Here is a 57,671-nt window from a genome sequence, read left to right on the forward strand (position 1 = left end):
CGCTGAGTGGCCTGGATATCGGCAGTGATTACGAGAATGCGTTCTACAGCTTTGATGGCACGAACTACACGCCGATCAGCAGCCCGATTACGCTGCCAGCCGACGGCAGTGGTGTGGATGTGTACATCAATGTACTGGACGATCTGGTTACCGAAGCAGATGAGCAGTTCACGCTGACCGCGACGAACACGGCGGATGCGACCGATACAGCGAGTGCGCAGGCGACCATTCTGGATAATGATCAGCCTCCGACACTTGATTTAGATTCAAATGACAGCACGGATACTGGAGCTAATTATCAGGTCAACTTTACCGAGAACGGTGGTGCGGTTGCGATAGCGGATCTGGATAGTAGTATCACGGATGTTGATGACAGTAATATCGAAAGTGCAACGATCACACTGACGAATGGTCAAGTGGGTGATGTTCTGGCGGCGGGTCTACTGCCAGCGGGAATTACGGCGAGTGTCGTCGGTAATGTTGTTACCCTGAGTGGTAGTGCGACGCTGGCGTCTTACGAGACGGCGATCGAATCGATTACCTTTAATAACACCAGTGAGAATCCTAATACCACGGATCGTATTATCGAAGTAGTGGTGAACGACGGAGGTAAGAGTTCAAATATTGCTATTGCAAAAATCACCGTGGATGCGGTGACCGATGCGATAACGGATCTGGATGAGAACGTTAACACCAACGAAGATACCGCGATCAGCGGGGGCGACCTGTTCGCCAACCTGACCGATACCGATAGCAGCAGCCATACCCTGACCGGCGCGACCGTCGATGTGGATGGCAGCGGCAGCCAGACCGCCCTGGTACTGGGTAGCGTTACCGCGCTGGTTGATAGCGATAGCAACCCGATCGGTGATCTGACCGTGAATGCCGATGGTAGCTACGACTTTACCCCGGCACCGAACTACCACGGCAGCGTACCGGTGGTGAGCTACAGCCTTGTGGATGATAACGATCCAACCGATACCGCCAGCTCAACGCTGGCGATCACCGTGGATGCGGTGACCGATGCGATAACGGATCTGGATGAGAACGTTAACACCAACGAAGATACCGCGATCAGCGGGGGCGACCTGTTCGCCAACCTGACCGATACCGATAGCAGCAGCCATACCCTGACCGGCGCGACCGTCGATGTGGATGGCAGCGGCAGCCAGACCGCCCTGGTACTGGGTAGCGTTACCGCGCTGGTTGATAGCGATAGCAACCCGATCGGTGATCTGACCGTGAATGCTGATGGTAGCTACGACTTTACCCCGGCACCGAACTACCACGGCAGTGTACCGGTGGTGAGCTACAGCCTTGTGGATGATAACGATCCAACCGATACCGCCAGCTCAACGCTGGCGATCACCGTGGATGCGGTGACCGATATCCCTGAATTCCGTTCCGGCAGCGATGTTGAAGGCGATGCTCCGAATGCAGACAGCTACGACTTCGGTAGCTTGCCAGAGGGCAGCACTAGCGGTACTCCAGTGGGTAGTGTTATTGCAGACGATGCAGATGGAGATACTCTGAGTTACCGTTTTGCCAATGGCACTCAGACTGATGGCGTATTCACAATTGATTCTATCAGTGGTGAGATTACACTGAATCAGGATATCGATGATGGAGATCTGGGTAACTACAACCTGACAGTCGAAGTATCCGATGATAACTTCGCAACTCCGGCAGGAGATACTGCTGCGGTAGCGATTGAGCTTACCGATGCCACGGTTTATGCCACTCTTATTGGCCCTGGTGATGTTGTTGAAGGTGATACAACATCTGCATACACCATTGAGTTACGTGACATTAATGGTAATCCAGTCACAGTTTCATCAGATACTGAAGTCACTATTTCATTCGCTAACATTACTGCAGATAACGGTGACTACGCATACAGTACACCGGGTAATAACACCCAGGTATATACCATCGATTCGGGAAGTTCTTCGACCACATTTACGGTTGCTACAAATGGAGATGGGCATGTTGAAGATGATGAAAGCTATACAGCAACAATTACGGCGGTAGAAGATACCGGTGAGTTCTATGATCTTTCTGTTGCAGGATATACAGATAGTAGTGCTACCGCGCATGTGACTACTGTTGAGACTGTAATTCTCAATGATGACTTCTCATTTACTACGACTAGCATCGCTGCAGACGATGATGATGTAGATGAGAATACTGACACTGATCTTAGCAATAATGTTTCGATATCTGGCTTAATCAACAATATAGGTACGGACCTTCACTTATCCATTGATGACAGTTTGTCACTTGATAGTAATGGAGATCAGCTTACTTCAGGTAGTAAGGCTATCTCTTACTCATGGGATCAGCCAACCAATACTCTCAGGGCAACTATTAACGGTGGTGTTGATACAGTATTTACCGTAGAGATTGATAGTTCGACAAATACGGGTTATGCGTTTACCCAATATATGCCTATTGATCATCCAACAGGTGCTGGTGAAAACGATATAGTTATTCCGCTAACCCTTCAGGTGCTCGATTCAAATTTTGATCCTCTGAATACTGACCAGCAGACGGCGAGTCCTTTAGACGTTGAGTTTAGTATTACTGTAAACGATGACGTTCCTTTAACAATGTCGTCCAATGTTAGTTTGGATAATGCCGTGTTCCACGATCTGATGGTTAACGGAAGCTTTGAAGACAATAATGTTAATAATAGTGTGAAAGATCCTGGTGAAATTCAAGACTTTGGTACCTGGGGGCTGGTAAGGGAGTTAGATGGTTGGACCACGGATGCCCCTAATCCAGCAATGGAGTTGCAACGAGACAAGTTCCCCGCTCAAGATGGCGTCTCTTATATTGAGCTTCAATCAATTGTTACGGCTGGTGCAACTGATGCAAATGTCCAGATGTACCAGGATGTTAACTCTATCAAAGGTGTAGAGTACGATTTCTCATTTTATTACAAACCACGTAACAGTAAATCGGGTGATGGCCGGATGAAAGTGGTTTGGGAAGGTGAAGATATCCTTACTGTTGATGGTGCGCTTGGTGATTCTTTTCCTTATAGCGTTAATGCTTCGTCTGGCTATAACGTCTCTACTACGGACGCAGGAAATGGCTGGATGCAGGTTAGCGTTGCTCTGACTGCGACAGTTGATGGTGGCAGAATAGAGCTACATGGCTTGGATGATGTTGACAGAGGACAGGGTGGAAATATTACGCATGGTGCTTTTGTCGATAATATATCAATGGTTGGCAGCTCGGTAAGTTATTCCGGCAATCTGGACGGGGTGACTGAAGCCCTCTTTGGCGCTGATGGGCAGCACGATACAACCCCGTTTACTTGGAATACAGATGTCACGACGCAAAACCTGGCTCCAGATACAAGTATTGTTTGGCAAGCCAACGGTTTGATGTTAACGGGTAGTATCGCAGGTACCGCTGTTCTTGAGCTTGAAATAATTGATCTTGCTACGGGTGAGTATCGCGTTTCTCAACTGCAACAGATTCCAGTCGAAGCTGGTCAGGATAACGTTCTGTTGGGTGTGAATTATCAGCTAATGGATAGTGATGGCGATGCCGTTGTCAGTAATATAGAGCTATCAATAGCCGCTGATCCTGTGCCTGTCGCTGTTGCCGATAGCTACTCGTTAGTCGAAGACTCCTCTTTGTATACTTCGGTTGCTATAACCGCAGATAGCGTTACCGAAAATGATACCGATCCAAAAGGGGAAGGCCTTAGTGTTGTTAGTGTCGCTTCAGATAGCAGTGGCACAGGAATTCAGTCTGTTGACGGTGTAAGCTCTTTTACAACGGCCCTGGGTGGTTTTGTTGTCATGAGCGCTGATGGTTCATTTGAATATCATGCACCGGTACTTGACCACACGAGCAATGATGTTCTCGAGGATTATTTTTACTATACGGCTACCGATGGAACTAACGATTCTGCCTGGACTAAGGTTAGCTTGAATGTCACTGATATCAGTATCAACGCCTTAGATGATAATGAAGCCCTTAACTTATTGGCTTCGGCATCTATCGCCGGTGATGTGTTAGCCAACGATCAGATTAAGGATACCCCTGCAACTGTCGTCGGGGTCGAGGTCGGTGATACAGGGAACCAGACAACGAGCAATGTTGGTTCAACGATTGAAGGCCTTTATGGCGATTTAACCCTACTCAGTGATGGTAGCTATACCTACACTTCTAACCTTGCGGTAGGCATGGCCACCGGAGCTGATTTAGGCGAATGGGAAAATGGCAAAGGTATTTTCTACGGCGCTAATGATGCCATTATTCTGAGTGGTGGGGCGCTTGATGTTGCAAACCTTCCTGCTGCTTACAGCCAGATCGGCTTTCATAATCAATCAGATAGTCTGGGTGTGGATGCGGGTGTTACTCAGCCTGGACGAATTAATGATCAGGAGCAGTTGATATACAACTTTGAAGGTCAGGTTAATGTGATTAACGCGACCCTTCAAGATCTTGCTGACAATGAAGTGGTTGAATATCGTTTGTTTGATGCAGATGGTGATGCTATCGGTGGTGTCAGAACGATGAACGGTGACGGTACCGATATAATTGCTGTGGGTCCTGATGACATTCCTGCAGGCACTATGATTCAGTATATAGCCATAACTGTAGCCGGTCCTGGTCAGGGCATTCGCCTTGAAAGCATTACCTTTGGTTCTAAGGATATCGCTGCAGATAGCTTTACATATACAGCGTTAGATGATGATGGTGATATTGATACGGCGGTCCTTAATATCCATCACAACGCAACTTCTTTAGCAGCTCCTTCGTCAACGCAAACTCATCCACCCGTTGCTGGTGATGTAGATCTTGGCGGTATGATGATCAATAGCGCTATCATCGTTACTGAAGCTGAGCTGCTAGCTAATAGTACTGATCCTGATGGTAAGGATGTATTAAACATCAGCTCTGTGACCGTTGATTCATTGTACGGATCTATAACCGATAACGGTGATGGTACCTGGACTTTCAATCCTGCTGTCGATTTTGTTGGGCAGGATCTGCCAATAACTTTTGAAGTTACGGATGGTATCTATTTCGATTCAGCAACCGCCATTATTGATGTGCGTGCTGTTAATAAAGTCCCGGTTGCTAACCCTGATCAATCATACGTTGAATACGGGGATACGGTATCTGGAAATGTCGTAACAGATGCCGGTGGTGCCGATGAACTGTTCGGCGAGGGACCTGCAACGATTGTTTCTGTCAATGGTAATACTGGTTTTGATGGCAGCGGTAATTTAACTGTTATCGGGACTTATGGCACCTTGGATATCAACCAGGATGGTAGCTATACCTATACTTCAATATCCAGTGCTGCTGTTCATGATGGTGGTGGCGGTTTACCTAACTGGAGTCAGGTTTCATTTTCTGCGTACTCAGCTGGCACTGCTTATGAGTCAAACAATACACTGTTGACCGGGGCTGTAAACGGCTCGGTGTATTCTGATAACAGTGGTAGTGTTCAGGGGATTGGTGTTTCTGGTGGTGAAGATGGCCGATTAGATAATGACAATGCCAGCGGTGCCGAGGCACTGTTGATGGATCTTGGTGAAAGTGCAACAGAAGCAACAATTACACTGCATAGTTTTGGTAATGAGAACGGTGTATGGACAGCTTACGATTCAAATCACCAGAAAGTCGCAAGTTCAACGTTCAGTGGAAACACTAATACATACGATGTTGATATTGATACGGGCGGGCAGTCATTCCAGTACGTTGTCATGAGTGTGCCAACAGGCGTTCATGCTGATGAGTATTATGTCTATGATATTGATTACACAAGGGCTGATGGTTTTGAAGATCAGTTTACTTATGTAATAGCCGATGCCGAGGGCGATCAGTCAAATCAAACCACATTGACTATCACCCATGATGCTCCCCAGCCAATAGGTCCGGTAACAGATGCTGATATTAACCTTAACCAGGTTGCTCAGAATGCGCCGGCCGGTACTGTGGTTGGTATTACTGCGATTGCAGTAGATCCAGACCCTGCTGATAGTGTTACTTATAGTTTGACTAATGACTATGGTGGCGCATTTGCTATTGATTCTGTTACCGGTGTCATTACGGTCGTAGATTCCAGTTTATTTGATCGTGCCAATGATCCTGACCCTAGTGTAGGGGTGCGGGCTTTGAGCTCTGATGGCAGCGCTAACATCAGTACTTTTGCTATTCATTTAACTGATGGTACCGTTCCTACAGCGGTTGCTGATGATAATACTGTATTTGAGTCAGCTTTATTGCAGGGTACCGATGCAGGTAGCGGGGCAAATATTGCTACCGGTAATCTATATGGTAACGACACTCTTGAAGGGGCTAGCCTGGTATCTATTAATGGTGTGACGCCTGTCGGTGGAACCATTACGGTTACAACTGCTTACGGTGAATTGATTGTCGACGCATCCGGTCCTAATGCCGGTGACTATACGTATACCCTTACCGCAGCCACTAGTTTTGGCGTCACCGATCAAGAAGTCTTTAATTATGTACTTCAACAGGCTGATGGCGATTCTGCTCAAGCGGCTCTGACGGTAAGTGTCATGGATGATATGCCTGAGGCCACTGATGCTGTGCATAATCTGCAGGCATCTGGAGGTGTTCTGACATCCAATATCATCATCATTTATGATAGATCAGGCAGTATGAATGGTGATCCTGACGTACCGGGTTACAGTAACCGTCATGATCTGGCCGTAGATGCTCTCCACAACATGTTGCAAGGTTATGACGCGATTGGTGATGTAAATGTCAAAATCGTTGACTTTGGCTCATCTGCAGCAGAGTCGGGTTGGACTGATATCCAGGGCGGTAAAGAGTATCTTCAGGCGGTGCCTGTTGATACAGGTACCGATTATCAATCGGCATTAGAACTGTTGATGTCTGGTTTCTCTCAGCCATCATCGGATCAGACGATGATCTATTTCCTTTCTGATGGCCATGAAAATGAAGGTAACGTCTCAACAATTGCAGCGCAGTGGGAGGCATTTGTTGATGCCAATGCTACTAAATCAATAGGTGTTGGTGTTGGTGCTATTAATACAGTTACCCTTAATCAGGGAATTGATGTCGTCGCTTATCCAGATGCACCGATTATTATTCAGGATGAGAGTGAACTTATAGGCTCACTTTACGATACAGTGAGTGGTTCAGTTGCCGGTAGCATGTCTGTTCTCGGTGGCGGAGATGATGGTATTACTCTGGGTGCCGATGGCGGATATATCAAGTCCATTACCATTGGCTCTGATATATATACCTATAACGGTTCTGATGCGAGCGTCACCTTCACTACACCTGAGGGTGGAACCATGCATCTGGACTACCTGACAGGTACGTTTAATTACGATATTGATTTAGACGCAAGTATCATTGGCAAGCAGGAGGTATTTATCCTTGTTGGCCGGGATAATGATGGTGATGAGGTTGTATCAAATCTAACGGTTAATCTTAATTTTGATACTAATCCAACCGTTGGTAATGACCATATTATTACCAATATTATTGATGCGCCTATCGATGTTGCTAAAGAAGCTCTATTGAATAACGATCAGGACCTGGATGGTGATTCGTTTACGTTCGGAAGTGCTTCAAACGCTTCAGGAGGAACTATTTCTGAAGATGCTGACAGTATTGAGTTTACACCAGCGTCTCCATATTCAACCGACTTTGGTGCGAGTTATTCAATCATCAGTGAATCGGGTAGTAACAACTCCATTGCTAATGCTGATGATTTGACTGATCGATCCCTGTTTGGTGCGGTTACAGGGGCCGAAGCTGCCAATGTTGCTAATCCTGAGCTGGCAAGTTTGAAATATACAGGTACCATTTCCGATGGTGGAGATGATACCGACTATATAAAAGTGCAACTTAAAAAGGGTGAGATACTGATTGCTGATATCGATAATGGCGAAAGTATTCAGCACTCTGAATTGCAGCTTTTTGATTCAAATGGAACTCGGATCCGCCGTACTTATGATTATGACTATGACATAGGCCATGGTGGTGAAGGTTCAATCGATACTGATGATGCATTTATGCAGTTCACTGCTTATGAAGACGGTGACTACTTTGTACGTGTTGGAGAGAATGGTACCAATGATACTGGTAGCTATGATCTGTGGTTAACTATTGATGATACTAACGTTACTGATGCAGCCTATGACTACTCGATAACTGATGGTGTGTTAACTGATACCGGTACTGTAAATATTAGTATTGTCGACAACGCTAAGCTACAAGGCGGCGTGGGTGATGACATTATCATTGGTAAAGATGGACAAAGTAATGAGTTGTTCGGCGCCGACGGTAATGATGTATTGTATGGCGGTGATGGTAACGACATCCTTACCGGTGGTGCGGGTGACGATCTGTTAATCGGTGGCGCTGGTTTGGATACCTTTGACTGGAATGGTGGTGATCAGGGAACAGCTGACAGTCCTGCAATAGATACGGTAGGTGACTTCAATGTACTTGAAGATAAACTTGATCTGAGTGGAATGCTTGATTCGCTTGGTATGCAAGATGGTGATCCTATTGCTGACTATCTGAGTTTGGTTGATAGTGCATCTCAAGTGACTCTGAATGTACATGATGGTGCGGATATTACTCAGCAGATCGTACTGGATGATGTGAGTCTGGCTTCATTAAAGAGTGATCTTAATCTTGATGCAGGCTTGACTGATGTACAGGTACTTAATGAACTGATCAATATGGCCGATCCTAAGATCCTTATTTAAGGACGAAAGAGCAGTCTGTTAACCGACTGCTCTTTTTTTGCTCTGGATAAAGATCAAAACATCTGTTTTATACGAGTTATTAAATCGTTGTAGAAAAGAGGAAACAAAACAAGGTGACGCAACTTAATACAGACTGGGATTTAGATTCTGGTCGGTCACAAAGTATCGATCCGTTGCTGGAATCCCTGCTATTGCTGGGTAAGTACTATGGTATGCCTGCCTCTGAAGACTCGCTCTGCAGTGGTTTACCGTTAGTCGATAACGCGCTTACGCCTGAATTGTTTCCTCGTGCTGCAGAACGGGCAGGGTTATCTGTACGGCTGACAGATCAACGGTTGACTGATGTACACGAGCTGCTGTTACCTTGTGTTTTACTGCTGAAAAATCGTCGCTGTTGCGTGCTGATGTCACTTGATCAGCAGAGTGGCACTGCCCGGGTTTTACAGCCCGAGGCGGGTGATGCAGAAGCGGAGTTGAGCATTGAACAGCTAGAGGCTGATTATTCTGGCCACCTGTTCTATGTCAAAAAGAAGTATAAATTTGATCAGCGTAGCCCTGATGTACTGGATACCAAGAATGAACACTGGTTCTGGGGTACATTTCGTAGTGCAATGCCGATCTATCGGGATGTGCTGATTGCGTCTTTCCTGATTAACCTGTTTGCTGTTGCATCGCCTCTGTTCGTGATGAATGTGTATGACCGAATCGTACCTAACCTGGCGTTCGATTCACTCTGGGTGCTGGCAATAGGCATCTCTCTGGTTTTTCTGTTTGATTTTGTACTTAAACATCTGCGTTCTTATTTTATCGATGTGGCGGGAAAGAAGCTTGATCTGCAGCTATCGGCGAAAATCTTTGCCAGGGTAATGGGAATACGAATGGAGGCCCGTCCGCTGTCTGTCGGCGCTTTTGCTAATAATCTGCAGTCTTTTGAGTCGATTCGCGAGTTCATCACCTCTGCAACCGTTAGTGCGCTGGTCGATCTACCCTTCGCGGTTATCTTCCTGCTGGTTATCTGGACGGTCGGTGGTCCATTGGTTGCGGTGCCGCTCACGGTAATGGTGATTCTGATAGGGTATAGCCTTTATATCCAGAAACCGTTGGCGCAACAGATAGAGATCACCTCGAAACTTTCTTCGCAAAAACAGGCCACCCTGGTTGAGGGCCTGAGTGGCCTTGAGGCTGTAAAGATTAATGGTGCGCAAAGCCAGTATCAGGTGATATGGGAGCAAGCTGTTAGTAAGATGGGGCAGCATGATATTCAGACCCGTAAGCTGGCCAATGGTGCGTCAAGTCTGTCAGCATTTCTACAGCAGATGATGACCGTTGGTGTTGTGGTGATGGGAGTCTACCTGGTTGCCGCGGGTGAGTTGAGCATGGGCGGCATTATTGCTGCGGTGATGTTAGGCGGTCGTGCGGTTCAGCCGTTAGCTCAGCTATCATTGTTGGCAACCCGGTATAATCAGGCCAAGGCATCTATGAGCCTGATTAATCAGGTGATGGAAATGCCTGTTGAACAGGAAGAGAATAAGAAGTACGTAAGTCGCCCCCAGCTTAAGGGTAAAATTGAGTTTGATAAGGTGAGCTTTGCTTACCCTGGCCAGCAAAGCTACGCACTGCATGAAATCAGTTTCACTATTGAACAAGGTGAACGTGTTGCCCTGATCGGTGGTATAGGCGCAGGTAAAAGCACCTTAGAAAAGCTAATTCTTGGGCTTTATCAGCCGACAGAAGGCGATGTGCGAATGGATGGCGTTAATATCGCACAGCTTCATCCGGCTGATTTGCGCCGGAACATTGGCTGTATTACCCAGGATAACCATCTCTTCTTCGGTAGTATCCGTGACAACATCACCATGGGCGCACCTTTTACCAGTGATGAAGCTTTACTAAAAGCGGCTAAGTGGGGCGGTGTTTCGGCCTTTACAGATCACGATCCTGAAGGACTTGAACGTCAGGTAGGTGAGGGCGGTCGGCAGCTTTCAGGTGGTCAGCGTCAGGCCGTTTCTGCAGCCCGGGCGATTGTTATGGATCCGCCAATATTACTGTTGGATGAACCTACCAGTCAGCTGGATCGTAAGTCAGAACTGTATTTGATGAATAGATTGAAAGAGCTTGATAGCGACAAAACGCTGATTTTAAGCACCCATAAATCCAGTCTGTTGGATGTTGTTGATCGGATTATCGTACTTGAAAATGGCCGGTTACTGGCTGACGGCCCCAAAGCGGAAGTTATTACCTGGCTACGTGAAGGCGTTAATCGTCAGCAACCTGCCCAGAAGGAGGCGAAGTAGTTATGTCTGCGCCACCGTCTGTGAACAGACCAGTACCCAATAAAGTAAAAGATGCGGTTAAAGCGATGGCTGGCAGTTCTTCTGATCAGCCTGCTGTGGATAAAGACCTCCATGAATTTATTGACAATGCTGCCGCCAGCACCTTGATGGATACTCCCAGAAGCTCAAGAATTCTTTTATGGGGTGTTGTCTGCTTTGTTGTGGTGGCGCTTGTCTGGGCCTATTTCGCTGAGCTGGATGAGATTACCCGGGGTGAAGGTAGCGTGATACCTTCGCAGCAGGTGCAGGTTGTTCAGTATCTCGAAGGCGGCATCCTGAAAGATATCTATATTAAAGAGGGAGACCAGGTCGAAGCGGGCCAGTCTCTGTTACGGGTCGATGAAACTCAGTTTCTATCGGACTTTCGAGGCCAGGCTCAGGAAGGTGCATATTTTGAAATATCGGTCGCTCGTCATAAGGCTGAGTTGAACAGCATAATTATTAGCGGCAATGGCAATGCCTCTCAGTGGCAGGAACAGGTGGGTATTCAAGCTCAGCCTATTCTGATGAGTGATGAGTGGAAGGCTCAGTATCCTCTGTTATACGGTCGCGAGCAGGCGCAGTTGGAAGAACATCTGCGTAATCTGAGTAACCAGTTAGATATTCTTGGGCGTCAAATTGAACAGCGGGTTCAGGAAAAGCGTGAACTGGAATCTAAACTCAGCCATATACAGCGTTCATACAAGCTGAGTTTGCAAGAGGTTAGTATGACCCGCCCTCTGGCTGAGCAGGGCGTCATTCCGAAAATTGAGCTGATTAAGCTTGAAAGGGATCTGAATAACTACAAACAAGAGCTTGAGGGGGTAAAGCTATTACTCCCTAAAGTGCAGCTAAGTGTACAGGAAGCTGTTGCGAAACGTCGTGAAATCGCGTTAAATGCTCGAAGTGAAAGTCAACAGAAACTAAACGAACGTTTGGCGCAATTCAAGCAGAGTACTGAACAACAGGTAAGCCTGCGTGACCGGGTTGATCGCACTACTGTTATATCCCCGGTTCAGGGCACAATAAAAACAATTTCGGTTAATACCATTGGCGGTGTTATACGCCCGGGTATGGATCTGGTCGAAATTGTTCCTACTGAAGATCATCTGTTGATCGAAGCAAAAGTGTCACCCAAAGATATCGCCTTTTTAAGATCTGGATTAGCGGCTGTTGTTCGGCTGACGGCCTATGATTTTTCTATTTACGGTGGCTTGAAAGGCACGGTTGAACATATCAGTGCCGATACCATCGAAGATGATCAGGGCAATATCTACTACCTGATACGGGTTAAAACAGAGAATAACGATCTTGGCAGAGGAAATACATCACTGCCGATCATTCCGGGCATGATGGCAACAGTAGACATCATGACGGGTAAGAAAAGTGTGCTTGATTATCTGCTGAAACCAATATTTAAGGCACAGCAGCAAGCCTTACGCGAAAGATAAAATGTAAATGGACTTAACCGGGGGGAATGGTTCAATGGGGAAATTACCAAAATTAGGCGCTATCGCCATTTTGGCATGGTCGGGGACGCTTTCAGCGCAAACCCTGATGGAGGCGGCTTCGTATACAATCGAAAGCTCGCCGGATGTGGCAATTGTAAAAAACCAGTATCTGAGTCGAATAGAGCAGATCGGTATATCTAAGGCAGGTTATCTGCCAACGGTTGATCTGGCGCTTGGCTGGGGCGGGGAGTGGACTAATAGCCCGTCAACCCGAGCTTCAACTGGCAGTTCTGATTATGTTGATCTGGAGCGGGGAGAAGCCTCCCTGACGGCCAGTCAGATGTTGTATGACGGTCTGCGTACCCGTAATGATATGAGCCGTACCCGGGCTGAAGCAGAAGCGCAGCGTTTTCAGCTTTGGACTGCAGCAGAAAATACAACGCTTGAAGTTGCTGATGCATATATGTCAGTGATCAACGCGAAGGAAGCCGCGGTTCTAGCTGCGGATAACCTGGAAGCTCATATCGAAATTCTGAATGGTATTCGTAAGCGTTCCGAGCACGGTCTGGGTTCTGCTTCTGATTTGTCTCAGGTTAAAGGTCGTTTGAGTCGTGCGCATACTAACTATCTGGCAACGGATAATAATGTGCTGGATGCCCAGGCTCGATTCTATAAAGTGGTTGGCCGCGAAGCATTGGGATTGATCAAACCGCAACCGGTTGATCAGAATATGCCGGTTTCTTATGAGCTGGCATTAGAGCGTGCGGGTAAGGTACATCCGACTCTGCTGTCTTCACAGCTGGATATTGATGCAGCGGTAGCTCAGTTAAAAATTCAGGATTCAAACTTCCGTCCAGATATTCGTCTTGAGCTGGGCGGAACCTGGAACAATAACCTGGATGGTAGCGTTGGTTATAATAATGACCTGACCGCGATGATTCGGATGCGTTACAACCTGTTTAATGGTAAATCGGACAGCTATCGTAAAAAAGACGCCTATTACAAGCTAATGGAAGCCAGTGCAATCCGTGATCGTGCTCAGCGTCAGGTAGCAGAAGGTATGAGTCTTTCCTGGAATGCTTATCAGTTGCTGGAACGTCAGATGGAGTTTCTTGAAGCGCATGTGATTGAGTCAGAAAAAACGCTGGATGCGTATGAGCAGCAGTTCAAGCTGGGGCGTCGTACACTGGTCGACTTGTTAGATGCGGAAAATGAACTGTTTGAGGCGCGTCGTGAGCTACTTACAGCTGACAAAGATCGCATCATGACTCAGTTCCGAGTCTTAAATGCTATGGGTGATCTGTTAAGTGTCCTGAACATTGACCGTGAAGCTGTTCTGAACGATGAAGAACGGCAGGAAATATCGCATCTGAACTGATCTTTTTCCTGATCGGATCGCTTTAAAACACCGCAGTCTTTTTTGACTGCGGTGTATTTGATCTCCAGCAGCTATTCGGGCTGCTTAATTCTACCAATTCCGCTATAATCGCCGCCTTTCAAGCAACCTCTTTTTGAATATCGGTTATGAGCGAAGAACTGGCTAAACAACAGAAAACCCGTCTGAATAAACTGCAGAAACGTCTGCGCCGTGAAATGGGTCGTGCGATCGAAGATTTTAATATGATCGAAGATGGCGATAAGATCATGGTGTGTTTGTCAGGTGGTAAAGACTCTTTTGCCATGCTGGATATTCTGATGAATTTGCAGAAGAGTGCCCCTATCAGTTTTGAGATAGTGGCAGTAAACCTGGATCAGAAACAGCCTGGATTCCCCGAGCATGTTCTGCCCGCCTATCTTTCTGATATCGGTGTGCCATTTCATATCATAGAGCGGGATACCTATTCGGTTGTCAAAGAAGTCATACCTGAGGGTAAGACAACCTGTTCGCTATGTTCACGTCTACGTCGTGGAACCTTATATGGTTTTGCCGAAGAGATTGGTGCTAACAAGATCGCTTTGGGCCATCACCGGGACGATATTCTGGAAACCTTCTTCCTGAATATGTTCTATGGCGGTAAGTTAAAATCGATGCCACCAAAGCTGGTAAGTGATGATGGTCGGAATATGGTTATCCGGCCACTGGCCTATGCCCGTGAAAAAGATATTATGGCGTACGCTGACCTGCGTGAGTTCCCGATTATTCCATGTAACTTGTGCGGCTCGCAGGACGGTTTACAACGTCAGGTAGTCAAGGAGATGCTCCAGGATTGGGATAAACACCATCCAGGTCGTATCGAGACGATGTTCCGGTCTTTGCGTCACGTGGTACCTTCGCACCTGGTTGATACTGAACTGTTTGACTTTCAAGGGCTGCAACGGGGTTATGCCCATGGTATTGCCGATCCTGATGCTGCAGTAAACAGCGTTAGTACCAGCCAGAAAGCGGTACCAGAGACGATTGATATACTTTCTTTGTAAGTGTTTATCTGTTTGTTTAGTGGGTATCTTTGGTCTAACTGTCTTTTGTTGAGCGAAAACTATGCAGATCTGGGTTGATGCGGACGCTTGTCCTAATGTGATTAAAGAGATTTTATTTCGTGCTGCGGATAGAAAATCTTTGCAGGTCACTCTGGTTGCCAATCAGTTCTTACAAACACCTAATTCGGCCTTTATCGATATGGTACAAGTGCCCGCCGGTTTCGATGTGGCGGATAATTACATAGTACAAAAGTGTTCTGCGGCTGATCTGGTCATTACTGCAGACATTCCTCTGGCATCGGAAGTGATCGAAAAAGGAGCCCATGCCCTCAATCCCCGGGGAGAATTCTATACTCCGGAAAATATTCGTCAGCGACTTAACATGCGAGATTTCATGGACCAGTTACGTAGCTCCGGTATTGATACTGGTGGTCCGCCAAAGCTGGGGCAGCAGGATCGCCAGCAGTTTGCTAATCAATTAGACCGTTTCCTGGCCAAAAATCTGAGCAACTGACAATCTAACTTTTGTCTATTGTGTAAGGGTTTTCCTTTATTTATTCCTCTTTTTGCATTAGTTTCTCAGGTTATCAAATAACAATAACCTGAGGTTGCTATGAGCGACACACTGCTAATTCGTGAAGATAATGATGGTATCTGTACTCTTACTTTGAACCGTCCCGATGCTTATAACTCGCTTTCGCTGGAGTTAATGCAGGCGCTGATCACTACCTTTGATGAAATAGCCGATGATATATCAGTCCGGGTCATCGTATTGAAAGGTAGTGGTCGGGGCTTTTGCTCCGGGCATGATCTGAAGCAGATGTTGGGTGAGGGGGAGGAAGCGTATTATCAGTGTACTTTTGATACCTGCTCAACGTTGATGCAACGTGTAGTCAATCTGCCGATCCCTGTTATTGCCCAGATACATGGCGTAGCAACAGCTGCAGGCTGTCAGTTGGTTGCCAGCTGTGATCTGGCATTGGCCAGCGAAAAATCAAGGTTTGCCACGCCGGGGGTTAATATAGGTCTGTTCTGTTCAACGCCGATGGTTGCTTTAAGTCGTGTTGTAACAAAGAAGCATGCGATGGAGATGCTGCTGCTCGGCGATATGATCGGTGCTGAGCGAGCCTGGGAGATGGGGCTTGTTAACTGGGTTGTTGCTGACGATGAGCTGGAGCAAAAGACAGCAGAAGTTGCCGCTAAAGTTGCAGCTAGTTCACGTAAAGCGATCTCTATCGGTAAACAGGCTTATGCACGTCAGATAGACAAGCCGCTTGCAGAAGCTTATGCAGAGTGCAGTAAAGTGATGACCGGCAATATGATGACCCATGATGCCGGAGAAGGGATAGATGCGTTTATTAATAAACGTAAACCTGAATGGCAGCATCGCTAATGCTTTAATAAAAATATAGTTAAAACCGCAGCCGAGGCTGCGGTTTTTTTTGCCTAAAAAAACGATACCGGATTGTTCAGGTCAGGGCTGCCGATGCGAAGAGAGTAGTCAAGAATGTCTAACCCTTTGTTCTAAGAAGTGCCAATCAACCAAAATATAAGGTAAATCTAATCAATTAAATCCATATATATGATGAATATCATGTATTCCTAGACAATGGTCGAATTCTTATATATTCCAACCAAGTATAAGCTTATCTCAAATAATAATATGCAGGCCTGAAATTTGGGTCTGACGAGCTAAGTTTGCATAGAACAAATCGTCTGGAGGCGTGGATGTCCAATCCGATTAAAAGTCTGTCGACTCGTGAGCTAATGGAGCAGTTAGCGCGGGAGTCTGAAGGCTTGTCAATTTCCGATCGCCGGGATTTTCTAAAAAAAGGGATGCTTGCTGCTGGAGCGATGACAGCAACAACGTTTGCAGGGACCGCTGCTGCAAGTAAAAATCTACCCCCAATGGAGCCATCCTGGGGGCGTCAGCTGGGGGCGGGTGTTGTAGATAAGCCTTACGGCCAACCTTCAGCTTATGAAAAAGAAGTGGTGCGCCGAACAGTACCCTGGTTGACGGCTGAATCGATCGCCTCGATCAGTATGACGCCGATTCAGGACCTGAAGGGCATAATTACTCCAAATGGTCTGGTGTTTGAACGCTATCACGCAGGTGTTGCCCAGATTAAGCCAGAAGAACATCGTCTGATGATTCATGGTCTGGTTGAGCGACCCATTATCTTTACCATGGAAGACCTGATGCGTTTTCCATCGGTGTCCGAAATTAAGTTTATTGAATGTCCTGCCAATGGTGGTATGGAGTGGAAAGGTGCGCAGATGGAAGCGCTGCAGTTTACCCACGGCATGTTAAGTTGCTGTGAGTGGACCGGTGTGCCGTTGCGGGTTCTGCTGGAAGAAGCCGGCGTAAAGCCAGAAGGTAAGTGGATCCTGGCTGAAGGGGCTGATGGATCTCATATGAGCCGCTCAATTCCTCTGGAAAAAGCGTTGGATGATACCTTGGTGGTATACGCGCAGAATGGCGAAATGCTACGACCTGAGCAGGGGTATCCATTACGGCTGCTGAACCCTGGTTGGGAGGGTAATACCTCCATCAAATGGCTACGTCGCCTCGAAGTGGGTGATAAGCCATGGTACCACCGTGAAGAAACCTCTAAATATACCGATCTGATGGCCGACGGCCGGGCGCGTAAGTTTACCTTTGTACAGGAAACTAATTCGGTTATTACCAACCCTTGTCCTGAAAATCCAATTGTTAAAAGTGGTTTGATTGAGATTGAAGGGATGGCCTGGTCTGGTCGCGGCAAAATCAAGCAGGTAGATATCTCTTTTGATGGTGGCGTTAGCTGGGTTCCTGCCAACCTGAAAGGCTTAGTGCTGGATAAAGCACTGACTCGCTTCAGCCTGGTTACAAAGTGGGATGGTCAGCCATGGTTACTACAAAGTCGGGCAATTGATGAAACCGGTTATGTTCAGCCGACCTTAGGTCAGCTCCGCGAAGCCCGGGGTACCAACTCTATCTACCATAAAAATTCAATTCACAGCTGGAAAGTTGAAGCGAACGGAGGGGTTAAAAATGTTCAGATTAGTTAAAAATGCCCTTCTGGCAACGGCTGTTACTACTGTTCTGGCAACGCCGGGTATGGTGAGTGCCGGTGAGAAGTATGGCTTTGGAACAACGGCGACGGCTGAAGAGATTCAGGGCTGGGATATTGATATCCGACCTGATGGTAAAGGTCTGCCAGCAGGTGAAGGCTCAGTTGCTGATGGTGAAGAGTTGTATGAACAACTTTGTGCTACTTGCCATGGTTTGTTTGGTGAGGGTGAAGGTCGCTGGCCGGTACTGGCGGGTGGTGAAGATACACTGACAGAAGAACGTCCGGTAAAAACCGTGGGTAGCTACTGGCCTTATGCCAGTACCTTATATGACTACATTCGACGGGCAATGCCTTTCACAGCACCGCGTTCGCTGACAGATGATCAGACTTACCAACTGTCGGCCTATGTGCTGTACCTGAATGAGATAGTTGATGAAGAGTTTGTGGCTAACAAAGATACATTAGCGGCTGTTGAGATGCCTAATCAGGAAGGTTTTTTTGTTGATCCCCGGCCAGATGTTAAGAATAACCGGTGTATGAAAAACTGTGCAGATCCAGCCAAGTTGCAGATTGTAGGTACTTTGCAGGGAGTAACACCGGTAGGCCATTTTGTTGAAGGTGCCGATGCACCGGCAGCATCGCATCAGGCTCAGGAAGAAAAAGAGCGTTCGTTGCACGGTGAAACAGTAGAAGAGAATGCTGCTGATACCCTGGCACTGACTGAGGATGCTATAGCCGGTCGTGAGACTTATGACAATGCCTGTCAGGCTTGCCACTCATCGGGTATTGCAGGATCGCCTAAGTTTGGTGATAAGTCTGCCTGGAAGGGCCGTATCGATCAGGGTATGCCGCTATTGGTTGAGCATGCAATAAAAGGCTTTTCGGGTGAAACCGGTATGATGCCACCTAAGGGCGGTCGTACTGATTTATCCGATGAGCAGGTGAAAAAAGCTGTCGCTTATATGGTGGAATCAAGCCAGTAGGCAAAGATTCAGGCTCCATTGCTCAGGCGGTGGGGCTTGTTATAACAATAAAAATAACCTGAAAAAGGTAATTCCGGAGGAATGCGAATGCAAAAGCTGAAAACCTCGTTTTATGCAGCAGGTTTAATGGCGATGCTGTCAGCGGGTACGGCTCAGGCTGTAGATAAGGCTGAATTGATTGCGATGGGTAAGGCTGTTTACCTGAATAAGTCGAAAGGGAACTGTGTTTCCTGCCATCAGATTGAAGATGCTGATGCGACTCAGGCAGGTAATCAGGGACCACCTATCGTAGCAATGAAACAACGTTTCCCTGATAAGGCAGTGCTACGGGCACAGGTTTGGGATGCGACAGTAAACAACCCATTAACCATTATGCCCCCGTTAGGTAAGCACTGGATTTTATCTGAACAAGAGATCGACGCTGTCGTCGAATACGTTTATCAGTTTTAAAGATCGAATTTTGACTAAAGCTTCAATAGAAAGCGCGGTTAAAGAATATCGATAGATAGAGGATTAGAAGAATGATGAATCGTCGTAAAGTAATTAAGGCTATTGCTACCGGTGGAGCCCTGATCGGAGCAAGTGTTCTGATGCCACGCCTGGCGATGGCTGCATGGAATCAAGATGCTTTTGGTTCAGATAACCAGGCGAATGCTATGAAAGCCCTGTTAGGTGCTGAACCCACTGCCAGCGCTGATGTAACTCTGAAAGCGCCAAGCATCGCTGAAAATGGTGCGGTTGTGCCTGTAACAGTTAAAACCACGGCAGCTAATGTTGAATCAATCAGCTTGTTTGTTGAAGGGAATCCTACACCGCTGGTAGCAGAGTTTTCGGTACCGGCCGGCACAAAAGCGGAAGTTTCTACCCGGATCCGTATGGGTAAAACGTCCAACATCACTGCGGTAGTTAAGGCCGACGGCCAGCTACTGAGTGCTTCACAGGAAACTAAAGTCACTATCGGTGGTTGTGGCGGTTAATCGCTTTTAAGCTTAGACGAGGAAAAAATTATGGCTGGTATTATGAAAGTTAAAGCTAAGGCTAAAGGCGAAGTTACTAACGTTAAGCTGATGGCAAAGCACATTATGGAAAGCGGTCAACGCAAAGATAAAAAGACCGGTGAATTGATTCCTGCAATGTTCCTGCAGGAGATCTCTGTACAGCATGGTGGAAAAACAGTGTTTACTGCCAACCTGGGTACGGCTGTATCTAAAAACCCGTATCTGGCATTCAGCTTTGCAGGCGGTGCTAAGGGTGAAGAGCTGACCTTAAACTGGGTTGAAAATACAGGTAAGACAGGTAGTGAGACTGCCGCGATTAAGTAAGTCCGGGCGGGATGGTATATCTCGATGTCGGTGTTACTTATGGGTAAAGCTGTGGAGAGTATTTAATGAAAATAATAAAAATGATGACTTTGAGTCTGGGTGTTGTTCTGGCAACACAGATGACTCAGGCGGCTGATTCAGGTTTTACGTTGGCAACAGTCAACCCTGAAGCTGATCGTACAGCCCTGCAAAATTACTTTAAAAAACGCTTCCCTGAATCAGAGGTGCAGGATTATGTAAATGGTATCTATGCCGTTGATGCTGATTCCCGTGCTCAGTGGGAGGAGATAGAAGAATTTCCTCCTTACGAGTTTGCTGTTGAAGAGGGTGAAGAGCTGTTTAATACGCCTTTTGCAAATGGCAAAGGTTACGCCGATTGTTTCGAAAACGGCGGTGTTGGTATTCGCCAGAACTTCCCTTACTGGAGTAAGGAAGAAGGGACAGTGAAAACACTGGAGATGGAGATCAACGAATGCCGCGAAGCGAATGGCGAGCAACCATTGAAATGGGGCAAAGGTGAAATAGCCAAGGTCTCTGCTTATATGGCCTGGACCTCGCGGGATCAGGTCTTCGATGTAAAGATTCCCGAGGGTGATACGGCTGCAATGGCTGCGTATCTGGATGGAAAAAAGTTCTTTTATGCTAAGCGTGGTCAGTTGAATCTGTCCTGTGCGAATTGTCATGTACAGGGAACGAATATCCGTATTCGTGCTGATCTGCCAAGTCCACAGCTGGGTCATGTATCACACTTCCCGGTATTCCGCTCTAAATGGGGTGATCTGGGAACTCTGCATCGTCGTTATTCCGGTTGCCACAAAGATTCCCGTTCTAAGCCGCTAAAGCCACAAACTGAAACCTTCCGTAATCTGGAATATTTCCAGACTTATATGAGTAATGGTTTGGTGGTTAATGGTCCGGGCGCACGTAAGTAAAAGAGGAGAAGAATCATGAAAAAAGCACTGATTATAGTTGCTGCACTGACACTGGCTCCAACTTTTGCTGCGGCTGAAAGCTTTGAAAAAGCCTATCTGAAAGCGCGTGCCATGTATGGCCAGGGGGCGGTCTTTGAATGGCAGGGCAATCAATATGTGGCGACCCATGAAGAAGAGTCCGAAGCTAATGTCGATGCGACTGAAGCTAATGCTCAGATGATGATCGATAAAGCTAAAGCTAAAAACAAGGAAGTTGCAGCGTTGGGTTTTGAGTGGAAGCTGACGGGCGATATCCTTAAAAAGGCTGAAGCAGCTAAAGCGGACGGCGATTACCGCAAGGCGCTGGATCTGGCCGCTCAGGCTAAGTATCACGCGCGTATCGGTATTCAGCAGTATCACTATGCTCAATCTAACTGGCAACTTTCGGTGCCAGAGTAAAACCAGAGTGAAGCAGACCTGCGGTTAATACCGCAGGTTTTTTTAGTTTTGGTGTTTGTTTAGTTCTATTGTTGGTTTTAATTAAGACAGGTGAATATTTATGTCAATGTCTCGCCGAGAGTTTGCTCAGTTAATGGGGTTGGCCGGTGCTGCAGGGATGCTTCCGATGCAAGGGTTCGCGGCCAAAAAACAGCCGGCTGAGCTCTATGAAGTGCCTAATTTTGGTAATGTGCGCTTGCTACATATTACCGATTGTCATGCGCAGTTACTGCCGATCTATTTCAGAGAGCCCAATGTGAATCTGGGTATAGGAAGTGCTTTAGGTAAAGCGCCTCATCTGGTGGGTGATAAATTATTAAATCATTTTGGTATCCAGGCCAATAGTCTGGAAGCCCATGCTTTTACCTGCCTTAACTATCAAAGTGCTGCGGGTAAGTACGGCAAGGTTGGCGGCTTTGCTCATATTAAAACACTGGTTAACCGACTACGTCAGAGTTATGGTCAGGCAAATACCCTGTTGCTAGATGGCGGTGATACCTGGCAGGGCTCGGGCACCTCATATAAGACCCGGGGTATGGATATGGTTGAGGCAACCAATGATCTGGGTGTTGATATTATGACCGGACATTGGGAATTTACCTATCATCAGGAAGAGATATTAAAGAATATTAAGGCGTTTAATGGTGAGTTTCTGGCACAGAATGTGTTCATTACTGAAGATGCGCTGTTTGAAGGTGCCGATGAATATATTCATGATGAAGACTCAGGCCGGGTATTTAAGCCCTATACCATTAAAGAGATGGGCGGTGCCCGTGTTGCGGTCATTGGTCAGTGTTTTCCGCGGACTAAAATCGCAAATCCTGCACGCTTTATTCCAGACTGGACCTTTGATATCTATGATGAAAATATGCAGGAACTGGTCGATGAGATTCGTGCAACTGAAAACGTAGGTGCTGTGGTTGTACTGTCGCATAACGGGATGGATGTCGATCTTGAAATGGCCCGTCGGGTGAGTGGTATCGATGTTATTCTGGGTGGTCACACCCATGATGGTATGCCGGTTCCCTCCATTGTGAAAAACAATGGCGGCAAGACTTTAGTCTGTAACGTGGGATCAAACGGGAAGTTTGTTGGTGTAATGGATCTGGATGTCCGGGGCGGTAAAGTGCAGGACTTCCGTTACCGCTTATTACCGGTATTTTCTGAATTGTTACCGGCTGATCCGCAGATGGCAACGTTGATTGATAATATCCGGGCACCTCATATGGACTGGCTCAGTGAAGAGTTGGCAGTGGCTGATGAGCTGATGTTCCGTCGGGGTAACTTTAACGGTACATTCGATCAGGTGATTTGTGATGCGTTATGTAATGTGAACGATGCTCAGATCTCTCTGTCGCCAGGGTTCCGTTGGGGAACAACCGTGCTTAAAGGTCAGATGGTAACGATGGAGCATGTTCTTGATCAGACCTGCCTTACCTACCCTGAAACCTATGTTCGCGAGATGAAAGGTGAGGAGCTTAAACTGATACTGGAAGATGTGGCGGATAACCTGTTTAACCCTGATCCTTATCTGCAGTCCGGTGGTGATATGGTCCGGGTTGGAGGTTTCGACTATGTTTGTGATCCAAACCGACCAATAGGACAGCGTGTGAGTGAAATGACACTGGATAATGGCACTAAGATCGAGGCCTCCAAGACGTATAAGGTCTCGGGTTGGGCGACGGTGGGATCTCGTTCCGAAGGCGATGATATCTGGGATGTGGTCGCTACACATCTGCGGGATCGTAAAGTTGCCAGTATCGATAAACTGAATACGCCTAAACTTAAGAATGTCGCGGGTAACCCTGGGATAGTGGATTACAGTTAATACTCTTATGAGTAAACCAGGGAGCCTTTTGGCTCCCTTTTTTATTCTGGAAAAGCGGTTCTACTGCGACATACCATCGGCTAGAATGTAGTCCAAATGTTGAGGGTGATAACTGTGAACCGATTAGTTTTGTTGGGCTTCCTAAGTACTTTAACGCTGGCGGGCTGTAATGCTGCCAATGTTCAGCCGCAAAGCTCAGATCAGGGTGCTGTAAGTGTGCAAAATACTGTCCCGGAATCGAGCGAAGCTGTCAATGCGGAACATAATGCGCAATTTGATAAACTGAATGGTCGTATCACTTTGATGCAGGAGCAGTTCCTTGAACTCAAAATTCAGAACACTGCTGTGGCCGAACGGGTGCAATTATTACTGACTCAATTTCAGGTTTTAGCTCAGCAGATTAAGTCAGGGTCAGGCCCGGTTGAGGTGGATGGGCAGGAGACTGATCTGTCGGATATGATGCAGCGACTGGACCAGCAGTTAATAGAGTTACAACAGATAGCGCCTGAACTGGGTGGTGGTGATCCATTCAAACTTGCGACCTGTTATACCGCCAAGGGGAAGTGGAAGTTGATACGCTATAACCGCTTTACCGGAGAAAGCTGGATATCTGCGGATAACAGCTGGCAGCCTCTGGATGAGGAATTTACCCCTCAACTTTCTTCCTATGAGGTTCAGTTATTGCGTGCGAATGGTGATGTTAAAGGCTATGTAGCTGCACGGATTGACCAGAATACAGGTGATACCTGGTGGCTTAACAATGATACCTGGGTGAAATATCAGCAATGAGTAGTGATTTATTGATGGCTGAGAGAACCGCCGACAGCCTGGTCGAACTATTTAATAGTTTATTTGCGGGTTCATTGAATACGGTTTTACTACGGGGTGATGATGAACCCATCTATCTGCCGGCCGATGAAACTGATTCCCGTCATCGGGTAATTTTTGCCCATGGTTTTTTTGCCAGTGCTTTGCATGAAATCAGTCACTGGTGTATTGCCGGAACAGAGCGAAGAAAACTGGTTGATTTTGGTTACTGGTATAAACCTGATGGTCGTACCTCTGCAGAACAGCGCGAGTTTGAGAAGGTCGAGATAAAGCCCCAGGCGCTGGAGTGGATGCTGTCAGAAGCGGCAGGGCATAAGTTTCATTTCAGTGCAGATAACCTGGGGAGTGATATCGGCGCTAGCCCTGAATTCAAGTGTAATGTGTTAAAGCAGGTACAGAGTTATCTACAGGATGGGATCCCCGATCGGCCTCAGCAGTTAATCAGATCATTTCAACAACACTATGGTACTGAGCCTTTAACCCCCGAGCGTTTTTCCTTAGAGGGGAAATGAAAAAGCCGGCATAAGCCGGCTTTTTTATGTTTGTTTCTTAAGTGTTTTTTGCTTGTAAGAGCAGAAAACTTAGTGACTGTGTTTTTTGGACATAGCAGTCATAACATCCTGGACCTTAACTTCCAGTTGTTGCGAACTACCGTCATTAAAATTCAGCTTCAGATCGATCGTTTCATCGATAGCAAGATTACGGTTCAGGCCTATCAGCATTATATGGTGGCCACCCGGCTTCAGCTCTACCGTTGTATTCGCCGCGATATCTATCTCAGAAATTCTGCGCATTTTCATTACACCATCAGCTTGTGTATGGGTATGAAGTTCAACGGCTTTGGCGACAGAACTCTCAGCGGAGGTCAGTGCTACAGCATCACTGCTGTGATTTTTTAACATCATAAATGCTGCACTGTTTGGCTGACCCGGAGGGACTGCGCGCGCATAAGGGTGATTAACTTCGACTTCGGCGAAAACGGAAACTGATAACGTCAGAGCTGAGAGTAAGGTAATTAGTTTTTTCATTTTCGTCTCGTTTTTAAATGTTCTAAAAGTCTAATAATCAAAAAACTACAGCAGGGCACGTATTTCAGTGACTACCTGATCAGGCATACTACCGTGCATCAGGGCTTTACTCAGTTCCCCCTGTTTATTAATCAGGTAGATTCGGGATGAGTGATCTACCGCATAGCCCATAGCTGAGTCTTTCATTTCAACTATGCGATAGAAGGCGCCATATTGATTTACCAGCAGATCAATATCCTTTTTACTGCCTGTCAGGCCGGCAAGTTTCGGATGAAAGAACTGACTGTATTCCGCCAGACGTTCAGGGGAGTCCCGATCCGGATCTACACTGATAAATAACGGCTGTACCTGCGCCAGTTCTGTTTCATTTAACTGTTTAAGCGCCTGTGACATCACTGCAAGCGATGTCGGACAAACATCTGGACAGTGGGTGTAACCGATATACATGACGACAACGTTATCCCGGTAATTTTCTAACGACACCTCTCCCTGCGAACCTTGCAGGGTAAAATCACCGCCCAGCTTATGTAGCAAGGGCTGCTCAGGCGAGCTGTTGCGAGGAGAGATAAGGTAGGCCACTACAATACCGGCTAATAAAGCCAGAGTAAGAAGTAATAAATTACGCAGTGTGTTCAGATTATTTGCCATTATTTCGCTCTAAAATCAAACCAGGTTTTTACCGGGCCGTCTTCGGTAACAGCAACAATCGTTGCTCGCCAGCCCATTTCACCGGTAGTACAAGCGCCTAGCTCTCCAGTACCTTTAAATAATCCAGGCTGCCCTGGCACAGCAGTTAACTGTGTCTGATTCAGGCCCATGAACATCTCTGTACCTTGCAAGTCAATCATGACGCTTTCAGATTCAACCCCTTCAATTTTTACGGTATAGCTCATAGGGGTCATTGAGTTTATGTTTCTGGGCAGTACATCAACGGTCATACTCAGGTCATTTATCTCAACTTTACAGCTCTCTTTTTTAAGGTCGCAATCACTTTTAACGGATACACCAGTACTCTTATTTTCTGGCAGTGATAGCGCAGAACTTCCTAACCAGATAGCCAGTATAAATACGCCTAGTATTGCGATGATCAGGTATTGTTTCTTGTTGCTGCTTTGTTCGGTTTGTGGCATTGATCTACTTATCCTCTTAATAGAGGATTCTCTCTGATTCTGGCTATATTCTGAATGTGGCAAATTGTCGCATTAGATTCTTAGGGACGCCAACTAAAAATTTTTTATGCTTGAGTGTTTTGTTTAAATTAAACTTGTCTTATGTAACTGAACATCCCTATATAAAGGGGTTCTGATTAATAGATTATTTATTTAATCCAATAAATCTGTATGATACTTATCTTAGCTAAGGAAAGCTTATAGCAAAATCTCAGGAGGAGAGGGTAATGCGATCGCATTGTCGTGACTGTAGGGTCTTAATTGAGTCAGAACTGATAAGTGAACCTCATTTTAGTTTAAGAGTATTAGTTAACCGACCAGAAGCGCAGATTTATCAATGCCGCGATTGTGACAGTTGTTTTGTTTTTACAAAACAGGATATCTCTTTAGTTCTGTTGGGCGAAAAACAGTCGAACTAACGCCTTGTTTATTCAATAGCCATTTTTCGCATTGCGTAAAGATAATTCAACCTCTTCCGGGGGGAGGCAAAGTTTATCGTTACAGGCCTGTAAAGCGATACGTATCGTTGTTGCCTGTAGTTGCAGACTATCAAAAGTGATGTCTATCAGATTCTCCCCTTCGAATAGTGATAAGGGTGTCGCCTGAAACTTAAGCGAACGCTGTAATGGCTCGGGAAAGTGGATATCGGCCTGGATTTTCTCATCCATCGTCACAGAGGTGGGTTGCAGGTTAGGTTGAAGGGGCTGGTTAGAGTTTATATGCCAGCCATCGGCAACATTCAGTTTAATGGTGATTTTACCTTCTTTCAGGTCGCCCCGGGCAGAGACGTTTCCCCGGGCAGCATATGCAAGGGGGCCGGTTTCTCCTTTTCTTTGTTCAATCATACTGCCCAGCAGATAACCAAGCCCCATAGGTTGCTGGCTAAGGTAGCCTGAGGCTTGATTGATAAGCTTTTCAGATAGTTCGCTATAGTGCTCCCGGCCGGTTCTGGTATAGAGCTTGTGAAGTACTTCATGGGCGATAGAGTTACCCGAAGGTATGGAGCCGTCTTGTATTGAACGCGGGCGGAGGGGCAAGCCCAGTGATTGTTCAGAAAGAAAATAGCCGGCATTATTCTGGTCCCAGAAGCGCTTATTCATCTCACGGGTTATGAGTATTGCCCGGTCGAGCCAACGGCTGTCTTCACTAATGTCATACAGTGTAATCAGTGCCTGAGCAAAATAGGCATAATCTTCCTGTACGCCAATTGCTGCATTATCCGCTTTGATGCAGATACGCTGAAGTCCGCCATCCTGGTTTCTGCATTGCAGCCACATTGTTTCGGCCGCACGAACGGCTGCTGTTAGATAGTCTTCCCGGTCTAATAACTTTCCTGCCTCAGCGAATGCTGTAATCATCATACTGTTCCAGGCGGAAATTATTTTATTATCCAGTCCAGGCGGTATGCGTTGTTGGCGTAGGTTTAATAGTTGCTTATTAATTTGGTTGCGCTGGTCGCGCAGGTTATCAAGGGGGCGTTGTAATTCTGCTGCCAGTTCATCAAGCGAACGGGGCAGGTGAAGAATATTCGTCTGCTCAAAATTTCCCTGAGTGGTAACACCATAGAGAGAGATCGCCAGGTCAGCATCCTGTGGTGGGAGTTTTTGTCTGATCTCTTGTTCCTGCCAAACAAAAAACAGTCCTTCCTCACCGTTGCTATCAGCATCGGTTGCCGAATAGAACAGGCCGTTACTGCCGGTCATCTCCCTAAGAACATAGTTCAGCGTTGCTTCTGTCGTATCTCTGTAGCTGTATTCACCGGTGAGACGCCAGCCCTGTAGATAAATACGGGCCAGCAACGCCTGGTTATAAAGCATTTTTTCAAAATGGGGAATCTGCCATTCAGGGTCGGTGGCATAGCGATGAAAACCACCACCAACCTGATCAAAAATACCACCCTGTTGCATCGCATTAAGATTGGTTTTAAAGATATCGAGTAGGATATCTGTTTTTTCGCCGTCAATTAGTTTGATCAGTAGAAACTGGAGCGATTCCTGAGGGAACTTAGGGGCGTTGCCAAAGCCTCCTGACAATTCATCATGTTGTTGTAGCAGTTGAATCTGGGCCTGTTTGATTGCGCTACTGCCGACGCGCTTGTTTCTTGTGTCGCCCTGCATCAGGTGCTGAATTGTTGTGGTAATTCTTTTGGCCTGCAAGCTGAGTTCGGGCTGTTCGTCTAGCCAAAGCTGGCGGACCTTTTGTAATAACTGCAGAAACTGATCAGGGGGATAGTAGGTTGAAGCAAAGAAAGGTTCTCCGCTGGCTGTAATAAAAGCAGTTAAGGGCCAACCTCCCCGCTGACTGATTAATTGTGCAGCCATCATATAGGTCTGATCTATATCGGGGTACTCTTCCCGGTCGACTTTAATCGCAATGAAGTGCCGGTTCAGGTACTCAGCTATGACCGTTTCTTCGAAGCTTTCACGTTCCATAACATGGCACCAGTGACAGGTTGAGTAACCTATAGAGAGAAATACCGGTTTATTTTCACGCCGGGCTTTTTCAAGTGCCGCTTTGCTCCAGGGGTGCCAATCAACTGGATTGTGGGCATGCTGTATCAGGTAAGGCGATGATTCAAGGATTAACCGGTTGGTATAAAGTGGATTGCCTTCATCATCTATATGCTGTGTTCGGGGGCTATATCCATCAGGTTTCTGTTGTAGTGCCCGTATAAGCCTGCTTTGCAGGTCAGCAGACCGTGGGGCGATGTAACTCAGCGGACTAAAGTCTGTGGTAGCTGGCTGAGTATCTGTCTCTTGAGCTTGCGCTAAGTTACAAAGCAGGGAAAGAGCCAGTGCACAAAATATGAAGAGACAGGCTGGCTTCAGCTTGAACTGAATCGCCTTGGTGGAGTGGTATGTTGTGCTTAATAATGTCACAAGAACCTCACAAGTTTCTCTCCCGGTTACCTTTGAGTATAGATTGATTTGCTGTGGCCGATATCAGACACTTGAGGAATTACTCTGTCGGGATAGCAGCATGCAATGGAATAAGCTTCTGACTACCAAGCGATATGGCCATGAAGAACTAACGCCGGAAGAGATCGGCCGCAGTCATTTTCATAAGGATCATGATCGTATTATTTTTTCCAGTGCGTTTCGCCGTTTAGGTCGTAAAACGCAGGTTCATCCATTGGCTCTGAATGATCATATCCATACCCGGCTGACACATAGTATTGAGGTCGGTAGTCTGGGTCGTAGTCTGGGAATTCGGGTAGGTGAGTTATTGCAGGATCAGCTACCCGGCTGGATTAGCCCCCATGATCTGGGCACTATTGTTCAGTCAGCCTGTCTGGCACACGATATAGGCAACCCTCCCTTTGGTCATGCGGGTGAATATGCCATACGGGACTGGTTTAAACATAAGGCTCCGGCGCATTATCTTGACGGTCTGACCAGAGAACAGCTGTTAGATCTGCAAACATTTGAGGGAAATGCACAGGGCTTCAGAGTTGTCACCCGGATAGAAAATCATCTGTTTGATGGCGGTTTACGTCTGACTTATCCAACCTTAGGTACCTTGCTGAAATATCCATGGACGGTTGAACAGGCGGGGAGTAAAGGGAAGTTCAGTAGTTTCACGACAGAGCTGGAAATACTGAATGCCCTGGGTCGTGAGTTAGGACTGGTTCAATTGGGCACCAATCACTGGTGTAGACATCCTTTAGCGTATCTGGTCGAAGCGGCTGATGATATCTGTTATGCCATTCTTGATCTGGAAGATGCCATTGAGCTTAATATTTTGGGTTTTAATGATATTAAGCCAATTTTACTGCAGCTCTGTGGTGACCTGAATTACGATGATGAGATATTTGCCACTCAGGCCTCGGCGCGAAGAAAGATCTCTGCGTTACGGGGCAAGGCGATGGAAAACATGGTGGAGTCAACGGTGGCTGCATTTATGGCAAATCTTTCGCAAATAATGGTGGGCCAATATACCGGAGAGCTGTTGGCTGATGGTGATCCTCAGGTTCAGGCTGGCCTGAGTAGTGCCAAGCTATTAGCCCGTGATAGAGTCTTTCCAGATAATCGAAAAGCTGAATTAGAGGTTGGGGCATATACAACCCTGGGAACCTTGCTCGACGCGTTTTGCGAGGCAGCCTATGAGTTGCACACTAAGGGGCCTGACCAGCTCAGTTACCGTAGTCAGAAGATAATTAGCCTGATGGGTATTCACTGTCCTGGCCAGGGGTTACCGTTATATCATTCTTATATGCGGGTACTCGATTTTATAGGCGGGATGACGGACAATTATGCAGCTTATCTGGCACGCCAGATTGGTGGTATGTCAGTTAATTAATATAGGTGGTTTCTCAGTGTCGATGCGTGATCAGTTGGGCGGTTTGGTTTTTTCTACAGAAAAGGGGCAGCTATGCCCCGGTTGTAAGGAGGCTGTTGATAGTTGTATCTGCGATCAGTTAGCCGATCAACAACGTTTGGGTGAGCTTGATGGGATAGTGCGGATTCGTCGTGAAACCTCAGGCCGCAAAGGTAAAGGCGTAACGACCCTAAGTGGTATCCCATTGGCAGAGAAAGAGCTGAAAGCTTTAGCAAAAAAACTAAAGCAGCAGTGCGGTACGGGTGGTGCATTAAAAGACGGCATTATTGAAATACAGGGTGATCACCGGGAAAAGCTGAAGCAGTTGTTAGAAAAACAGGGCTTTAAAGTTAAATTGGCAGGAGGTTAAGGGTGACTCAGAAAAAGAAACCGGTTTGTCAGTTCTGCCTAATGATGCGTTTTATGCTGTTTTTCTTTGCCGTTGTTGGTGTTTTTTTACTCAATGGCATCTATCACTTTTGGAATTGATCACGATCCATGGATGGAAATTGATAATGAGGGACTATTAAAGTGCTTAGAACAATTCTCTTAAGTAGTTTGATTATGCTGATTTGCGCTACACCAGGTCAGGCTGAAATTTTTACCTATGTTGATGGTTCAGGGCGTAAAGTCTATGTGGATAAGCAGCATAAAATCCCCCCCGAGTTTCGACAGCAAGGAAAGACTCGGGTTATTGAAGTAGAGAAAATCTCTGATCAGGAAAAGCAGGATCAGGCGCTAAAACGTGACTTAAGTAATAAAAAACAGCAATTAAAGCGACAGTTAAGAGAGTTGGAACATACTATCGCCAAGATGGAAACTCAGGTAATTATTCGCGGCAACCAGGTTATTGTGCCGGTCAATGTTCGCTGGCGTAATAGTAAGCGAACACTCAACCTTTTACTGGATACCGGCGCATCAATTACAGTGCTGCATCAAAGTGCTGTGGCCCCACTCAATGCAGTGGGACGAGATACAGGCTATGCACAGGTTGCCGGCGGCGGAACCATTAAAACTGAACGGGTAGTATTTGATCAGGTGGTTGTCGGGCCATATGATTTTGATAATAAATCGACAGCCGTTATCGAAAATAGTGGTCATACGGGATTTGATGGTTTGTTGGGTATGGATATTCTGGGCCGCATTCGATACGAGATTAACTTCACGCAAAGTAAAATTATCTGGAGCCCGACAGAGTATGCGCAGATGAAAGCGGCGGTAGAAGAGATAAAAGTACTGCAGGCTGAAGCTAAGACTGAAGTTAAGACAGGCCCGCTGAAAGAATCCTGATAATACCCGCTCAAAAGTTATCTTCGCAACAGTGCTCTGCCCAGTAACTTAGCAAAGGAGTGTTAAAGTACTTTTTCGCGGGTTTTCAATGGCTGGTTTTTAACAGCGATTACAGTGATTTAAGTATTACAGCTCAAGTTCTGCCAGTTTCAGGTCCAGTGTTGCTTTTAACAGCTTATATAACCGAATGGCCGCGTCGATCTCTTCTTTACGGTTAGTCAGGCTTTCAATGTTAAGTCCTAACGGAATGCCCAGATCACCACAAGCTTCCAGTATCTGATCCAGATTATTGCGGCAGATGCGGATAGATTCTCCCAGAGGATTATGTGAATCCAGAATGCGGTGACGGGTTGCCTGGGGTACTGAGATACCCAGCCACTCCATAAACTCGAGGGTTTTAGCACTACCGCAAGGTGTAAAGGTCAGGATAATACGCTTAGGCTTTATACCACGCTCTTTGCACTCTCTAGCGTAAGAACTGAGCAGATCAATAGTTGCCTGGGCATTATAAACAGCCTGAGAAATAAAGAACTCACAGCCCTGTTCTGACTTCTCTAATAAACGCAGGTGTTCATTACCTTTAGTGGCATGGCGCTCGGCAATAGTGACACCACCCAGATTAAAGTTCAGGCTGTGTTCCTGCATCGCTTTATACGCCTGTGGCAGCGTCAGCTTGATATCACCATCAGAAGATGGACTACCGACTAGTACCAGATCGCGCACACCGTGCGGGCACCAGGCCCGGTCCAGCCAGTCATCAAAGTCCTCACGGCTACGCTGAGAAACGCTCTTATAGGTGATGACCGGACGCTCAGACTTATTACGTAGAATAGCGGAATATTCCCGTGGATCGTGGGTGCTCATGTAAGGAAATGGGCGTGCCTGATCGATACGGCTGCTTTCGTCCTGAATGTCGTAGACAATAACGCCGTCGTACTCGATCTGATCCAGACGCTCGAGAAGTTTGTCACCGATATCGGATACCTGAGCCATAGAAACAGAAGACTTCGGCGGTGTGGTGCCAATAAAATAAACGCCGCGCTTAGGGTCGGCGAACTTCTGTTCTAGTTTTGAATCGCTCATTTCAGTATCCGTAAAGTATGTGTGTTTAAACCTGTAAACTCATAAGAGCTTATATTGCTCTTTTTAAGTACGATCTATTCTAACAATGAATGCCTTTCATGTGTTTAGGTTATAAGGTGAAATTTTTTGGAGTTTATATGAGTCGTTTTAATGTGAGCTGAAATACAATGTAGGTATTGGCTGTTAATAAGGAATCGTTGTGGGAAATAACAAACCAGATCTTAAATCAATTCAGCAGCAGTTGACCGGAGCGCAGGGCGGTAAGCGAGCAATACCACCGGTGCATCTTTGGCAGCCGGAGTTTTGTGGTGATATGGATATGCAGATCACCCGCGATGGCCGCTGGATTCATGAGGGGGGAGAAATAAAGCGTCCGGCGATGGTGACGCTGTTCTCGACTATCTTGTGGCGTGAAGAGGATAACTACTATCTGGTGACCCCAGTGGAGAAAGTGGGTATTCAGGTTGAAGATGTTCCCTTCTATTTTACCGGACTGGAGATAGAAACCGATGAAAATGGTCAGAAGTTAATCTTCACTTCGTCTACAGACGACGTCGTAGTTGCTTCAGCAGAGTGCCCACTCCGAGTGGTAACCGACCCGGAGTCAGGTGAACCTTCGCCTTATCTGATGGTGCGCTATGGTATGGAGGGGCGTTTAAACCGAAACCTGTTTTATCAGTTAGCGGATATAGCTGAAGAGCGCGATGGCGTCTTTGGCGTGCAAAGCTGCGGTGAGTTTTTCCCCATTAGCTGAGCGTTTAATGGCCGGAAGAGCTCGAAAAAAGGTTGATAACAACAACGCCTGTGACAATTAAGCACATACCGATGATGGCTGGCAGGTCGGGAGGCTGTTTATATACAAATGCCCCCACGACTGCAATCAATGCGACACCGGCCCCAGCCCAAACTGCATAGGCGACACCCAGAGGGATACTCTTTAACGCCAGTGACAGAAAGTAGAAAGAGATAGCGTAACCGATAATAACCAGAATACTGGGGCCAATACGGCTGAACTCTTCCGATGATTTCAGTGCACTGGTCGCTATAACCTCAGCCAGGATAGCGATTGCAAGATAGATCTGTCCCATGGGCTTCCTGTTAATTGAATTGTTAGTTATATAGCTGCAGTGGTGCCTTTTGAAGGGCGGCTAATTGCTCTCTTAGTTTCAAACATGCTGGCTCCAGTTACCTGCCTTATTAAATCAGGGGGGAGTTATGCGGAAAGGCTGGTTCTTCCCGGCATCTGTTTCCTCGATTAGTTATATAGCTGCAGTGGAGCTTCCTGAAGCGCGGCTAATTGCTCTCTTAGTTCCAGAATATGCTCGCTCCAGTAGCGTACCGTATTAAACCAGGGGAAGTTGTGAGGGAAGGCCGGATCTTCCCAGCGTCGAGCAATCCAGGCGGCGTAGTTCATCATGCGTAATGTACGCAGGGTTTCAGCCAGCCTTAATTCGGTTGGATTAAAATCATAGAATTCGTTGTAGCCTTCGATGATTTCTAACAGTTGTGCCTGTTGTCTGTCCCGGTCACCGGATAACAGCATCCAGATATCCTGTATTGCCGGGGCCATACGCGCGTCGTCAAAATCAACAAAGTGGGGTGCGTCATCACGCCAGAGCATATTACCGATATGGCAATCTCCATGTACCCGAATCTGATTAAGAGTGCCGGTCTCCTGCCAGATTCGCTCCATATGTTCGAGCAGATCGAAGGCGAGTGAGTCGTAGGCTGTTTTGAGTTCAGCGGGAATAAATTTTGCGCTAATCAGCTCGACACTGCTGCGGCCATAGCTTTGAATATCAATCATTGGGCGGGTGGTAAAAGGCCGTTGTGCACCGATCAGATGGATACGTCCCAATAAACGGCCGAGAATAAGCAGATTATCCAGATTATCCAGTTCCGGTGCATGACCTCCTTTACGTTCAAATAGAGAGAACATAAAGTCGCCGTACTGAAACAGACTCTCGCCACGAGCATCAGTCATAGGTGCAACCACAGGCAGCTCCTGTTCCTGAAGCTCAAAACAGAACTGATGTTCTTCCAGAATTTGTTCGCGAGTCCAACGCGCCGGGCGATAGAATTTAGCGATGAGCGGCTGTTGCTCTTCAATACCTATCTGATAGACCCGGTTTTCATAGCTATTTAACCCAAATACCCGGCCGTCACATAGGTAATCCAGGCTTTCAATTGCGTCCTGAATAAAGCTGGGTGTCAGGGTTTCAAACGGGTGCTGATTATCACTCATGGCTTTTGCTTCTTATCGGTCCAGTTAGAGTAGGGATTCTCAAGCAGATTTGAGTTGTAGTACTTAGGGTCTCCGGTAACTTCATGGGTAACCCAGTCAGGAAGATTAACCACTTCGGTTTCTGAGCTCAGTTCGACCTCTGCGACGATTAGTCCCAGATTGTCGCCGGCAAAGATATCCAGTTCCCACAGGTGTTTGTCGTGAGTGATCAGATAGCGGGTCTTATCCACTTTAGGGCCACTACAAAGCTCGGCAAGCATCTGTTCGGCATCGCTAACCGGAATCTCATATTCGAACTCAGTCCGAACGGCTCCACGATTTTCGCCTTTTAGGGTCAGGAAAGCCTGATCACCCATGATGCGGACCCGTACAGCAGTGTTATCGCTGGTGGGCACATAGCCCTGTTTGATCGTTATGCCACAATTCAGATCATCCAGCTTATCGGGATCAATCAGAAATTTACGTTCGATTTCCTGCGCCATAACCTTTCCTCAATAAAAAAGGCACCCAATAAAAGTGCCTTTTTACTATATCTTATAAATGCCAAAGATAGCTTTAGAGCTGAAACTGATGGGTGAGAACAAGGCAAAGCTTTTAGAAAAAGCGCAGTGTACAGCTGTACATGAGCATTTTGATAAAAGCTTTAACGCAGTAATCGCCGATCAGGAGCAGCTATACGGCTCTCTTTTTACATGATGCGCATACCTGGCTGCGCACCTTCGTGTGGTTCCAGAATCCACAGATCCTTACCACCCGGTCCCGCTGCCAGCACCATCCCTTCAGACATGCCGAATTTCATCTTGCGCGGTGCCAGGTTTGCCACCATCACTGTTAGCTTACCTTCAAGCTCTTCAGGACTATAGGCAGACTTGATACCAGCAAAGACATTACGGGTCTCACCACCCAGATCCAGTGTCAGTTGTAATAACTTATCTGCACCTTTGACATGTTCTGCTTTAGCAATCAGCGCAACGCGCAGATCGACCTTGGCGAAATCATCAAAATTGATCTGCTCGGCGACCGGGTTTTTTTCCAGTTCGCTTTTTTCTACTGTCGGCGCCGCCGGTGTTGCGGCGGCTATCGCTGCCAGCGTGGCTTTGCTGTCTTCGATCATCGCGTTAACTTTATCTTCATCAACACGTTGCATCAGAGGTTTGAACTTGTTGATCTTATGATCCAGCAGCGGCTGCTGAATAGCATCCCAGGCAAAACCATCGATATTCAGGAAGCCTGCAGCATCTTCTGCAACCTGAGGCAATACAGGTGCCAGATAGGAGATAATCACCCGGAACAGGTTGATGCCCATCGTGCAGCAATCCTGAACTTCCTGCTCTTTACCTTCCTGTTTTGCCAGGACCCAGGGCTCTGCAGCATCAATATACTGATTAGCTTTATCGGCAATGTGCATGATTTCACGCATCGCTTTGCCATATTCCCGGGCTTCATAAGCATTGGCGATCAGTTCACCGGAAGCGATAGCTTCGTCGTACAGCGGTTGTTCTACCAACGTGCCGCCTAGCTGTCCGTCAAATTTCTTCTTAATAAAGCCGGCACAGCGAGACGCAATATTAACGACCTTGTTAACCAGATCTGCATTAACCCGCATGCGGAAATCATCCATGCTCAGATCAATATCATCGATACCTGATCCCAGCTTGGCAGCGAAGTAGTAGCGCAGGTATTCCGGACGCAGGTGCTGAAGATAAGTCTCCGCCATGATAAAAGTACCGCGGGACTTAGACATTTTCTGACCGTTTACGGTCAGGAAGCCATGACAGAAAACTTTGGTCGGCTTACGGAATCCGGCACCTTCCAGCATGGCTGGCCAGAACAGGGTATGGAAATAAGCGATATCTTTACCGATAAAGTGATACAGCTCGGTATCAGATGATTCGTTCCAGTATTCATCGAAATCGACGTCGTTTTTGTCGCACCAGTTTTTGAAACTTGCCATGTAGCCGATAGGGGCATCCAGCCATACATAGAAGTATTTACCCGGTGCATCAGGAATTTCAAAGCCCCAGTAAGGCGAGTCACGGGATATATCCCAGTTTTGCAGACCGGATTCAAACCATTCGTTGAGCTTATGAATCATCTGTTCCTGAACGCAGCTATCAACCCAGTTACGCAGAAACTCTTCAAAGTCACCCAGTTTGAAGAAGAAGTGTTCTGATTCCTTCTCGATCGGTTTAGCACCGGAGACCGCTGAATAAGCGTTTTTCATCTCCACCGGGCTGTACGTTGCACCGCAGACTTCACAGGAATCACCATATTGATCCTGAGCGCCACATTTAGGGCAGTCGCCTTTGACAAAACGGTCCGGCAGAAACATCTCTTTTTCAGGGTCATAGGCCTGAGTGATGGTTTTCTTAGCAATATGACCGCCATCACGCAGACGTGTATAAACCAGCGATGCAAAATGCTTGTTTTCGTCTGAGTGGGTTGAGTAGTAATTATCAAAGCCAACCATGAAACCAGAGAAGTCGCGTTGATGTTCCTGGCTCACCTGATTGATCAGAGCTTCTGGTGTTACACCCATCTGATCAGCTTTAAGCATGATCGGTGTGCCATGAGCATCATCTGCACAGACGTAGGTGCATTGATTGCCTCGCTGGTTCTGAAAACGAACCCAGATATCAGTCTGGATGTATTCAACCAGATGACCCAGATGGATTGGGCCGTTGGCGTAGGGCAGGGCGCTAGTAACAAGAATCTTACGTTGTTTATCAGTCATGATTCAGAACAGGTCGTTGGTTACAGATATAAGCGCGCAATTTTACTCTTAAATAGCATGAATTACAGCACAGGAACGGGATCTTTTTCTGTTCATAAAGAAACATTTGCTTGGCGAGGGATTACCTATACTGAGTACCCTGGGTTGGACAGTAAAAAGAAAAAAAGCTAAATCATAACAAGTGAGTGAAAGAATTTTCATTTAAACTTAATTACAGAGTTGGGTTATACGGATATAACCTGCTAAATCGGAGTGGAAAATGTTTGAACACATCCTAAAGGAAGACAGGATTTCCGTTCTCTGGCTGGGAGAGCCGCTGGAAGATCTGCATAATATTCCCCGGGAATTACAGGATAATGTGCTCATTGAGCATGTCAGTCGTCCTGACTTAGCGATGCAGATGTTGCGTGAACATGAATTTAAAGTAGTCGTTATACACCTGAATAACGATGATTTTGCTTTTCGTTATAAGTGGTTGCGTAAACTGGTTGTCGATTTTCCCGGCGTTATCAGGGTAATGTTGAATGATCGGTTGCAGGCCCACCAGGTAGCTAAGGCCTCAGAACTTTGTCATCGGTCGATGTTATTCAGCTCCGGAATCCGGGACCTGATGTATGAAGTAGGTCAGTGCTTTCGAACATCAAATGCAGCTAATAAACCCGTTGTTCGTGATTATGTGGGGGGCATTAAACGATTGCCGTCAATGCCCGCAATTTATATTGAGTTAAATGATGCGCTGGCGTCGGATGCTACCGGCGCAGCTGAAATTGCAGCGATCGTTGAGCAAGACCCGGCCATGAGCGCCAAAATTTTACAGTTGGTCAATTCCGCTTTTTTCGCATTAAGCAGTCATGTTTTTAAGATCAAAGATGCGGTTGTTATTCTCGGTGTAAGGCAGATTAGAGATCTGTTTCTGGTCTCCCGCCTGTTTGATCACTATCCACAGGATAAAAACTGGACCAGTTTCTCTTTTGAAAACCTGTTTGATCGTTGCATGGTTGTTGGACGTTTCGCCCGGGCTATCTGTCGTGAGCATCGAGTTGCTGCAGATATTGCCGATAAAGCCTTTCTTGCCGCCCTGCTACAAGATCTGGGTATGCTGGTAATTGCTACACGGGATGCCGAAAAGTACAGCGAAGTCATGCGTGAAGCTGCCGGCATGAATCAGCCGTTGTATGCAATAGAGAAGTTACGACTCGGCGTTAATCACATGGAAGTGGGTGCTTGTATCCTCGGCCTGTGGAATCTGCCCCCCGAAGTAACTGAAGCGGTGTTATATCATTCACATCCAAATTCCACCGCAGGGGAAAAATTTACCCCGTTAACGGCCGTACATATTGCCGATTCAATCCTGCCTGATGTTGTGAATGTGAATGATTGCCGTATTAGTAGCCGGATAAGCGAATCTTATCTCAAGAAGCTAGGGTTGCAGGATAAGCTGAGCCACTGGCAGGAGATGTCTGAAGAATTTGCCTTGCAGTTGTACTCTGGTGTCGGAAAGGGGTTCTGATCCTACCAATGGCTTGGAGTACCTACTGAGGACTGATAGAATGCGCGCCCTGATACTTAACCCTTTAAGTCGAATCCTTGAAATCGAGTCCTTTAATCCGAGGTTTTCATGGCGCTGCCTGTAGTTGATCCATCCCAGTATGATGCTCAGTTAAATAGTAAAAAGACTGAAATTGAACAGCAGTTCGACGCTTTTGCGCTGCCGGATATTGAAGTATTTGAATCTGTTAAAACAGCATATCGTTTGCGTGCAGAGTTCCGGGTCTGGCACGAAGGCGATGATCTGTACTATGTGATGTTTAAGCCTGGTGATAAGCATCAGCATAGCCGTCTTGAAGCGTGCCCGATGGTGTCGGAAACTATTCAGCAGGTTATGTTTAAACTGCTGGATTATGTACGTCCAAATGAGCTGTTACGCAGACGTCTTTTCCAGGTTGATTTTTTAAGCACTTTAAGTGGTGAGCTGATAATAAGTCTGCTGTATCACAAGCCGCTGGACGAAGCCTGGACCAAGGAAGCGAAAAAGCTTAAGCAGCATTTTGGTATCCATTTTATTGGCCGAAGCCGTAAAACTAAAATTGTGTTGGATCAGGACTTTGCAATTGAAAAAATGCAGGTCTCAGGTCGTGAGTTGATCTATAAGCAGGTTGAAAACAGCTTTACCCAGCCAAATGGTGGCGTATGCCAGCAGATGCTTGAGTGGGCACAGAATATTACCACTGATGCTAGTGGAGACCTGGTCGAGTTGTACTGCGGTAATGGTAACTTTACGATGGCCCTGGCGCAGAATTTTGACCGGGTTATTGCCACTGAGATCGCTAAGGTTTCAGTTAATGCCGCCCAGTATAATATCGAAGCCAATAAAGTTGATAACGTTAAAATTCTACGTATGTCCAGTGAGGAGTTTTCTCAGGCATTGCAGGGTGTACGAGAGTTTCGTCGACTCAAGCAAAGTGCTGTTGATCTGACTGAATATAACTTCAGTACTGTGCTGGTGGATCCGCCGCGCAGTGGTCTTGATGATGAAACGGTAAAACAGGTGGCTGAGTACGATAATATTATCTATATCTCCTGTAACCCGGATACCTTGCAGGATAATTTACAGCAGCTAACCAAGACCCACACATTGCAGCGGTTTGCTATTTTTGATCAGTTTCCCTATACCCATCATCTGGAGTGTGGTGTTTACCTTACCCGCCGTTAAAATATTGGCTTCCGGGGGGCCGTTTAAACTTTAATTCTGCCCTGAAACCGACACGTTCTTTGCAGTTAACTGCATAAAAATCTTGGCAAACTCCGTGTCGTTAACAGGCCTTGAAAACAGATAACCCTGAGCACAAATGTCGTTGCTAAAGCTCTGTAGAAGCTCGGACTGAGCCGACGTTTCTACACCTTCAGCGATAACTTTCAGATTCATACCCTGACTCATCTGAATGATTGCTTTAATCAGGCTGTTTTCTTTGCCATCGACGGTGCTCTGGCCGATAAAACTACGGTCAATTTTCAAAACATCGATAGGGAATTTCATCAGGTAGCTGAGCGCAGAGTAACCAGTACCAAAATCATCAATAGCGATTCTGCATCCCTGGCGATTTAGTTGCTGAAATACTTCCAGGTTGTGCTGGTTGTCATGCAAGAGCAAACTCTCTGTTATCTCAATAAGTAACTTGTCAGCGTCTAACTGATTGTCTCTAAGAGTTGTTTCTATCACCTCCATAAAAGCTTTTGATTGGAACTGACGGGTTGAGACATTGATCGAAATATAAAGGTTCGGATCAAGATGTTGGTGCCACTTGGCAAGTTGCTTACAGCTTTCGCGCAGGCACCACTCGCCAATCGATATAATCAGTCCGGTCTCTTCGGCAATAGAAATAAAGCGGTCAGGTGGTATGAGTTGGTCACCGTCACGCAATCTGAGTAGTGCTTCCATTCCTGTTATTTTATTACTACGTAGATTTATTATCGGTTGGTAATGAACCTCGAGCGCGTCGTTTTTTATAGCGTGACGTAGCAAGTTCTCTATGCGTAACCGTTCTTGAATTATTTCGTTATGTTGGGGCGTATAAAATGCGTAGCAAGACCTGCCTTCATCTTTAGCGCGGTACATAGCGAGGTCAGCGCTTTGCAGTAAGCCGGTAGGTTGTTCATTATCGCTGGGATAAAGGGCAATGCCTACAGACGCAGATATGTAAATATCGCTTTCCTGTAGATAAAAGCTTTGTTGTGTAGTGGCGATTACACGTTCCGCGATATGCGCAGCTTCACTATTATTGCTTATGTCGTGAATAATAATGGCGAATTCATCTCCCCCGAGGCGGGCGATTTTATCACTGGGTCTTAGAATCTTCTGGATACGCTCGGTAGCCTGGCAGATTAATTTGTCGCCGGTATTGTGACCAAAAATATCATTAACTGATTTGAAATGATCCAGGTCGATAAACATAAGAGCAAATGGCATTTTGCTTTCCTGTCTATCAACGATTAACTGTTCAAGATAGTGCTGGAAGTGATGGCGGTTGGCGATGCCAGATAAAAAGTCAGTATTGGCCTGGTGTTCCAGCTTTTCTTTAGCCAGATTGAGGCTGGTAACATCGGTGATTACCGCAAGTGCACCCGGATAGGCTTCGTTGGCAGACAGTGTTGCATCCATCAACACTTCCATCCTTTCACCAGTACCATTGATGATTTCTAATGGCTGCTCGGTCAATTGCAGTTCAGTCCAGAGTCGTTCTAATACATTCTGAAATGTTGTTATATTCTCTGGTTCAGATAGAAGATTACATAGGTTTGTACCTATTACCTCATTTCGCTGATAGCCCATTTGCTGCAGAAAGTAGTTACTTGCATCACGAATGCGACCGGACTTATCAAAACTGAAGAGTAAAGATGGGGTGGAATGGTAAAGGTTTTGCAGGTGTTCTTTGCTTTGCTGTAATTGACTATGATGTAGCTCCAGTCGTAACTGCATATCATTAAATGCTTCAGTGATCTGGCCCAGTTCATCATCGGATGTGTGTTTCACACGCATGAACTGTCGTGTGCCATGGTAGCTTTGAATGGCATTCATTAGCTTTTTTATAGGGCTGTCTAAAAGGTGAGTGAATATCAGCCAAATGCTGACCAGTATGGCAAGATATATCAATAGTAGGGAGACGATAGCGGTACTGAGAAAGCGCTCTTTTTCAGCATTAAGGCTGGTATCGCCAAGTAGTATTTTTAGCGTGCCAGCCTGCTGGGTAATATGGGCATTGGTATAGATGATTGGAAATTCCAGCTGAATGCTGGTGCTTTTAGCCTGATATTCTGATCGCTTATTAAGTATTCGATTGTTTCCTTCATCCAGTATTTCAACCTGTACCAGATCAGGATCCAGCATCATCGTACTAGCGATCTTGGCTACACGCTTACTGTTAAAGTTCCATAGTGGTTCTGCAATAATATCGGCATAGTTTTTCAGGTTGCTCTTTTTGGCTTCCAGGTCGGCAGAAAACTGTTCTTCTGCTTTAAAAATTGTATATGTAAAAGCTAAGACCAATGCCAGAGTGGCGCCGGGTGCCAGTATAGCCAGCAGTTTAAGCTTAAGAGAATTGAGCCTTTTTAACAGCATAAATAATCAGGACACTTCTATTTTTTTATCTGATTTAAAACTCGTTCCAATGAGAAGTCATAAGCGTCCATCGCTACTTCAGTTAAAGCAAAACCTTTAAAATCAATCTTGTTCCAGTTTTCGTCGCCTAGATGATTCAGGTACAGATCAACGCTTTGTTGGTCAATACTTTGCATTTGAAAGCGGACCTGTCCCAATGGACCTGTATTTCCATTTATATTTTTTGAATGATAGTCATGAATTAATACCATTGACCAGGCGCCAGCCAGAAAGTGACCACCATCGGTAAGTAGCATTGAGCCCTCTTTGACCATTTTCAAGCCCTGGGCTGACCAATTCAGGCCGACCAGGCATACACTGTTACCTGCAACATTTTCGTGCTCCGTCAGTGCTTCACTGGCCCCTATTGCGATTGGGTCATTAGCTGCCCAGATTCCTGCAGGCTCTATATTATTTCTATCAGCCCACTGAAGGTAATGGCTGCTTAGTAGTTTTGCTTCCTGTTTATTCCAGTTGGCATAAAGGAATCTGTCCAGGTTGATTTCAGGGTTACTGTTAATCACATTAAGCGCACCATTGTTACGGTCAATCGATGCCGGTGTTAACTGGTCTCCGCCAATGGCAAGCATATGGAAGGGAGGGGGTTGCTTCTGCCGAGCGCAGTTTAATAGGGCGGTCATCATTCTCTGACCAGCGCTGAAATTATCAGGAACAATCGCGCCAATAAGATTAGGATTCTGCCCAGGCAGACCTACCCGGTCCCGCTGGTCAGGTAGAAAGTCATTGAGCAGCATCAGGACTTTAGTTTTCGTATCTGCCGTCGCCAGCAGAATGGCTTCAGCAGCTTGTTCTTCATTTACAAGAATCATGTAGTCAGGAGGGGTTTGACGCATAGCGACTTGTTTGCCTAATTCAGTCATGCGTACCCGGTTTCTTTCTGCATAAATTACTTCCAGATCAATGTCAAAGTCATTCGCTGCAGCCTGCATTGTTTCTGTAACCATATCCCAGAAACGCTCACCTTGTTTACCTGGATTAACAAAGGTGATGCTCATAGCAGCATAGCTATAGCCAGATAGAAGACTAAGAACAGGGGTAATAAGAAGGATCAGGAGTGTTTTCATTATTATTCTCTTGCCTGATGAGTTAACTAGACCCTATCGAATATGTTGATTAATTCATAGCTTTCTAAGCTGGTTTTTAAACGAAAGTTATAACGAACACCATTTATGCTCTTATTTTGCTATAAGAGGTTGGGCTTTAAGTATCGGAATATGCTACTTTTTCTGTTTGTCGCTGCATATTGAGATGTTTTTGTTAGTTTTGGCTAAATAGTGTTTGCGTCAATACAGACGCGGGTAATCTATTGCCATAAAGTGGCAATAATCTTATGGACAAGATTTGTCAGGAAGAAATTAGCTGGGGCCAAATATGAAAGCGTTACTAAAAATCCAGGGGTTCATCGCCTTTATCTCTATCGCGTTTATTAACGCCTTTGTCGATCTGGGCCATAAGATCATTATTCAGAATACGCTGTTTAAGGCCTACGAGGGCGACACTCAGATAGTTCTGACGGCGGTAGTTAATGGCCTGATTCTACTTCCCTTTATTATGCTTTTTACGCCAGCAGGTTTTTTAGCAGATAAATACCCCAAAAACCGGGTGATGAAGTTTTCTGCCTGGGCTGCGGTAGCCGCTACGTTACTGATTACCTTGTGTTATTACCTGGGCTGGTTTGTTCCGGCTTTTGCCCTGACCTTTGTCCTGGCGCTGCAAAGTGCATTTTACTCGCCGGCTAAATATGGCTACATCAAAGAACTGGTCGGTGAAAAAAATATCACCGAAGGTAATGGCTGGATTCAAGCTGTAACAATGGTGGCGATTCTGTCCGGCATCGTAGTGTTCTCCCTGCTATTTGAGATAAGAATCGATGGTGTGCATCAATTGTTGCCAGAACAGAGTCTGCAACTGATAGCCCCGCTCGGCTGGTTACTGGTGGCCGGTGCATTGCTGGAACTGATACTGGCTTATCGACTCCCTCAGACCCGAACAACGGATACCGCTCTTAGCTATGACTGGCCGGCTTACCTTAAGGGCAAAACGTTGAGTCGGAATCTTGGACAGATCTACCGTAACCGTACAATCTGGCTATCCATCATTGGTGTATCCCTGTTCTGGTCAGTCAGTCAGGTTATGCTGGCGGTGTTTCCTGCGGTGGCGGAAAGTCATCATGATATGCACAACACTTTTGTTATTCAGGGCACTATGGCTCTGGCCGGTGTCGGTATCATGGTGGGTTCTATGTTGGCTGGGCGCTGGTCGGCTCACTACATCAACATCGGTCTGATCCCTTTAGGAGCGGTGGGTGTTGCAGTGGGCTTGATATTGCTACCGCAGATGTCTGGGATTGCTGCCCAGGGGCTGGTGTTCTTCCTTATTGGTATTAGTGGTGCCTTGTTAAATGTGCCATTACAGGCGTTGATACAGTTCAACGCCAAAGGAGCAGAAACAGGTAAGGTGCTGGCGGGAAGTAATTTCATCCAAAATATTGCCATGCTGAGCTTTTTGCTGCTGACAGTCGTGTCTGCATGGGTGGGTATTGATGGTCTCTGGTTGCTTTGGATGTTGGCATTGCTGGGTGTGGGCGGTGCAATTTTTGCCATTGTTACATTGCCGCAGGCGTTAGTGCGTGTGCTGGTGGCCGGGCTGTTAAAGTCTAAATACAAGCTCAAAGTATTGGGTTTTGAAAATCTTCCGAAAGCCGGGCAAGGCGTACTGTTGCTGGGTAACCATATCAGTTGGCTGGACTGGGCGATGATACAGATGGCCTGCCCCCGTCATATCCACTTTGTTATGGAACGTTCGATTTATGAGCGTTGGTATCTGAAGTGGTTCTTGTCGATGTATAAAGTTATTCCTATCTCCAAAGGTAAAAGCCGGGAAGCACTGTCAAAAGTAGGTGAGTTAATTAGTGCGGGTGAAGTTGTTTGTCTTTTCCCCGAAGGTGCAATCAGTCATACCGGTCAGATCGGTGAGTTTAAAAAAGGCTTTGAGCGCGCTTGTGAAAATGCCGACGGCGTTATCGTGCCTTTCTATCTAAGAGGGCTTTGGGGTAGTCGTTTTTCACGCTCCACGGATAAAATGAAAACCATTCGCAGCGGTCAGATGAAGCGGGATGTGATTGTTGCCTATGGTGAAGCGTTACCGGTCACTTCGACCGCCGCTGAAGTAAAAAAGAAAGTAACCGAGCTATCGATTGGCGCCTGGGATCATTACACAACGACATTGCAGCCGCTGCCACATAACTTTATTCGTACGGCTAAAAGCGCTATGTCAGATCTGGCTATCGCAGATGTGCAGGGCGATCCACTAAGCTATCGACGCTTGTTAACCGCGGTGATTCTGTTTCAGCGCAGGCTTAAAGGTAGTCCGGGTAAGCGTTTGGGTCTGCTGCTACCAACCTCCAGTGCCGGTGCAATAGGCAACCTGGCGGGTCTGTTTGCGGGTAAGACTCTGGTTAATCTTAATTTTACAGCAGCCCTTGAGTCGCAACTGGCAGCGCTGGAACAGGCTGAAGCTGAGACGATTCTTACCGCGCATAAGTTTGTAAATAAGCTAAAAGCGCGTGGGATAGATCCCGAACCCTTGTTTGAAGGGCGTCAGGTTATCTATATGGAGGATGTGAAGGCCAGGGTAGGTAAAGTAGAGGCGTTGCTGACGATGGCGATGGTATCGTTGTTGCCGGCATCAATTCTACAGGGCTGGTTTGGCTACGGAGTAAAACTGGAAGATACCGCCGCTATTCTGTTTTCCTCCGGTAGTGAGGGGGCGCCTAAAGGGGTGATGCTTAGTCATCGTAATATCCTGGCTAATTTACGCCAGATAGCCGATGTACTGAATGTCAGGGGGGATGACTGCATTATGGCAACACTGCCGTTGTTCCATGCCTTTGGTTTGACCGTCACCTGTTTTATGCCTTTGATCGAGGGTGTACCGGTTATCTGCCATCCGGATCCTTCAGATGCGCCTAATATAGGTAAAGGGGTTGCTAAGTACCGCGCCACCCTGATCTGTGCCACCTCAACATTTATGCGCATATACAGCCGTAATAAAAAACTGCATCCGTTAATGTTTGAATCGTTAAGAGTTGCTGTGGCGGGGGCTGAAAAGCTTGACCCTAAGGTACAGCAAGCGTTTGAAACCAAGTTCAGAGTGCCGGTGGTTGAAGGATACGGTTCAACAGAAACAACCCCGGTAGCCAGTGTTAACCTGCCGGATCATCTATCACCAGAAGGTTGGTTTCTTCAGGTAGGTACCAGATTGGGAACGGTAGGGCTTGCGTTGCCGGGCTCTACTTTTCGGATTGTTGATCCGGATACTTTGCAGGAATTACCGATCGGTGAGGATGGTTTGATTCTCATCGGAGGTACTCAGATTATGCAGGGCTATCTGAATAACCAGCAAAAAACAGATCAGGTGATTGTCGAGTTGGATGGCGTTCGCTGGTATAAGAGTGGTGATAAAGGCCATCTGGATGATGATGGCTTCCTGACCATTGTGGATCGCTATTCCCGGTTTGCCAAGTTAGGCGGGGAGATGGTGAGTCTGGGGGCTGTGGAACAACAAGTGCAACAGCGTCTGTCTGATGATGAGGCGCAACTGGTTGCCATTAATTTACCGGATGATAAGAAAGGCGAGCAGATTGTTCTGTTGGTTGATGCCAATATTGATCCTGCAGGTTTAAGAGCGTTGCTGATTGAGCAAAAACTGGCGCCGCTGATGATACCTGCCAAAGTTTTCAGGGTTGATGGTATCCCGTTGTTGGGTAGCGGCAAAACCAATTACCCTGCCGCGAAGCTGATTGCAGAAAGGTTGCTGGCTACAGCTTAGCAATGCAAGTTTTTTAGTAATCAGGTCCATCGTTTAAAAAGAGCTCTTTAGGGCTCTTTTTTTATTGTCTGATTGCTACAACGTAATGAATATTTTAATAAAGAAAAGGATTGATGCTTTCCCTTTTTAGAAGAAAATGTTTTCGAGTTTAGTTGAATGAATTTGTTGTGCAAATTATTTGTTATTTATTTGTATAAGTCTTGATTTATATCAGGCTTGTGGCGCCGGATAAGCGCATAATTTTAGTCAATCAATAACTGGAATTAAGACTTAAGGAGAAGCCTATGACCCAGGAGCAATCCGTTAAAGAAAGCCCATCAAAAGCGCAGGAAGCTATTAAAAAAGCGCCTTCAGCACTTCTGGATCAGGGTATGGATGAGAGCTTTGAAAACAGCGATTATCCGTACGACGATAAAATATCCCGTAAAGAATACGAAGCCACCAAAAAGTTACTGCAGATTGAGTTATTGAAAATGCAGAACTGGGTGCGTGAGTCGGGAGAGAAAATTGTTATTCTCTGCGAAGGACGTGATGCAGCCGGTAAAGGTGGCACCATCAAGCGTATGATGGAGCACCTTAATCCTCGGGGTGCTCGCGTTGTCGCTTTGGAAAAGCCTTCCGAGCAGGAAAAAGGTCAATGGTATTTTCAGCGTTATATTAATCATTTGCCAACGGCAGGTGAGATCGTTCTCTTTGACCGCTCATGGTACAACCGGGCGGGTGTGGAGAGAGTAATGAATTTCTGTTCGCCTTCTGAATACCTCGAATTTATGCGTCAGACACCAGAGTTAGAGCGAATGCTGGCTCGCAGTGGTATTCGCTTATTTAAGTTTTGGTTCTCTGTTAGCCGGGATGAGCAATTCCGCCGCTTTCAGTCCCGTAGAGTCGATCCTCTCAAGCAATGGAAGTTATCACCAATCGATCTGGCTTCCCTGGATAAGTGGGATGCCTATACTGAGGCGAAAGAGTCGATGTTTTTCTATACCGACACCGCAGATGCTCCCTGGACAGTCATTAAATCGAACGACAAGAAACGTGCCCGTCTTAATACTATGCGTTTCCTGTTGAATCAGATGCCGTATCCCAATAAGAATCCGGACTTGGATCTACAGCCTGATGAGTTGATTATCGGCAGTGCCGGTGATCATGGAGTTAACCAGAAACTGATTGTAAGTGCCTGATGGCGAGGGAGATCGATAGATGACAGTTAAACAGAACGCTCATGCACTGAATGTAGTGAAGACATTTAAGGCTAAGTTACCGGATGAGATAGCAACTCAGGTAGGAGATGCTCACTTTGATGAGTTGTCACTACTGATTGAGTCGGCTATTAGTGCCGCCGTCTTTGATGAGATGGAAAAAGCTGCGAATAAAGTTGATCGGTTGGCCCATGAAATACGTCATTTTACGGAGTCATTTGACCGGAACTGATAGTCTGCTGGTATAAGAGCTAAGATTGATAGTATTGCAATTATAAACCGCCGGAAGGCGGTTTTTTTGTATTTAAAAAACATCGCTGGAACTCCGGTCTGATATCACGCATAATTCCTACTAAATTACTGGGTTATTTTTTTTGATACCTCTAAGTTGTTGTTATATTGCTGAAACAGAACAGTAAACAGGATTGATAAGCAGATGCAGAATATAAAGAACATTGTTGCGGTAGCATCGGGGAAAGGTGGTGTTGGTAAATCGACCACTACCGTGAATCTGGCGTTGGCGATGGCGGCAGAGGGCTATAAGGTTGGCGTATTAGATGCGGATATCTACGGCCCTAGTATGGGAACGATGCTGGGTGTGCCAGCAGATACCCGTCCTGAACCTGTGGGTGAGCAGGCGATGAAGCCTGTTATTGCGCATGGTCTTGAAGTGATGTCGATCGCTTTTTTGATTGATGATAGTCAGCCGATGGTATGGCGTGGTCCGATGGCCAGTGGTGCCCTGCAACAGTTACTGACACAGACGCAGTGGAGTGATCTGGATTACCTGTTTGTGGATATGCCACCGGGGACCGGGGATATTCAACTGACGCTGTCGCAAAAAGTCCCGGTAAGTGGCGCGGTGATAGTGACAACACCTCAGGATATTGCATTGCTTGATGCCCGAAAGGGGATCGAGATGTTCCGCAAAGTTGATATCGAAGTATTAGGTATCATCGAAAATATGAGTATGCATATCTGTAGCAACTGTGGCCATACTGAAGCTATTTTCGGACAGGGTGGTGGAGAGGAGTTATCTCAGTCTTATGCCGCACCTTTATTAGCTCAACTACCGTTAAAATTGTCTATCCGGGAAGCCGTTGATGCTGGTAAACCTACCCTGATTGCCGACGCTGAAGGGGCTGAAGCGCTGATCTACCGTGATACTGCCCGCAAAGTAGTCTCTGCACTGGCGCAGCAGCACAGCGGTTCGGAAATACCAAATATATCGATCAGTCAGGATTGATTTAGCTCTTACTTGATTAATCTATGTGACCGCATTTTTTTCGTAAAAATGCGGTTTTTTTTAGGTAAAAAAGCTATTATGTGCGCCCGCAAAATATAACACTTTAACTGGAACTAAATGATGGGTATCAAATCAGACAGCTGGATTCGCCGTACATCTCTGGAACAGGGCATGATCGAACCGTTTGAACCAGGTCAGGTTCGTCGACGCAATGATGAGCGGCTGATCTCCTACGGTACTTCCAGTTACGGTTATGACGTTCGTTGTGCTGATGAGTTTAAGATATTCACCAACATAAATTCTTCAATTGTTGATCCGAAGAATTTTGATGACGGCAGCTTTGTCGATGTTAAGTCCGATGTTTGTATTATTCCACCGAACTCTTTTGCGCTGGCCCGTACCGTTGAATATTTCCGCATTCCACGTGATGTTCTGACTATCTGTCTGGGCAAGAGCACCTATGCACGTTGCGGTATTATTGTGAATGTCACGCCGCTTGAGCCTGAGTGGGAAGGTCATGTGACGCTGGAATTTTCAAATACCACGCCGCTTCCTGCAAAAATCTATGCCAACGAAGGTGTTGCGCAAATGTTGTTTCTGGGCGCTGATGAAATTTGTGAAACCTCTTATAAAGACCGTGATGGCAAGTATCAGGGTCAGACCGGAGTGGTTGTTCCCCGTACATGATAGGTTCACACACTAAAATTATTAATTTCTGGCAACAGGTTGAGCAGACTATTGATCGTCTGCTGAATAGTGAAGCCGAAAATCAGTTTGATAATGAATCACTGTTGCTGGAATACAGCAACAGTTTACGTAATATCGACAGTAACCTGACATTCCACTTTGAGCGGGAAGAGGGTGAGGGTGCTGTGGAAATGATTTTTGGTTGTGATGGCTACCCTGAATCAATTACGTCGGTGTTGAGCTTAGTGGGTGCGGCCCCTGATATTGGCGGTATCCGGTTTGTCGCTTTTAACCATCGTTACGACCCTGTGCCGACCTGCGTCAATCTGGGCGATGAACAGATAGAGATTGAGGCGTTCTGGTTTGGCTATCGGATCGAAGCGGGGCGTTATCATCTGGATATCTATATGCAGGATCTGCCTAAAGCGCTGGATATGGAGCCGAGAATAGAAGCGGTGATGATCTATCTGGATGCGCTTATTGGCGAGTATGATCTGATGACGCGAGTATCAACACTGAGTTGGTATGAACTACCGGTTGATCCGACTGACTTTGGTTTGCAGTTACTGCCTGAGCTGAGAGATTGTTTTGATCAGCAGCGACATCAAATTGAAGCGATAGGCATCACTTACCACTAAGCCTGTATTGGACTAGTGCTGGTAATAGAGGGGCGTAGCCCTCTAGCGGGCCTTTAAAATCGACCCCTTTTAAGAGCTACTTATTTTAAATAGTTACTTACTATTAAAACTATTTGGTCAGTTGTCTGATAATACGTAGATAGTCCCTTCTTCGTCTTCTTCAGCAGGTCGTGGCGATTGGTTGCAGATGATCATATCCTTTCCCCTTGGTTCATCTATCTGTCAGAAGGCCAGAATCCGTACATCAGAAGATCCATGCCTCTGTATGAGCAATCGGCAGTTTTACACCGAACATAAGTAAAAATAGCTGAGTTTCAGGAATTTTGGATAAATCAGCTAAAGTAATGGTAAGAAGCTCTGGATGAAGCTTTAGCCTGGAGAAAAATATGAGTCAGATACTCACTTCATTAATTGAGCGGGTGCGGGCCGATTATCAAGCCCTGATGGAAAAGGAAGAGGGGCGCTTTCCCTATACGACAGCGGAACAGCTTTGTAACGAAAAGCTGTATCTGAATGCGGATCAACTGGCAGGTATCATTGCCGAAGATCCTACGCTGTTGGCTGCGCGTGCCGGTAATCTTATCGCCAGTGAAAAAGAAAAGCTGAATCCTAGTGTCGGTATGATTATAAGCGCCAATATTGCCACTGCGATGATGGAAGGTCTGGTTGAGCTGGCGCTGGAGAAAGGCTGGTTGTCCCTTGATGCGGAAGGTCGCTTGATGCTGGATGCTGATGAATTGAAACTTCCTGAGCCGCAGGCCGCTGAAGTTGATTATTCCGAGTCAGAAACCGCTAAAGAAAATCTGACCCAGCCTGGAGCCAGTATTCTTAGTCAGCTGATGGCCACTGCGGAAGCCGCTTATTCGGCCCTTTTAAATACCGAGCAGCAGGATGCTTATGGGCTGGCGCTACAAGTTGCTTCAGAACACTCTCTGTTTGCGCCAGATGATATAGCACCGCTGGTGGCTGAGAATCCATTATTATTGGGTATGCGCGGTGATAATATGATGGATCAGGAGATGTTTGAAGGTGACCCTCCGGCGGGTATGGTCATCAGCGCTCACCTGACACAGATGATTGTGTCTCAACTGTTAGAGTTAGCGGTTGAACAGGGCGCTATAGGTACTGATAGTAGCGGTCATCCGTTAATTCCTGAGGTGTCAGATAACTCGGTTTTACATTGAGTTAAGATCAACTTAGTCAGCCAAAAAAACGCTCCCGAAGGAGCGTTTTTTTTTTTGTTATCTGGCTTTCATCCACTGATCAAGTCCTATCAGATCATCAGGATTCAATGTGCCTATCTGTTGTTTAAAGCGAAACAGATCTTGTACGTAGTTGTATCGGGCATTGGCATAATCTCGCTGCGCTGCATACAGCTGTTGTTCTGCCTGAAGAACATCAACGACGTTCCGCGTGCCGACATTAAAGCCTTCTTCCGTTGCTTTAAGCGCAGTTTCGCTAGATAAGATGCTACGCTGGCGAGCGGCAACGCTCAGTACATCGGTACGAATATTACGCCACAGGCTACGGGTATCTTGTATTACTGCCCGTTGAGTATCTTCCTGATTAAAGCGTGCCTGGGTATGGCTATATTCAGCCTGCCGGCTTTGCGAACTGGTTGCTCCGCCAGAGAAGAGTGGCATAGACAGTGTAAGGCCGACCTGATTGGTTTCGGTCCAACCGTCACCTGACGCTGTACCGTCGTCCCTGTCATGGCTGGCGGTGATGGCTATCGTAGGCAGGTGGCCGCTTGATGCTGTCTGAGCCTGACGTCGGGCAGACTCTGTATTGGCTACTGCCACTTTGAGAGCCAGGTTTCCAGAGCGGGCTTTTTCTACCCAGTTATCGGGATCGCTTGGGCTGATATTTTCTATCGGATAGGCTTTATCAAGGCTATCAATACTTGAAATGGGCTGGCCGATCAGTCGTTCAAGTGCCTGATAGCTGTTATCCAGGTTACCTTCAGCCAGAATTCTGGCAACTTTGGCGTTATCAAAAGAGGCCTGCGCTTCATGCACATCGGTAATAGCGATGAGTCCCACTTCAAATTGGGCATTCACCTGATCGAGTCGACGCATAATGGCGCGCTCTTCTGCCAGTGATGTTTCAAGGGTGGTTTGAGCTCTGAGTACTTCAAGATAGCTTTCGGTTACCCGTAGAATCAGGTTTTGCTGGGCCTGATCGAACTGTAACTTTGCAGCTTCTGACTGTGCTATTCCCTGTTTGTAGCTGAACCAGGATGCCGCAGAGAAAACCGGCTGGCTCAGGCTAACTGTGTAGCCATGATTATTATAATTACCTGCATCTGAGTCGATCCAGGTGGTGTTGCCATTCAGGCTAAGCGAAGGCAGTAAACCTGCCCGCCCTTGTGGCAGCGCCTCGGCGCCGGCCAATGAGGCTGCTTGAGCCGCCTTTAATTGCGGGTCCTGTGCCAGTGCTTGCTGATAAATATCAGCAAGCGTCCCTGCCTGCGAACTTCCCGTCATCAGGGTGTAGCTGATAGCGGTGACCAGTAGACTTTTAGTTAATGCTTTCACTGCTCAGATCCTTGTTCTAGTAGTTGAGGTTCCGGTTCAACTTGTTTAAATAACCGGCGACCAAGATAACTATATACGGTTGGGATTACAAATAAGGTTAACAGGGTACCGAAGGTCATACCACCTACGATAACCCAGCCCAGCTGTTGACGACTTTCAGCGCCAGCGCCAAAGGCCATTGCCAGAGGCAATGCACCCAGAACTGTTGCCCCGGTTGTCATTAATATAGGGCGCAAGCGCAGGGTCGCGGCTTCAATGATGGCGGTTTGCAGGTCACTGCCTCTGTCTTGTAACTGGTTGGCGAATTCGACAATCAGTATGCCGTGCTTGGTCACCAGGCCGATCAGAGTAATTAAACCTATTTGACTGTAGATACTCAGACTGCCACCAGTGAAATACAGGGCGAACAAGCCACCAAACAGGGCCGGTGGAACTGAGAGCATAATGATCAAAGGATTACGGAAGCTTTCAAACTGTGCCGCCAGTACCAGGAATGTAAATACTCCAGCCAATAGTGCCGTAAACATCAGGCTGTTACTGGATTCTTTGAATTCCCGTGATTGACCACCGAAATCGTACAAGGTTTCAGGGCTGATCTCTGCCATCTGTTGCTCGATAAAATCCAGTGCCTCGCCGACGCTATAGCCTGGTGCCAGAATGGCCTGGAAGGTAACCGATTTCATTTTATCGAAATGATTTAGCTCTTTTGGCGCAACGCTTTCGTTAACATCGACCACGGAACTTAATTGAACCATCTGATCCTGATCGGTGCGCAGATAGAGTGTGCTCAGATCGCTTGGATCACGACGCTGGCCCGGTTCGATCTGCAGTATGACGTTGTACTGCTCGCCATCCTGCTTAAATCGGGTTACCTGACGGCTTGCCATATAGGTTTCAATGCTACGTCCAATCATAGCTATATCCAGACCCATCTCAGATGCTTTATCCCGGTTTACGTCGATAGTCAGTTCCGGTTTGTTAAGCTTGAGATCGACATCAGGTTGGATGAAGCCCGGATTTTGCAGAATGCGCCCCATCAGCTGATCAGCAATACCTTTCAGTTCTTTATAGTCCGTATTGGATTTCAGAATGAATTCAACCGGACGGGAGATAAAGCCCTGGCCCAGCGAAGGCGGGTTCATCGCAAAAGACATGGTGCCGGTTACGCCGCCAAACAACTGAGGTGTTAGTTGTTCTGCGATTGATTGCTGTTTACGCTCACGATCTTCCCAGCGCTTCAGGCCGAGGAAAGCCATGGAGTTAGTATCAGTAGGGAAACCGACGATAGAAAAGTAGCGGTCCCCCTCGGGTACCTGATCAAGCATACCTTCTACCTGACGAGCATAACGGTCTACGTAGTCTACAGAAGAGCCATCCGGGGCGATGGACATCGCCAGAATATCACCGCGATCCTCAACCGGTGCCAGTTCCTGTGGCAGTTGAGTAAAGAAAAAGCCACTACCGGCAATGCTGATTAACATGATGGCCAGTGCCAGCATGCGTGACTTCAGCACTTTTCTCAGTAGCGCCTGATAACCCCTGGTCATACTATGCAACCAGCCTTCAATCAGGTTAAACATCGCGCTGTGCTTAGTTTCGTGGCGAAGCAAGCGGGATGACATCATTGGTGACAGGGATAGTGCAATAAAGGTCGATACGACAACGGCACCAGCCAGGGTCAGGGCAAATTCGGTGAACAGCTTGCCGGTACGGCCCTGGGAGAAAGCGATAGGAACAAATACAGCCACTAAGGTGAGGGTTGTTGCAATAACCGCAAAGCCGATCTCTTTACTGCCTTTAAATGCTGCCTGTATCGGAGAAAGGCCTGCTTCGACATGGCGATAGATGTTTTCTAGCATAACGATCGCATCGTCAACAACAAGACCGATTGCCAGTACCATGGCCAGTAGAGTCAGGGTATTAATACTGAAGCCCATGCCCAACATCATGGCGAACACGCCTATCAGAGAGAGGGGTATGGTTATGACGGGAATCAGGGTTGCACGTATGTTGCGCAGGAAGAAAAATATAACCAACACAACTAATAAGCTGGCGGCGAAAATAGTGCTGAATACTGATTTGATCGATTCCGCGATAAAGATTGATGAATCGTACGCCAGTTCAACCTTTACCCCTTCTGGCAACGCTGCTTCTATTTGAGGCAGGCGAGCCTGAATTCCCTCTGAAACATCAAGCGGATTACTGGTAGATTGTTTTACCACCCCTAAGGCGACCGCAGGTTCTCCCTTAAAACGGGATTTTTTGCGTTCATCTTCTGGCGCAATTTCTACCCGGGCAATATCTCTTATCCGAACCGGATAGCCACTTTCATTGCGTATAATAATGTCTTGGAATTGTTCAACGGTATTCAGATCGGTACGGGACAGAACGCTGAATTCGCGCTGGTCGCTTTCAATCCGACCCGCCGGAATTTCTATGTTCTGACTGCTCAGGGCTAACTCAATATCCTGAGGTATTATTTTATAGGCAGCCATTCGCGCCGGATCCAGCCAGATCCGCATAGCATAGCGACGATCACCAAACATCATTACGCTGGCAACACCGTTGACCGTCTGCAGAGGGTCTTTAACCATCCGGTCGGCAAGGTCTGAGATCTCCATCATGCTGTGGCGATCAGATGACAGCGCTAACCAGAAGATTGGTTGAGCATCGGCTTCGGTTTTGGCTGTAATAGGCTCGTCAACATCATCTGGCAAATTGCCTCTGATCCGACCAACCCGGTCACGCACATCGCTGGCAGCATCATCAGGATCACGGCTCAGCTTAAAGGTAACTGTGATCTGGCTCTGGCCGGAGCGACTGATAGAGCTGATAAAGTCGATCCCTTCAATTCCAGATAGCGAGTCCTCAATAATCTGGGTGACCTGGGTTTCGATAATCGAGGCGCTGGCGCCGGGGTAGTTGGTTTCTACCGTCACGACAGGTACATCGATTTTAGGGTATTCTCGTACGGTCAGTCGGTCGTATGAGACCGCGCCTAACAGTAGTACCAGCAAGCTCATTACCGTAGCCAGTACCGGACGTTTAATACTAATTTCAGACAAGATCATGATCAGGCTCCAGGCTGCTGTTCAGTCTGACCTGGTTGCTGGCCTGTACCATCAACAAAGATCGGGG

General features: G+C 46.7%; 44 protein-coding genes (1 of these 44 running past the window's edge). 30 read left to right on the forward strand and 14 right to left on the reverse strand.

From position 1 onward, the window contains the following. Nucleotides 1-119 precede the first annotated feature (119 nt). From EHS89_RS04455 to EHS89_RS04535, 17 genes are all read left to right on the forward strand, one after another. On the forward strand, nt 120-8,747 hold the full coding sequence (locus tag EHS89_RS04455; protein ID WP_211340295.1) for a cadherin-like domain-containing protein: 8,628 nt from the start codon (nt 120-122) through the stop codon (nt 8,745-8,747). A 113-nt stretch (nt 8,748-8,860) separates the two neighbouring features. Next, a complete protein-coding gene (locus EHS89_RS04460; protein WP_229753802.1) occupies nt 8,861-11,041 on the forward strand; it encodes a type I secretion system permease/ATPase in 2,181 nt (726 codons plus the stop codon). A 2-nt stretch (nt 11,042-11,043) separates the two neighbouring features. Next, complete coding sequence (locus EHS89_RS04465) at nt 11,044-12,510, forward strand: HlyD family type I secretion periplasmic adaptor subunit (protein ID WP_124924936.1); 1,467 nt, start codon at nt 11,044-11,046, stop codon at nt 12,508-12,510. A gap of 34 nt (nt 12,511-12,544) precedes the next feature. Further along, on the forward strand, nt 12,545-13,888 hold the full coding sequence (locus EHS89_RS04470; RefSeq protein WP_170167413.1) for a TolC family outer membrane protein: 1,344 nt from the start codon (nt 12,545-12,547) through the stop codon (nt 13,886-13,888). Between the two features lie 146 nt (nt 13,889-14,034). After that, entirely contained in the window at nt 14,035-14,928 is an 894-nt protein-coding gene (gene ttcA / locus EHS89_RS04475) for a tRNA 2-thiocytidine(32) synthetase TtcA (protein ID WP_124924938.1), read from the forward strand. 61 nt (nt 14,929-14,989) lie between these two features. Continuing rightward, complete coding sequence (locus tag EHS89_RS04480; protein ID WP_124924939.1) at nt 14,990-15,442, forward strand: YaiI/YqxD family protein; 453 nt, start codon at nt 14,990-14,992, stop codon at nt 15,440-15,442. 99 nt (nt 15,443-15,541) lie between these two features. Beyond that, on the forward strand, nt 15,542-16,321 hold the full coding sequence (locus EHS89_RS04485; protein WP_124924940.1) for an enoyl-CoA hydratase: 780 nt from the start codon (nt 15,542-15,544) through the stop codon (nt 16,319-16,321). A gap of 335 nt (nt 16,322-16,656) precedes the next feature. Then, complete coding sequence (gene soxC, locus EHS89_RS04490) at nt 16,657-17,979, forward strand: sulfite dehydrogenase (protein ID WP_188885305.1); 1,323 nt, start codon at nt 16,657-16,659, stop codon at nt 17,977-17,979. Then, on the forward strand, nt 17,963-18,967 hold the full coding sequence (locus EHS89_RS04495) for a c-type cytochrome (protein WP_124924941.1): 1,005 nt from the start codon (nt 17,963-17,965) through the stop codon (nt 18,965-18,967). Before soxC ends, EHS89_RS04495 begins: the two co-directional genes overlap by 17 nt. Before the next feature lie 87 nt (nt 18,968-19,054). Next, entirely contained in the window at nt 19,055-19,417 is a 363-nt protein-coding gene (gene soxX / locus EHS89_RS04500; protein WP_124924942.1) for a sulfur oxidation c-type cytochrome SoxX, read from the forward strand. 71 nt (nt 19,418-19,488) lie between these two features. After that, a complete protein-coding gene (soxY, locus tag EHS89_RS04505) occupies nt 19,489-19,944 on the forward strand; it encodes a thiosulfate oxidation carrier protein SoxY (protein ID WP_188885304.1) in 456 nt (151 codons plus the stop codon). 30 nt (nt 19,945-19,974) lie between these two features. Continuing rightward, nucleotides 19,975-20,289: a thiosulfate oxidation carrier complex protein SoxZ gene (gene soxZ, locus EHS89_RS04510; protein WP_124924943.1), complete on the forward strand. Its 315-nt coding sequence runs from the start codon at nt 19,975-19,977 to the stop codon at nt 20,287-20,289. A 65-nt stretch (nt 20,290-20,354) separates the two neighbouring features. Beyond that, nucleotides 20,355-21,221 (forward strand): sulfur oxidation c-type cytochrome SoxA, encoded by an 867-nt coding sequence (gene soxA, locus EHS89_RS04515; RefSeq protein ID WP_124924944.1) that lies wholly within the window; start codon nt 20,355-20,357, stop codon nt 21,219-21,221. Nucleotides 21,222-21,236: 15 nt separating this feature from the next. Next, a complete protein-coding gene (locus EHS89_RS04520) occupies nt 21,237-21,659 on the forward strand; it encodes a SoxAX-binding protein (protein WP_124924945.1) in 423 nt (140 codons plus the stop codon). A 100-nt stretch (nt 21,660-21,759) separates the two neighbouring features. Continuing rightward, nucleotides 21,760-23,526, forward strand: coding sequence for a thiosulfohydrolase SoxB (gene soxB, locus EHS89_RS04525; protein ID WP_124924946.1), 1,767 nt, complete (start codon nt 21,760-21,762; stop codon nt 23,524-23,526). 114 nt (nt 23,527-23,640) lie between these two features. Next, on the forward strand, nt 23,641-24,315 hold the full coding sequence (locus EHS89_RS04530; protein WP_124924947.1) for a tol-pal system YbgF family protein: 675 nt from the start codon (nt 23,641-23,643) through the stop codon (nt 24,313-24,315). Then, the gene (locus EHS89_RS04535) at nt 24,312-24,866 is read left to right on the forward strand and encodes an elongation factor P hydroxylase (RefSeq protein WP_276330360.1); all 555 of its coding nucleotides are present in this window, start codon (nt 24,312-24,314) and stop codon (nt 24,864-24,866) included. Before EHS89_RS04530 ends, EHS89_RS04535 begins: the two co-directional genes overlap by 4 nt. 69 nt (nt 24,867-24,935) lie before the next feature. Here the strand turns inward: EHS89_RS04535 and EHS89_RS04540 are convergent, their stop codons facing one another. From EHS89_RS04540 to EHS89_RS04555, 4 genes are all read right to left on the reverse strand, one after another. Further along, nucleotides 24,936-25,382: a copper chaperone PCu(A)C gene (locus EHS89_RS04540; protein WP_124924948.1), complete on the reverse strand. Its 447-nt coding sequence runs from the start codon at nt 25,380-25,382 to the stop codon at nt 24,936-24,938. Between the two features lie 45 nt (nt 25,383-25,427). Next, nucleotides 25,428-26,030, reverse strand: a complete 603-nt coding sequence (locus EHS89_RS04545) for an SCO family protein (RefSeq protein WP_124924949.1) — start codon at nt 26,028-26,030, stop codon at nt 25,428-25,430. Next, nucleotides 26,030-26,512: a hypothetical protein gene (locus EHS89_RS04550; protein WP_124924950.1), complete on the reverse strand. Its 483-nt coding sequence runs from the start codon at nt 26,510-26,512 to the stop codon at nt 26,030-26,032. The genes EHS89_RS04545 and EHS89_RS04550 overlap by 1 nt, the downstream gene beginning before the upstream one ends. A 470-nt stretch (nt 26,513-26,982) precedes the next feature. Next, a complete protein-coding gene (locus tag EHS89_RS04555) occupies nt 26,983-29,430 on the reverse strand; it encodes a DUF255 domain-containing protein (protein ID WP_124924951.1) in 2,448 nt (815 codons plus the stop codon). 100 nt (nt 29,431-29,530) lie between these two features. Here EHS89_RS04555 and EHS89_RS04560 point away from each other — a divergent pair, with 100 nt between their 5' ends. The 3 genes from EHS89_RS04560 (at nt 29,531) to EHS89_RS04570 (ending at nt 32,158) form a co-directional block, all read left to right on the forward strand. Then, nucleotides 29,531-30,850 carry a deoxyguanosinetriphosphate triphosphohydrolase gene (locus EHS89_RS04560; RefSeq protein WP_124924952.1) on the forward strand — a complete coding sequence of 440 codons (1,320 nt, stop codon included), beginning with the start codon at nt 29,531-29,533 and terminating at the stop codon, nt 30,848-30,850. Nucleotides 30,851-30,872: 22 nt separating this feature from the next. Next, a complete protein-coding gene (locus tag EHS89_RS04565; protein WP_124925329.1) occupies nt 30,873-31,238 on the forward strand; it encodes a translation initiation factor Sui1 in 366 nt (121 codons plus the stop codon). Between the two features lie 194 nt (nt 31,239-31,432). Next, complete coding sequence (locus tag EHS89_RS04570) at nt 31,433-32,158, forward strand: retropepsin-like aspartic protease (RefSeq protein ID WP_124924953.1); 726 nt, start codon at nt 31,433-31,435, stop codon at nt 32,156-32,158. A 126-nt stretch (nt 32,159-32,284) separates the two neighbouring features. Here EHS89_RS04570 and EHS89_RS04575 read toward each other — a convergent pair whose 3' ends face one another. Further along, nucleotides 32,285-33,241, reverse strand: a complete 957-nt coding sequence (locus EHS89_RS04575; protein ID WP_124924954.1) for a methylenetetrahydrofolate reductase — start codon at nt 33,239-33,241, stop codon at nt 32,285-32,287. 199 nt (nt 33,242-33,440) lie between these two features. Between EHS89_RS04575 and EHS89_RS04580 the strand changes: the two genes are divergently transcribed. Further along, nucleotides 33,441-33,995: a DUF1285 domain-containing protein gene (locus EHS89_RS04580; protein ID WP_229753801.1), complete on the forward strand. Its 555-nt coding sequence runs from the start codon at nt 33,441-33,443 to the stop codon at nt 33,993-33,995. Between the two features lie 4 nt (nt 33,996-33,999). Here the strand turns inward: EHS89_RS04580 and EHS89_RS04585 are convergent, their stop codons facing one another. From EHS89_RS04585 to metG, 4 genes are all read right to left on the reverse strand, one after another. Then, the gene (locus tag EHS89_RS04585) at nt 34,000-34,329 is read right to left on the reverse strand and encodes a DMT family transporter (protein WP_124924955.1); all 330 of its coding nucleotides are present in this window, start codon (nt 34,327-34,329) and stop codon (nt 34,000-34,002) included. Nucleotides 34,330-34,496: 167 nt separating this feature from the next. Next, nucleotides 34,497-35,486, reverse strand: a complete 990-nt coding sequence (locus EHS89_RS04590) for a serine/threonine protein kinase (RefSeq protein ID WP_124924956.1) — start codon at nt 35,484-35,486, stop codon at nt 34,497-34,499. Continuing rightward, entirely contained in the window at nt 35,483-35,968 is a 486-nt protein-coding gene (locus tag EHS89_RS04595; protein WP_124924957.1) for a CYTH domain-containing protein, read from the reverse strand. The genes EHS89_RS04590 and EHS89_RS04595 overlap by 4 nt, the downstream gene beginning before the upstream one ends. A 206-nt stretch (nt 35,969-36,174) precedes the next feature. Further along, nucleotides 36,175-38,220 (reverse strand): methionine--tRNA ligase, encoded by a 2,046-nt coding sequence (gene metG / locus EHS89_RS04600; RefSeq protein ID WP_124924958.1) that lies wholly within the window; start codon nt 38,218-38,220, stop codon nt 36,175-36,177. A gap of 259 nt (nt 38,221-38,479) precedes the next feature. On the opposite strand from metG, the gene EHS89_RS04605 reads away from it, so the two are divergent. Together EHS89_RS04605 and trmA are read left to right on the forward strand one after the other, a co-directional pair. Continuing rightward, nucleotides 38,480-39,730, forward strand: a complete 1,251-nt coding sequence (locus EHS89_RS04605) for an HDOD domain-containing protein (RefSeq protein WP_124924959.1) — start codon at nt 38,480-38,482, stop codon at nt 39,728-39,730. A gap of 108 nt (nt 39,731-39,838) precedes the next feature. Beyond that, nucleotides 39,839-40,933: a tRNA (uridine(54)-C5)-methyltransferase TrmA gene (gene trmA / locus EHS89_RS04610; protein ID WP_124924960.1), complete on the forward strand. Its 1,095-nt coding sequence runs from the start codon at nt 39,839-39,841 to the stop codon at nt 40,931-40,933. A 30-nt stretch (nt 40,934-40,963) separates the two neighbouring features. Here trmA and EHS89_RS04615 read toward each other — a convergent pair whose 3' ends face one another. Continuing rightward, complete coding sequence (locus tag EHS89_RS04615; protein WP_124924961.1) at nt 40,964-43,336, reverse strand: putative bifunctional diguanylate cyclase/phosphodiesterase; 2,373 nt, start codon at nt 43,334-43,336, stop codon at nt 40,964-40,966. 17 nt (nt 43,337-43,353) lie between these two features. Next, nucleotides 43,354-44,460: an ABC transporter substrate-binding protein gene (locus EHS89_RS04620; RefSeq protein WP_124924962.1), complete on the reverse strand. Its 1,107-nt coding sequence runs from the start codon at nt 44,458-44,460 to the stop codon at nt 43,354-43,356. A gap of 307 nt (nt 44,461-44,767) precedes the next feature. Here EHS89_RS04620 and EHS89_RS04625 point away from each other — a divergent pair, with 307 nt between their 5' ends. From EHS89_RS04625 to EHS89_RS04655, 7 genes are all read left to right on the forward strand, one after another. Next, nucleotides 44,768-48,226, forward strand: coding sequence for an acyl-[ACP]--phospholipid O-acyltransferase (locus EHS89_RS04625; protein ID WP_124924963.1), 3,459 nt, complete (start codon nt 44,768-44,770; stop codon nt 48,224-48,226). Nucleotides 48,227-48,510: 284 nt separating this feature from the next. Next, nucleotides 48,511-49,407, forward strand: a complete 897-nt coding sequence (gene ppk2 / locus EHS89_RS04630) for a polyphosphate kinase 2 (RefSeq protein WP_124924964.1) — start codon at nt 48,511-48,513, stop codon at nt 49,405-49,407. A 19-nt stretch (nt 49,408-49,426) separates the two neighbouring features. After that, complete coding sequence (locus EHS89_RS04635; protein ID WP_124924965.1) at nt 49,427-49,657, forward strand: phosphatase; 231 nt, start codon at nt 49,427-49,429, stop codon at nt 49,655-49,657. Nucleotides 49,658-49,861: 204 nt separating this feature from the next. Continuing rightward, nucleotides 49,862-50,671: an iron-sulfur cluster carrier protein ApbC gene (apbC, locus tag EHS89_RS04640; protein ID WP_124924966.1), complete on the forward strand. Its 810-nt coding sequence runs from the start codon at nt 49,862-49,864 to the stop codon at nt 50,669-50,671. Between the two features lie 120 nt (nt 50,672-50,791). Next, nucleotides 50,792-51,358 carry a dCTP deaminase gene (gene dcd / locus EHS89_RS04645; protein WP_124924967.1) on the forward strand — a complete coding sequence of 189 codons (567 nt, stop codon included), beginning with the start codon at nt 50,792-50,794 and terminating at the stop codon, nt 51,356-51,358. Next, nucleotides 51,355-51,996, forward strand: coding sequence for a hypothetical protein (locus EHS89_RS04650; protein ID WP_124924968.1), 642 nt, complete (start codon nt 51,355-51,357; stop codon nt 51,994-51,996). The genes dcd and EHS89_RS04650 overlap by 4 nt, the downstream gene beginning before the upstream one ends. A gap of 386 nt (nt 51,997-52,382) precedes the next feature. Next, entirely contained in the window at nt 52,383-53,180 is a 798-nt protein-coding gene (locus EHS89_RS04655) for a hypothetical protein (protein ID WP_124924969.1), read from the forward strand. Nucleotides 53,181-53,237: 57 nt separating this feature from the next. Here EHS89_RS04655 and EHS89_RS04660 read toward each other — a convergent pair whose 3' ends face one another. The 3 genes in view from EHS89_RS04660 to EHS89_RS04670 are tightly spaced (at most 2 nt apart) and all read right to left on the reverse strand, a layout consistent with a single transcriptional unit that may run on beyond the window. Further along, the gene (locus tag EHS89_RS04660) at nt 53,238-54,533 is read right to left on the reverse strand and encodes a TolC family outer membrane protein (RefSeq protein ID WP_229753800.1); all 1,296 of its coding nucleotides are present in this window, start codon (nt 54,531-54,533) and stop codon (nt 53,238-53,240) included. Further along, nucleotides 54,530-57,604, reverse strand: a complete 3,075-nt coding sequence (locus EHS89_RS04665) for an efflux RND transporter permease subunit (RefSeq protein ID WP_124924970.1) — start codon at nt 57,602-57,604, stop codon at nt 54,530-54,532. The genes EHS89_RS04660 and EHS89_RS04665 overlap by 4 nt, the downstream gene beginning before the upstream one ends. Nucleotides 57,605-57,606: 2 nt before the next feature. Continuing rightward, nucleotides 57,607-57,671, reverse strand: the final stretch of a protein-coding gene (locus EHS89_RS04670) for an efflux RND transporter periplasmic adaptor subunit (RefSeq protein WP_229753799.1). Its footprint extends 1,015 nt past the window's final position; the window shows 65 of its 1,080 coding nt (coding positions 1,016-1,080); its start codon lies off the right edge, out of view — the gene reads right to left on this strand; it ends in the stop codon at nt 57,607-57,609.

Origin of the sequence: Amphritea balenae (genome assembly GCF_003858655.1) — a bacterium.
Lineage (GTDB): Bacteria > Pseudomonadota > Gammaproteobacteria > Pseudomonadales > Balneatricaceae > Amphritea > Amphritea balenae.

Bases quoted from the DNA above. Each gene is read 5' to 3' on its own strand.
- EHS89_RS04470 (WP_170167413.1), top strand. From the start codon at position 12,545: ATGGGGAAATTACCAAAATTAGGCGCTATCGCCATTTTGGCATGGTCG.
- EHS89_RS04495 (WP_124924941.1), top strand. From the start codon at position 17,963: ATGTTCAGATTAGTTAAAAATGCCCTTCTGGCAACGGCTGTTACTACT.
- metG (WP_124924958.1), bottom strand. From the start codon at position 38,220: ATGACTGATAAACAACGTAAGATTCTTGTTACTAGCGCCCTGCCCTAC.
- soxY (WP_188885304.1), top strand. From the start codon at position 19,489: ATGATGAATCGTCGTAAAGTAATTAAGGCTATTGCTACCGGTGGAGCC.
- EHS89_RS04545 (WP_124924949.1), bottom strand. From the start codon at position 26,030: ATGGCAAATAATCTGAACACACTGCGTAATTTATTACTTCTTACTCTG.
- EHS89_RS04650 (WP_124924968.1), top strand. From the start codon at position 51,355: ATGATAGGTTCACACACTAAAATTATTAATTTCTGGCAACAGGTTGAG.
- soxX (WP_124924942.1), top strand. From the start codon at position 19,055: ATGCAAAAGCTGAAAACCTCGTTTTATGCAGCAGGTTTAATGGCGATG.
- EHS89_RS04565 (WP_124925329.1), top strand. From the start codon at position 30,873: ATGCGTGATCAGTTGGGCGGTTTGGTTTTTTCTACAGAAAAGGGGCAG.
- EHS89_RS04550 (WP_124924950.1), bottom strand. From the start codon at position 26,512: ATGCCACAAACCGAACAAAGCAGCAACAAGAAACAATACCTGATCATC.
- EHS89_RS04625 (WP_124924963.1), top strand. From the start codon at position 44,768: ATGAAAGCGTTACTAAAAATCCAGGGGTTCATCGCCTTTATCTCTATC.
- EHS89_RS04615 (WP_124924961.1), bottom strand. From the start codon at position 43,336: ATGCTGTTAAAAAGGCTCAATTCTCTTAAGCTTAAACTGCTGGCTATA.
- EHS89_RS04540 (WP_124924948.1), bottom strand. From the start codon at position 25,382: ATGAAAAAACTAATTACCTTACTCTCAGCTCTGACGTTATCAGTTTCC.
- ttcA (WP_124924938.1), top strand. From the start codon at position 14,035: ATGAGCGAAGAACTGGCTAAACAACAGAAAACCCGTCTGAATAAACTG.
- dcd (WP_124924967.1), top strand. From the start codon at position 50,792: ATGGGTATCAAATCAGACAGCTGGATTCGCCGTACATCTCTGGAACAG.
- EHS89_RS04535 (WP_276330360.1), top strand. From the start codon at position 24,312: ATGAGTAGTGATTTATTGATGGCTGAGAGAACCGCCGACAGCCTGGTC.
- EHS89_RS04655 (WP_124924969.1), top strand. From the start codon at position 52,383: ATGAGTCAGATACTCACTTCATTAATTGAGCGGGTGCGGGCCGATTAT.
- EHS89_RS04620 (WP_124924962.1), bottom strand. From the start codon at position 44,460: ATGAAAACACTCCTGATCCTTCTTATTACCCCTGTTCTTAGTCTTCTA.
- EHS89_RS04570 (WP_124924953.1), top strand. From the start codon at position 31,433: ATGCTGATTTGCGCTACACCAGGTCAGGCTGAAATTTTTACCTATGTT.
- apbC (WP_124924966.1), top strand. From the start codon at position 49,862: ATGCAGAATATAAAGAACATTGTTGCGGTAGCATCGGGGAAAGGTGGT.
- EHS89_RS04590 (WP_124924956.1), bottom strand. From the start codon at position 35,486: ATGAGTGATAATCAGCACCCGTTTGAAACCCTGACACCCAGCTTTATT.
- trmA (WP_124924960.1), top strand. From the start codon at position 39,839: ATGGCGCTGCCTGTAGTTGATCCATCCCAGTATGATGCTCAGTTAAAT.
- EHS89_RS04575 (WP_124924954.1), bottom strand. From the start codon at position 33,241: ATGAGCGATTCAAAACTAGAACAGAAGTTCGCCGACCCTAAGCGCGGC.
- soxC (WP_188885305.1), top strand. From the start codon at position 16,657: ATGTCCAATCCGATTAAAAGTCTGTCGACTCGTGAGCTAATGGAGCAG.
- EHS89_RS04480 (WP_124924939.1), top strand. From the start codon at position 14,990: ATGCAGATCTGGGTTGATGCGGACGCTTGTCCTAATGTGATTAAAGAG.
- soxA (WP_124924944.1), top strand. From the start codon at position 20,355: ATGAAAATAATAAAAATGATGACTTTGAGTCTGGGTGTTGTTCTGGCA.
- EHS89_RS04665 (WP_124924970.1), bottom strand. From the start codon at position 57,604: ATGATCTTGTCTGAAATTAGTATTAAACGTCCGGTACTGGCTACGGTA.
- EHS89_RS04635 (WP_124924965.1), top strand. From the start codon at position 49,427: ATGACAGTTAAACAGAACGCTCATGCACTGAATGTAGTGAAGACATTT.
- soxZ (WP_124924943.1), top strand. From the start codon at position 19,975: ATGGCTGGTATTATGAAAGTTAAAGCTAAGGCTAAAGGCGAAGTTACT.
- EHS89_RS04465 (WP_124924936.1), top strand. From the start codon at position 11,044: ATGTCTGCGCCACCGTCTGTGAACAGACCAGTACCCAATAAAGTAAAA.
- EHS89_RS04605 (WP_124924959.1), top strand. From the start codon at position 38,480: ATGTTTGAACACATCCTAAAGGAAGACAGGATTTCCGTTCTCTGGCTG.
- EHS89_RS04485 (WP_124924940.1), top strand. From the start codon at position 15,542: ATGAGCGACACACTGCTAATTCGTGAAGATAATGATGGTATCTGTACT.
- EHS89_RS04520 (WP_124924945.1), top strand. From the start codon at position 21,237: ATGAAAAAAGCACTGATTATAGTTGCTGCACTGACACTGGCTCCAACT.
- soxB (WP_124924946.1), top strand. From the start codon at position 21,760: ATGTCAATGTCTCGCCGAGAGTTTGCTCAGTTAATGGGGTTGGCCGGT.
- ppk2 (WP_124924964.1), top strand. From the start codon at position 48,511: ATGACCCAGGAGCAATCCGTTAAAGAAAGCCCATCAAAAGCGCAGGAA.
- EHS89_RS04560 (WP_124924952.1), top strand. From the start codon at position 29,531: ATGCAATGGAATAAGCTTCTGACTACCAAGCGATATGGCCATGAAGAA.
- EHS89_RS04585 (WP_124924955.1), bottom strand. From the start codon at position 34,329: ATGGGACAGATCTATCTTGCAATCGCTATCCTGGCTGAGGTTATAGCG.
- EHS89_RS04595 (WP_124924957.1), bottom strand. From the start codon at position 35,968: ATGGCGCAGGAAATCGAACGTAAATTTCTGATTGATCCCGATAAGCTG.